A 45,208-nucleotide genomic window follows, 5' to 3' on the forward strand; every position below is an offset into this window, starting at 1 on the left:
AAGCGCTGAGCGCGCGCTCAGAACCCATGCTACTTGTGGGTAACGTAGCTGCCCAGTCCCGGAGGGCCAAGCGGTGAAGGTCACACCCCGGGGGGTGCCGTCGACCCCCGGGGCGTCAGCACCGGCGTCGGCACCGGGTGCGATCCCGGCCCCGCCCCCGTGACCACCCCGAACAGCGTCCGCGCCGCCTCCGCGCCGAAGCCGAACACGTCATGGCTCATCGCGGACAGCGTGGGGTGGGTCAGCCGGCACAGCTGCGAGTCGTCCCAGGCCAGCAGGGAAACGTCCCGCGGCACGGACAGCCCCATCTCGGCCGCCACCGACAGCCCCGCCACGGCCATGATGTCGTTGTCGTAGACGATCGCCGTCGGCCGGTCCGGCGGGGCGGCCGCCAGCATCGACCGGGTGGCCCGCGCCCCCGCCTCCCCGGAGTAGTCCGTCGCGACCTGCCACGCCCCGGCCAGCCCCAGACTCCGCGCCGCCCCGTCGAACGCGGCCGCCCGGATCACCGTGTGCCCGAGCGCGGCGGCGCCCCCCACCCGGGCGATACGGCGGTGCCCCAGCGCGGCGAGATACCGCACGGCCTCCGTCACGGCGGTGGCGTCGTCGGTCCACACGGACGTCAGGGAGCCGGTCAGCGAGGGCTGCCCCACGGCCACCACCGGCATCCCCAGCCGCTCGGCCGCCGCCACCCGGGGATCGTCGGCCCGGAAGTCCACCAGGATCGACCCGCCGACCTGCCGCCCCCGCCACCACGACTCCTGGATCGCGACCTCCTCCTCCACGGTCCGCACCAGCCGCAGCAGCAGCGAGCAGGAGTGCTCGGTCAGGACGCTCTCCACCCCGGAGACGAACTCCATGTAGAACGGCTCCAGGCCCAGCATCCGGGCCGGCCGGCAGATCGCCAGCCCCACCACGTCCACGCGCGAGCCGGCCAGCGACCGCGCGGTCAGGTTCGGCTCCCAGCCCAGCTCCCGCGCCGCCGCGAAGATACGGTCCCGGGTCGCCTCCGACAGCCCCGGCTTGCGGTTGAAGGCGAGCGAGACCGCGCCCTTGGACACGCCGGCGCGCGCGGCGACGTCCTTGATGGTGACGCGGGGCGACGGGGAGGCTGTCATCGAGCGGGCTCCTGGCAGTACAGCGCGGCACGGGCGGCGGCGGCGTCCGGAGTCTCCCAGCCCGCGACGCCGATCGTCACCCGTTCCCCGGGAAGCAGGGTGACGAGCCCCCGGTCGGCCCGCGCCCCCGGCGCCAGCCGGTCCGCCTGGAGCAGCAGGTCCCGCACCAGGGTGCGGGCGCGCACCTCGACGCCCTCGGGGACGACGGCCACCTCGAACTCCGGGCGCGGGTAGGGGATCTCCCGGTCGGGCACCGGGAAGTGCACGGCCCGCAGCCCTTCGGCGCCCGGCACGTCGGCCACCAGGAACTCCTTCGCCCCGGCGGGCTCCAGCTCCGCCGGCACCTCCACCCCGGCCACCGTCCGCGGGTCCGCCGCGAAGGCGGCGCCGGCCGTGGCGAGCACCTCCCCCTCGACGGACATCCGCCGCAGCGACACCGTCCCCGTCCACCGCCCGGCCGCCTGGTTGACCGCCGCCACCAGCAGCCCGCCGGACCGCCGCCGCACGGTGAGCAGCCGGTCGGCGTACACCCGCCGCAGCTCGTGGTAGAGCGGCTTCTCCCGCCCGTCGCCGTCGATCGCCGCCCAGGACGTCACCGGCCAGCAGTCGTTGAGCTGCCAGACGACGGTGCCCGCGCACACCGGCCAGTGCGCGCGCCAGTGCTCGATCCCGGCGGCGACCGCACGGGCCTGGTTGACCTGGGTGAGGTAGTGCCAGCGGTCGAAGTCCCCCGCCGGGACGGCGAAGTGCCGGGCGAGCCCGCGCTCCAGCTTGCCGTTGCCGTCCTCGGCCTTCTGGTGGTGCAGCATGCCGGGGGAGCCGGCCGCGAGCTCCTCCCCGGGCAGCGCCCGCCGCAGCGTGGCGTACGCGGGCGGGGCCTGCCAGCCGAACTCGGCCACGAACCGGGGCACGGTGAGCCGGTAGTCGGCCCAGTCCTCGCGGTTCCACACCTCCCACGAGTGGTGCGTGCCGTGCGCGGGATCGTTCGGGTGGTGCCGCCACGACCCCGACCAGGGACTGCCCGCCGTGTACGGCCGTGTCGGGTCCAGCTCGGCCACCACCCGCGGCAGCAGCCCGAGGTAGTACCCCTCCCCCCACGAGGCGCCGCCGAGCCGCTCCTCCCACTGCCAGTCCCGGAACCCCCACAGGTTCTCGTTGTTGCCGTTCCACAGCACCAGCGACGGGTGCGGCATCAGCCGTACGACGTTCTCCCGGGCCTCCGCCTCCACCTCGCCCCGCAGCGGCTGCTCCTCCGGGTAGGCCGCGCACGCGAACGGGAAGTCCTGCCACACCAGCAGGCCCAGCTCGTCGCAGGCGTCGTAGAAGTCCTCGCTCTCGTAGATCCCGCCGCCCCAGACCCGTACGAGGTCCACGCCGGCGCCGGCGGCCTGCCGCAGCCGCTCCCGGTAGCGCTCCCGCGTCACCCGGGAGGGGAACACGTCGTCCGGGATCCAGTTCACGCCCCGCGCGAAGAGCCGCTCACCGTTGACGACGAGCGTGAACCCGGTGCCGTGCGCGTCGGCGGAGGTGTCCAGTGCCACGGTCCGGAAGCCGACCCGCCGCCGCCACACGTCCAGCGGGGCCGCCCCGTGGCGCAGCGTCAGCTCCACCTCGTACAGCGGCTGCCCGCCGTACCCGCGCGGCCACCACAGCTCCGCGCCCGGCACCTCCACCCGTACGACACCGGCCGTGCCCGCCACCTCGGCCCGCACCCGCCGGCCGGCCACCCGGGCCTCCAGGGTGAGCGCGGCCTCCACCCGGGTCCGCTCCACGTCGACCCGCAGCTCCACGACCCCCACGCCCCCTTCCACGGTGACCAGCGGGCGCACCCGGGCGATCCGCGCCGTCGACCAGCGCTCCAGCCGCACCGGCCGCCAGATCCCGGCCGTGACCAGGGTCGGCCCCCAGTCCCAGCCGAAGGAGCAGGCCATCTTGCGGACGTACTGGTACGGCTCGGCGTAGGCGGCCGGCCGCTCGCCGAGCCGTCCGCGCACGGCCTCCGCCTCGGCGTAGGCGGACCGGAACCGGACCGCCAGCGTCCCGCTCGCCCCGGTCACGTCGAAGCGGTAGGAGCGGTGCATGTTCCGCACCCGTCCCAGGAGCCGGCCGTCCACCAGGATCTCGGCGGCCGTGTCCAGCCCGTCGAAGACCAGGTCGGTCTGCTCGTGCCCGGACCCCGCCTCCGGCAGCCTCGTCTCGTACGTCCACTCCCGTCGCCCCACCCACCCGAGCGCGGTCTCGTTGCGGCCGAGGAACGGGTCCGGGATCACCCCCGCCGCGAGCAGGTCGGTGTGCACACACCCCGGCACCACGGCCGGGAGCGCGTCCCGCCCGTGCCGCAGGATCCATCCGTCGGTGAGCGGTGTCGCCTCCAGCATGCGCACTCCCTAAACCGGTAAACCCGAGTGTTTGGGCGCCGTCCATCATCCTTGGCGGGAATGGGACTTTACCGGTTGAGAAAGCGCTGCCAGAGTGCCGAACCAGCCAACCCGTACGCGCTCCACCGACCCGTACGCGCTCCACCACCCCGCACGTGCTCGTCCGTCCCGTGAACGGAGCTGATGCACATGAACCGCCGTACAGTCCTCGCCGTCGTCGCGGGAGCCGCCCTGCTGCTCCCCGGCTGCACCGGTACAGCAGGCACCTCCCAGGGCGCGGAGGCCGCGGCGCCCACCGACCCCGCGAAGGTGAGCGGCACCATCACGGTCCTCACCGTCCGCACGGACCTCGTGCAGGACGGGACGATGGAGAAGTACGCCGCCGAGTTCAACAAGACGTACCCCAAGGTGAAGGTCGAGTTCCAGGCCCTCACCAACTACGAGGCCGAGATCAAGATCCGGATGAACACGGAGGACTACGGCGACGTCCTGCTGATCCCCGGCGTGATCAAGAAGGACGACTACCCGAAGTACTTCGCCTCCCTCGGCACCGCGGCCGAGCGCTCGAAGAAGTACCGCTTCACCGACTTCACCGCCGTCGACGGCAAGGTCTACGGCCAGACCCCGGTCGGGGTGATGCCGGGCTTCGTCTACAACAAGCGGGTGTGGCGGGAGGCCGGGGTCACCGCATGGCCCACCACCTCGGCCGAGTTCCTGGCCGCCCTGAAGGCGATCAAGACGAAGACCGACGCGACCCCCTACTACACCAACTTCGCCGCCCAGTGGCCGCTGACCTCGTGGACCTTCGTCAACGGCTCGGTCAGCTGCGACACCGGGGCCACCACGAAGCTTGCCGAGGGCGACCCCTGGGCGGCGGGCTCCGACCTGCGCACCGGCGACACGCTGCTGTACGACATCGTCCGGCAGGGCCTCGCCGAGAAGGACCCGACGACCACCAACTGGGAGCTGTCCAAGCCGCAGTTGGCGAAGGGTGAGATCGCCACCCAGTGGCTCGGCACCTGGGCGATCGTGCAGTTCCAGGACGCCGCGAAGAAGGCCGGCGTGAACCCCGACGACATCGGCTTCATGCCCTTCCCCGCACAGGTCGACGGCACGTTCTGCGCCACCGTCGGCCCCGACTACAACCAGGCCGTCAACATCCACTCGAAGCACAAGGAGGCGGCCCGCGCCTGGATCGACTGGTTCACCGACAAGTCCGGCTACGACCGGGACAACCTGGCCATCTCCCCGCTGAAGGACGCGTCCATGCCCGAGGTGCTGAAGCCGTACGAGGACGCGGGCGTGAAGCTGATCGAGCTGGACGACTCCGCGGGCGCGAAGGTCAAGCTGATCGACGACGAGTCCGAGGTCGGCATCAACAAGCCCGAGTACCGGCAGGACCTCGTCGACCTCGCGCGCGGCGCCAAGAAGGGCAGCCTGGACGACTTCCTGGCCGGCCTCGGCGAGAAGTGGACCGCGACGCAGAAGAACGTGACCGGCTGATGGCGCACACCACCGAGAGGGCGACCTCCGAGGCCGCGGCACCGGCCTCGGAGCGCGCCGCCCCCGCCCCCGCACCGGCCCCACGGCGGGCACGGGTCCGGCGGACCGTCACCCCGTGGCTGTTCCTGCTCGCCCCGCTCACCCTCCTGATCACCTTCACCTACGCGCCGATCGCCAACATGGTCGCGTACAGCTTCACCGACTGGGACGGCGTGAGCCCCGAGCTGCACTACACGGGCACCGGGAACTACACGGAGATCTTCACCCGGGAGGACCTCTTCCAGGTGTTCTTCGTCAGCGGCTACTACCTGGCCGCCTCGGCGCTCCAGATCGTCGCCGCGCTGTACTTCGCGACGGTCCTCAGCTTCGACCTCCGCTTCCGGAACTTCTTCAAGGGCGTGCTCTTCTTCCCCTCCCTGGTCAACGGCGTCGCGATCGGCTTCGTCTTCCTGTACTTCTTCCAGGACGGCGGCACCCTCGACACGGTCCTCGGACTCTTCGGGTACCACGCCGACCAGGCCTGGCTGGGCACGCCGTTCTCCGCGAACACCTCGCTCGCCGGCGTCTCGGTCTGGCGCTACCTCGGCATGAACTTCGTGCTGTTCCTCGGCGCGATCCAGTCCATCCCGGGGGAGCTGTACGAGGCGTCGGAGCTGGACGGCGCGAACCGCTGGCACCAGTTCCGCCACATCATCCTGCCCGGCATCAAGCCGGTGCTGACCCTGACCGTGATCCTCTCGGTCTCCGGCTCCCTGTCCGCCTTCGAGATCCCGTACATCATGACCGGCGGGGCGACCGGCACCGAGACCTTCGTGATCCAGACCGTGAAGCTGGCCTTCCAGTTCAACAAGACGGGCCTCGCGTCGGCGGCCGCCGTGGTGCTGCTGCTGATCATCCTGGCGGTGACCTGGGTGCAGCGGCGTCTCGTCCCCGACGAGAGGGTGGACCTCGTATGACCCGCCGAGCCGTTGCCCGCGCCCTGGTGTACCTGTCGCTGGTCCTCGCCGCGGTGGTCGTCCTGCTCCCGCTGGGCGTCGTCTTCCTGACCTCGCTGAAGACGGGGGACGAGACCGCGGACGGCGGCGGGGCCCTCACCCTCCCGCGTGACCCGCTCAACTTCCACAACTACGTGACGGCGTTCCGGGACGGCGGGATGCTCACGGCCTTCGGCAACACCGCCTTCATCCTGGTGGTGTCCGTCGGCGGGACGGTCCTCATCGGCTCGATGACGGCGTACGCGATCGACCGCTTCACCTTCCGCTTCCGGAAACTGGTGGTCGCCCTCTTCCTGGTCGCCGCGCTGGTCCCCGGGGTGACCACGCAGGTGGCCACCTTCCAGATCGTCCACGGCTTCGGCCTGTTCGACACCCGCTGGGCGCCGATCGCCCTCTACCTGGGCACCGACATCGTGTCGATCTACATCTTCCTCCAGTTCGTCCGCTCGATCCCCGTCTCCCTGGACGAGGCGGCCCGCCTCGACGGCGCGGGCGCCTTCACCGTCTACCGGAGGATCATCCTGCCGCTGCTGAAACCGGCGATCGCGACGGTCGTGATCGTGAAGGGGATCGCCGTCTACAACGACTTCTACATCCCGTTCCTCTACATGCCGTCGCAGGATCTTGGCGTGATCTCGACGTCACTGTTCCGCTTCAAGGGGCCCTACTCGGCCCACTGGGAGACCATCTCGGCAGGAGCGGTCCTGGTGATCCTGCCGACCCTGATCGTCTTCCTCGCCCTGCAGAAGTACATCTACAACGGCTTCATGCGGGGCGCGTCCAGATGAACCGGACGCGGCCACGACCTCCGGTGGCCGCCGTGGGACGGACGGGTCCCACGGCGGCCGGGCGGGCTCACGCGGACAGGGCCGCGACCAGCACCGGCGTCACCTGCTCGACCTGCCAGGGCCGCGCCCCGAGCGCCGACAGCGCGGCGGCGATCGACTCCGCGTCGACCGGGGCGGGCGGCTCCCAGCAGACGCGCCGTACGGTGTCCGGCGCGACGAGGTTCTCCTGCGGCATGTTCAGCTCCTCGGCCAGGGCCGACACCGCGGCCCGCGCGGCCGACAGCCGGGCGGCGGCCACCGGGTCCTTGTCGGCCCACGCCCGCGGCGGCGGAGGCCCGGCGACCGGCTGCCCCGGCTGCGGCAGCTGTGCCTCGCTCAACGCCCTCGCCCGGTCCACGGCCGCCTGCCACTGCTCCAGCTGCCGACGCCCCATCCGGTGCCCGAACCCGTTCAGCGCGGCGAGCGCGTGCACGGTGGCCGGGAGGGAGAGCGCGGCCTCCACGATGGCCGCGTCCGAGAGCACCTTGCCCGGCGACACGTCCCGCCGCTGCGCGATCCGGTCCCGGGTCTGCCACAGCTCCCGCACGACGCCGAGCTGCCGCCGGCGGCGCACCTTGTGCATGCCGGACGTACGGCGCCAGGGGTCCTTGCGGGGCTCGGGCGGCGGGGCCGAGGCGATCGCGTCGAACTCCTGCCGGGCCCACTCCAGCTTGCCCTGCCGGTCCAGCTCCTTCTCCAGCGCGTCGCGCAGATCGACCAGGAGCTCGACGTCCAGGGCGGCGTAACGCAGCCACGGCTCGGGCAGCGGCCGGGTCGACCAGTCGACGGCGGAGTGGCCCTTCTCCAGGACGAAGCCGAGGACGCCCTCGACCATGGCGCCGAGGCCGACCCGCGGGAACCCGGCGAGCCGTCCGGCCAGCTCGGTGTCGAACAACCGCGTCGGCACCATGCCTATCTCGCGCAGGCAGGGCAGATCCTGGGTGGCGGCGTGCAGCACCCACTCGACGCCGGACAGGGCGTCGCCCAGGGCGGTCAGGTCGGGGCAGCCGACGGGGTCGATCAGCGCGGTGCCGGCGCCCTGGCGGCGCAGCTGCACCAGGTAGGCGCGCTGGCCGTAGCGGTAGCCGGAGGCGCGCTCGGCGTCGACGGCGACAGGGCCGGAACCGGCGGCGAAGGCCGCGATCACGGCGGCGAGGGAGGCCTCGTCGGCGATGACGTCGGGGATGCCCTCGCGTGGTTCGAGCAGTGGTGTCGGCGCCCCGGAAACAGGTGAAGCAGTAGTTCCGCCGTCGTCCGGAGGGGCGCCTCCGGTGGTTCGCAGTGAGCTGGCTGCTGCGGTTTCTTGGGCGTCGGTCACCTGTCAAGGGTATCCGTGTGTGGACGGCGCCCGCCGACGGAACGTTCCGTCGGCGGGCGCCGCAGGGTCGTAAACCGGTCAGGCCCGGCGGCCGGGACGTGTGGTCCCGGCGAGGGCTGCCCAGGATGGCGCGGGCGCGCGCTCCAGGGCAGGGGCGGCCGGCGGGGGGAGTGGCATGGGTCGGGGCGGCGTGGATCGTGGGGGTCGGGACGGAGCGTGACGGGAAGCCGGGTGGGGAGCGTGAGGGGAGGCGTGACGGGGATCGGGGCGGGAGACGTGACGGGGATCGGGGCGGGAGGCGGGGCGGCGGGCCGGGGTCAGTGGATGATCCCGGTCCGCAGGGCGACCGCCACCATGCCGGCGCGGTCACCCGTGCCGAGCTTGCGGGCGATCCGGGCGAGGTGGCTCTTGACGGTCAGCGCGGACAGGCCCATCGAGACGCCGATGGCCTTGTTCGACTGGCCCTCGGCGACCAGCCGCAGCACCTCCACCTCGCGGCCGGACAGCTCGCGGTAGCCGCCCGGGTGGCTCGGGGCACCCGGGGGGCGGCGGTGGAGGCGGGCGGCGGCCGCGCCGATGGGGGCGGCACCGGGCCGGGTGGGGAGCCCGACGTTGGTGCGGGTGCCGGTGACGACGTAGCCCTTCACACCGCCCGCGAGGGCGTTGCGCACGGCGCCGATGTCGTCGGCGGCGGAGAGGGCGAGCCCGTTGGGCCAGCCCGCGGCGCGGGTCTCCGACAGCAGGGTGAGGCCGGAGCCGTCGGGCAGGTGGACGTCGGCGACGCAGATGTCTCGGGGGTTGCCGATGCGGGGACGAGCCTCCGCGATGGACGAGGCCTCGATGACATCGCGCACACCGAGCGCCCACAGATGGCGGGTGACGGTGGAGCGGACGCGGGGATCGGCCACGACCACCATGGCGGTGGGCTTGTTCGGGCGGTAGGCGACCAGGCTTGCGGGCTGCTCGAGGAGAACGGACACCAGGCCTCCTGGGGTGCGGGACGGGGCCGGCTCGGGGGATGAAGCCGGGGGGAACCGTGCTTTCAAGGTCACAGACGTCTTCGGCAGCGAACCCGGGGTCCTTTAGAGAATGATCACGATCTAGTGAGTAACAATCTGTCAATTCGGACACACGATCGATCATCCGAAGATCGAGTCGGTTTGGGTGGGTGCCGTATGAGATCGAAAGTGGCCGTATCGACAAAGAGACGGTCATGGAGGCGGCCGAACGAGGTACCCGCAGGTGTGATCGGCGCGGTCAGCGCGACTGCGGGCCGCGCCGCTGCGGCAGCGTCACCACCGACGCGTCCCCCGGTCCGGCCGGCGGCAGCCCCGCGACCTGGGCCAGCAGATCGCACCAGGACGCCAGGTGCCCGCCCGTGTCCGGAACCCCGCCCAGGCCCTCACGGGGCGTCCAGGAGGCCCGGATCTCGATCTGCGAGGTCGCCGGGCGCTCCGCCAGCCCGCCGAAGTAGTGCGAACCCGCCCGCGTGACGGTCCCGCTGGGCTCCCCGTACGTCAGCCCGCGCGCCTGGAGCGCGCCCGTCAGCCACGACCAGCACACCTCCGGCAGCAGCGGGTCGACGGCCATCTCGGCCTCCAGCTCGGCCCGCACCAGGGTCACCAGGCGGAAGGTGCCGTGCCAGGCGTCGTGCCCGGCCGGGTCGTGCAGCAGCACCAGCCGGCCGTCGGCCAGGTCCTGGTCGCCGTCCACCACCGTCGCCTCCAGCGCGTACGCGTAGGGGGCGAGCCGCTGGGGGGCCGGGGTCGGCTCCACCTCGATCTGCGGCCGCAGCCGCGCGGCCCTCAGCGCGTCGACGGCGGCCCGGAAGGCCGGCGGCGCCGACCCGCCCCCGTCCCGGTCCTCCCCGTTCGCGTCGTCCATCCCGCCCGTGCCGTCCGACAGTCGTCCCTGAGCCGCAGCCATGCGGGGAAGATTAAGGGGAACGGCGGCTTCGCGCAGGGCAAGACACCCGTGCGCGGGGCCCCGGCGGGTGCGCGCTGGGCGAACAGGCGCACGGTCCGCGGGCCCGGCAGGGGGCTGCTCCGGCGGCCGCGGCGGCGTGCGAGACTTGCCGTCGTGAGCGTGAACGAGAGCCCCGCCGGCCGGCAGCCGACAGCGACGTACGACAGCCCCTTCCTCAAGGCGTGCAGGCGTGAACCCGTGCCGCACACGCCCGTGTGGTTCATGCGGCAGGCCGGGCGCTCCCTGCCGGAGTACCGCAAGGTCCGCGAGGGTATCCCGATGCTCGAGTCCTGCATGCGGCCCGAGCTGGTCACCGAGATCACCCTCCAGCCGGTGCGCCGGCACAACGTGGACGCGGCGATCTTCTTCAGCGACATCGTCGTCCCGCTCAAGGCGATCGGCCTCGACCTCGACATCAAGCCCGGCGTCGGCCCGGTCGTCGCACAGCCGGTCCGCACCCGTGCCGACCTCGCCCGGCTGCGCGACCTCACCCCCGAGGACGTCTCCTACGTCACCGAGGCGATCGGACTGCTCACCCGCGAACTCGGCCCGACCCCCCTCATCGGCTTCGCCGGCGCGCCGTTCACCCTCGCGAGCTACCTCGTCGAGGGCGGCCCCTCCCGCACGTACGAGAACGCCAAGGCGATGATGTACGGCGACCCCGAGCTCTGGGCCGACCTGCTGGACCGGCTCTCCGAGATCACCGCGGCGTTCCTCAAGGTGCAGATCGAGGCGGGCGCGAGCGCGGTCCAGCTGTTCGACTCCTGGGCGGGCGCCCTCGCCCCGGCCGACTACCGCCGCTCCGTGATGCCCGCCTCGGCGAAGGTGTTCGACGCCGTCGCCGGGTACGGCGTCCCGCGCATCCACTTCGGCGTCGGCACCGGAGAGCTGCTGAAGCTCATGGGCGAGGCCGGCGCGGACGTCGTCGGCGTCGACTGGCGCGTCCCGCTCGACGAGGCCGCCCGCCGTGTCGGCCCCGGCAAGGCGCTCCAGGGCAACCTCGACCCGACGGTCCTGTTCGCCACCACGGAGGCCGTCGAGGCCAAGACCCGCGAGGTGCTGGACGCGGCCGCCGGCCTGGAGGGCCACGTCTTCAACCTCGGCCACGGCGTCATGCCCGCCACCGACCCGGACGCGCTGACCCGGCTCGTGGAGTACGTCCACACGCGGACGGCCCGCTGACTCACCACGTCTGCCGGGGCCGGGCCCGCCTGCCGAACAGCAGGCCGCGCGGCCGGCGTCAGGCGAGTCGCGCGCGGGCCACCCAGTGGTGATCACGGGGTGGGCACAGGCGCGCGGGCGGAGGCGGCACCCATGCGCACGTGCCGGCGCGCAGCTGTGCCAGCGTGTAGGCCTCCGCCTGCCAGCCGTGCCGGCGGAGGTAGCCGCCGAAGTCCTCCGAGCCGAGCTGGAACGCGGATCCCCTGGACTTCATGAAGGCCAGGAACTTCGCGTTGGCCGGATCCCTGTAGTAGTCCGCGTGCGGCGCGTCGATCAGGAGAACCGAACCGCGGCACGACATCTTCCTGACGGACCTGATCAGACGCGTGAACTGGTCACTCCGCAAGTAGGGAAGGAGGCCCTCGACGATCCAGACGGCGGGTCTGCCCGGTGCGTAGCCGGCGGCTTGCAGCTCCTGTGCCCAGGTGTCGCGGCGGAGGTCCTGGCCGAGGGAGAGGCGGCGGCAGCTGAGCTGGTCCCTGACCGGTGCGAGAAGCGTCTCCTTGGCCTCCAGCTGGCCTGGCAGATCGATCTCGAAGAACAGGGTGGCGGAGGGCAGACCGAGGCGCCAGGCGCGTGTGTCACTGCCTGCCGCGAGACAGACCACCTGTGTCACCCCTTCGGCCAGGGCATCGCGCAGGGCGATGTCACCGAAGAGTCCCCGCACGACGACGGATCCGACGGTGCCACCGGCGGCCAGCGCCTCGGCCGCCATGGCCTTCGACCGGGGTGTACTCAGCAGCGGGGCATGTCGATCGACCAGGTACGGGTCCAGTTGATCGTTCTCCATCGCCCTGATGACAGCGGTGATGAAACCGGTCTCCCTCACGGCCCGGGTCCCGTCTTCGGGCTGTGCGGCTGTCACTTCGCGCTCCATGCGTCGCGCCGAACCGCCGGCCGGCTCGAGTTGACCCAGTCCTGATCGAACTGCCCTGTCACGGCATAGCCGCGGGAGATCTCCGCCAGTTCCTCCTCGCTGAAGACGTCCCGGACGTCGTCGAATCCCTGGGGTGCTCTCTGGTGGGCCAGGGTGAGCACTCTCTCGGGTCCCATCGAGCGGTTGCTGACCTGGAGCTGCGTCATCTGCGGACGTCGCTCTTCCTCGTAGGCCTGCAGGGCCGCGGCCGGGTCGGCGTGCGTGGCGAGGTGCCGGGCGAGCACGCGTGCGTCGACGACGGCCTGCGTGGCCCCGTTGGACCCGGTGGGGTACATGGCGTGGGCGGCGTCCCCGACCAGCGTCACGTTGCCGAAGGTCCACCGTGGGACGGGGTCCCTGTCGGTCATCGGATACCGCTGGATGTCCGGGGTGTCGTCGAGGAGGCGGACCAGGTCCGGTCCGGGCAGTGACCAACTGCCGAATTGCTGCCGGACGCTCTCACGATGTGCTGTGGCGTCCCGCCCGGACCGTCCGCGTGCGTCGGGCTCGCGGGCCGGGAAGGCGGCCACCCAGTTGATCAGGACTCTGTCCGTCGATCGGTCCGTGTCTATCGGGTAGAGGACGAGCCGCCTGGTGTCGTCCCCCAGAACGGCCATCGAGCTCCCCGTCAGGAACCGGCTGTGCCAGGCAGTTCCTCGGTACATCGTCATACCGTTCGTCGGCGGAGGGCCCTCGGCAGGGTAGAACGCTGCTCGCACCGCCGAATGGATGCCGTCCGCGCCGATGAGGAGGTCGGTCCGGACGATCCGGACGGAGCCGTCGTGTGCCGCGAACTCGCCGCACGTCATACCGGCCTCGTGGGTCAGGCCGACGAGCCGGGCGTCCGTGACGAGGGCGCTGTCGCCCAGGCGCCGTCGTACCTCCGCGGCCAGGGTCTCGATGAGCACGGAACGGGACATCGACAGCTGGGGCCATCTGTAGCCCGCGGACAGTCCGCGATCCTCGCGCCACACGAGGTTCCCGTGCGGGTTGTACATCGCCAGTTCGCGCGTCCGGATCGCCCTCGGCTCCAACGCGTCGAGCAGTCCGAGCGCGGCGAGCTCACGCACGGCGTTGGGCAGTATGTTGAGTCCGAACCCGAGCGGACGGATACGAGGATCGGCCTCGAACACGGTGACATCGTCACATCCAGCCGCGTGAAGGCTGATCGCGGTGGTCAGCCCGGCTATCCCGGATCCGACAATCGTGATTCTCATCGTCGCCACTTCACTCCCGTACGCCATGGTCCAGCACATCAGTTCGCGGCGGCGGAACCGACCATGGATCCGTTCTGCTTGGTCAGCGTGAGGATCTCCTGGAGGAGATCCACGCTTCCGCCGCCGCTTCCCAGTTCGTAGAGCCGTACCTCCGTGCGATAGGCACGGCGCGCCATCACCAGGTGCTTCCCACGGAAAGAGGTGAGCGACCGGAGGGCCTGCCGAAGGCTCTCCGCGCTCGACTGCACGTACTCGGCCTCGGCGGGCGAGCGGGCACCGCCGAGAGCCGCCGTGACACGAGAGGTGAGGGACGGCGCGTTCGCCCACTCGGCATACCGGTCACGCCAGTCGGGGAGGGTCTGCGAGGCGACCTCGCGGCAGAAGGCCGAGTAGGCACGGCTTCCCCGGTCGGACGCCCACAGGAGAAGGTCGATGAGGAAGAGAGGGATGTGCGCGGCAGCCGGCCCCATGTACCGGTGACCGGCTATGTGTATGTCCTCGAAGAACGGCCTGAGCTTGTGGGCGAAGAACTCGGGCGTGACCTCCGCGGACACGTCGGTCATCGCCCTGTCGGCGGCCGCGATGTCCGAGGCGAGGGAAGCGAGCCCGTCGGCGTGGGCTGGACTGCCGGGTCGCTCCTCGTGCAACGACCGGCCGACTTCGACGGCACGGGCCAGATCCGGGACGCATGCGCGCACCGAGTCGATGAGGCTGCGTTCCATCTGATGCCCGGTGTAGAGCCTCTCCCGCTCACCGGCCGGATTCCAGCACGTGTAGTGGTAGACCGTCTCCCGGGGGATCATGTGCGTACGCCGGCCGAGCAGTTCGAACGAGACGGTGGCGTCGGGGATGATGTCGAAGGCGGAGACCCCGTGCCTCTTGAGACTGCCGATGTACATGCACAGGTCGCGCATGGCGGCCAGGCACTCCGGCAGCGAGAACGTGCCGATGGTCTCCGCGGAGGGAATCGCCTGGGCGAGGACCTGGGCCAAAGCGGAGACGTCCGCTGCTTCGTTCACCTTCGGCAGCGCCCGAAGGTCGTCGTCCAGCTTCAACGGGTCAAGCCGTCTGACCCTCTCACTACGCTCCTCGGAAGCCACATCCATACCTGACGTGCGATGCATCTGAACCAACCATTCCGGTGGGACCGAGGAAGGCCCCCGGCGAGGTGCCTCGTCGGCGGGCAGAAAGGGGCCATCGGCTGTGCCGAGCGGGATCAGTAGCGCGGATCCGGCTTCATCAGCCCCAAGGCGATCAGCACGCGCGAGACACCGCTGACAGCCAGGGTCGCGAGGATCTCGGGAGCCTTGAACGCCGAAGGCAGGCTCATGACCGTCTGCCGGGCCGTCCGGTGGTCGCTGTGCGGGCCGAACAGCCGGTAGACATGGGGCGTCTGGGAGCCGTACCACAGCTTCTGGGCCAGCAGCGGATCCCGGAAGACCGCCGGACGCCACGGGGAGCATCCGATCACCTTGGCGAAGTCGATCATGTAGTGGTTGTAGTGGACCAGGGTCCGCAGATCAGGGTTCCCGTGGAAGACCTCGTTCTCGTACGCCGCCTGTCGCTCGATGAGCGCGAGAAGCCGGATGCGGTCCGGCAGCCGCTTCTTTCCGCTGCACAGGAGGGCGAAGTAACGGCTCTGCATTTCGGAGCAGGCGGGGACGCCGCCGGCGGCCGGCCTCGCCCACCCGATGAAGGCGACACCGGTGCCGAGATCCGGGTGGATCATGTGCTTGTACAGCCTGCGGACATCGGTGATGTTCGCGTCCTTCAGGATGTCGAACTCCTCGACGTACCCGGTGTTCAGCATGATCGTGTCGATGCTTTCCCGGTGGCCGTCCTTGAACAGGACGTAGTCCTTGCCGAGCCGCTCGATCCCCGAGGCGTTGACCGTCAGTGAGCCGTCGACGATCCGGTGGACGAAGGCCTCGTTCTTGGTCAGGAAGTGATTGAAGAAGTTCTTGTTCTTCGAGTTCCATGCGGCCACGGCCCGGGCGGCACCTGTCCTGCCCCGCCGCTTGTTGCGTTTCGTCCCGGCCCGCATGATCGCGCCGGCGGCCGCCAGGGGCACCGAGTGCAGCAGGTGCGAGGTGTAGGCGTCATTGGTGTGTCCCCGGTCTCCGGGGTACCTCTCGACGATCGGCTGATAGCGGCGTACGGACAGTGTGCACGCCCCGGCCACCTGGGCGATCTCGTTCACGACATCGGCCGCCGTCTCGCCTATCCCCAAGCAGAGGACACGTTTGCCGCGGAAGGGTTCGGCATTCCTGTAGTGGGCCGAGTGCACGATCTCACCGGCGAAGTCGTCCTGTCCGGGCAGGTCGACGAAGTTCGGGACCCGGTGGGTACCGGTGGAGACGACGACGGCATCGAACTGATGGGCGACCATGTCGTCGGGGCTGCCGACCGGCGCGACCTCGACGGTGTAACCGCCGGTGTCGTTCTTGGCGATGCTCAGCACATCCGTCCGGTACCGCATGCAGGGGCGGAGGTCGAACCTGTCGGCGAAGTCCGACAGGTACGCGCGGTACTCGCCCGCGGACCAGTACCGGCGTTCCTGGCCCTTCGGCGGCGGGAAGCTGGAGAAGGCCATCATGTAGTTCGAGATGGTCAGCATGGTCGAGTCGTAGGCGCCCGCTTCCTCGGGGCCGATCTCGGCACGGAACACGCCGCCGAGTCCGGGGCCCCGCTCGAAGCAGGTCACCGAATGGTCCTCGTCGAGCAGCTCTTTGACGGCGACTAAACCTGATGGACCCGCACCGATGACACAGACATTCTTCTTCATTCTTACCTCTCGAGTTCAGGCAGCGGATTCTCGGGTGTCAGAGGCGCTCGAAGTGGACCGGCAGGCTCTCGTGGCCGGCGAGGAGGTTCGAACGGATGGGACGGGGTGTGTTCAGGGCCGGATTGTGGTACAGCGACTGGATGTCGGAGTATCGTGACACCACCCAGAACCCGGCATTCCGATCGGTGGGGTCCTGCCAGTGGACGGGGCGTTCGGCACGTACTTCACGCCAGAACTCGTGGATGTCGTTCTCGATGAACGTGGCCGGGTCGGTGAGATCCAGGGAACGGACACCGAGAGCGGGCTGAGTCATTTCGTGATCGTGGCAGATTCGATCCACCCCCGTCCCAATTCTTGCCGATTCCTTTCCCCCGGCCGGCATCCCCACTGCTCGCAGAGGGGTACGCGCACCACGTCGAGCCGTGCCCGCTCCGGCGGTCGGGGTGCTGTTGGTGGCGGCGCCGGGCGCACGCGCCCGGGGTATGCGCGGACGCGGGCGCGTCCGCGTCGTGCGGGTGGCGCGGCAGGCCTAGCCCGCCGGCGCGGCGGCGTGCGCCGGGCCTGCGAAGTCACGTGTCACTATGCAAAACACACGGCGACGGATGTGGAGTGAATCTGTGGTGCTTCAGCTCCCGACTGCCATTGTGAACATTAATTTCAGGGGTCGAGGCAAAAGCGACTGCCAGGCTGTTCGTGGTTCTTCGTGACACGGGCCGACAGTGCCTGCCGACCGATAACTGTTCATTGTCGGCGGATTCCGAGACATCTGCTCGATGGGGGGATCGTGCGCATGACAAATCCATTCGAGGGAGACGACCGGAAGTACCTGGCGTTGCGCAACGAACAGCCGGGCCCGAAGCCGCCGGACGGAAAGACGCCGGGCCACATCCGGGCCGCCACCCGCAGGGGCGGCCCGCCAGGACACGCGGCCGGACTCCGGTGATGCACATCCCCCGTCCAGCACCGTTGCCGACCGCGTCGCCCCGGTGCCGCACAAGCCCCAGCAGGCCGCGGCACCGGGGCATCACCAGCCTCGAGGCTCCTCTCGGACTCCGCCCTGCCGCTCCACGGCGCGGCGTGTCACGGGAGCGCCGCGCGTGCCCCGAGGGTTTCCCGAGGCGCCGGCCTCAAGCATTCCGCACCTTCGCCGCCGCCTTCCGCGCCGCCACCAGCACCGGATCCCACACCGGGCTGAACGGCGGGGCGTAGCCGAGGTCCAGGGCCGTCATCTGCTCCACCGTCATCCCCGCGGTGAGGGCGACCGCGGCGATGTCGACGCGCTTGCCCGCGCCCTCCCTGCCGACGATCTGGACGCCGAGGAGACGGCCCGTGCGGTGCTCGGCGAGCATCTTGACCGTCATGGGGGAGGCGCCGGGGTAGTACCCGGCGCGGCTCGTGGACTCCACGACGACCGTCTCGTACCGCAGGCCGGCCCTGCGCGCGTCCTTCTCGCGCAGCCCCGTGCGGGCGATCTCCAGGTCGCAGACCTTGCTGACGGCCGTGCCGACGACACCGGGGAAGGTGGCGTAGCCGCCGCCGACGTTGGTGCCGATGACCTGGCCGTGCTTGTTGGCGTGGGTACCGAGGGGGATGTGGCGCTCCTGGCCGGAGACCAGGTCGAGGACCTCGACGCAGTCGCCGCCCGCCCACACGTTCTCCTGTCCGCGCACCCGCATCGCCCGGTCGGTGAGCAGACCGCCGTGCACGCCCAGGGGAAGCCCGGCGGCCTCCGCGAGCGCGGTCTCGGGACGGACGCCGAGGCCGAGGACCACCACGTCCGCCGGGTACTCGGCGTCCTCGGTGACGACCGCCCGCACCCGGCCGTCCGCGCCGGTCGCCACCTCGGTGACCTCGGCGTCGTCGACCATGGTGACGCCCAGCCCCTCCATGGCCTCGCGGACCAGCCGGCCCATGTCGGGGTCGAGCGTCGACATCGGCGCGCTGCCCCGGTTGACGACCGTCACCCGGAAGCCGCGCTTGATGAGCGCCTCGGCCATCTCCACGCCGATGTACCCCGCGCCCACCACCACCGCGCGCGTGCCCCGCGCGCGCGTGAGCGTGTCGAGCAGCTCCTGCCCGTCGTCCAGCGTCTGCACCCCGTGCACGCCCTCCGCGTCGGCGCCCGGCATGTCCGGCCGGACCGGCCGGGCGCCGGTCGCGATGACGAGCTTGTCGTACGGGGTCCAGGACTCGGCGCCGGAATCGACGTCACGCGCGCGTACCGCCTGCCGGGCCGGGTCGATCTCGGTGACCTCCGTGCGCAGGCGCACCTGGATGCCGCGCGCCCGGTGCTCTTCCGGGGTGCGCGCGACCAGGTCGTCCCGGTCGTGGACGTCGCCGCCCACCCAGTACGGGATGCCGCAGGCGGAGTAGGACGTGAAGTGGCCGCGTTCGAAGGCCACGATCTCCAGCTCCTCGGGGCCCCTCAGCCGGCGGGCCTGGGACGCCGCGGACATGCCCGCGGCGTCCCCGCCGATCACCACCAGCCGCTCCCGCCCCTGCCCGTCCCGGCGCGCGCTCTCGCTCATGCTCATGCTCATGCGAACACGCTACGGGCGGGCGTACTTCAGTCCTGCCCGGGGCCGTCCGGCAGCGTCCGGCGCCGGCCCCGCCGCAGCCGCAGCCACACCAGGACGAGCACCAGGGCCACCGTGGCGAACGGCAGCACCGCGCCGAACGCGAGGGCGATCCAGCGCAGCACCGTCACGAACGCGTCCCAGCCGCCCGCGAGCGCGTCCAGGAAGCCGGGACCGTCGTCCTTCGCCTCCCGCGCCACCGGCTTCTCGGCGAGGGTCAGCGTGATGGTGGCCATGCCGGTGCGGTCCTCCAGCGACGCCTGCCGGGCGAGCAGCGCCTCCAGGTCGGCCTGGCGGCTGCTCAGCTCGCCCTCCAGGGTGACGACGTCGCTCAGCTCGGTGGCCCGGTTCATCAGCTCCCGGATCCGGGCGACGCTGGCGCGCTGCGAGGCGATGCGGCTGTCGACGTCGACGACCTGGTCGGTGACGTCCTGCGCCTTCGCCGTGCGCTCCAGCAGCCGGCCCGTGCCCTGGAGACCGGTGAGGACGTCGTCGTACCGTTCGACCGGCACGCGCAGGACGACCCGGGTGTGCTCGGCGCCCTCCTCGTCGCGGGTGGTGGTCTCGTCACCGATGTAGCCGCCGGCGTCCTCGGTGGCGGTGCGGGCCTCGCCGAGGGCCTCGGACACGTCCTCGACCCGCACGGTCAGGGACGCGGTGCGGATCACGTGCGCCACGGGCAGGGTCGGTGCCGCGGCGGGCTTGGAGTCGCTCGAGCCCGCGCCCTCCCCGGCCGCCTCGGCGGCGCCGGCGTCCCCGGCGGCCGCCTTGTCGGCCGCGGAGCTCGCGGCCCCCGTGTCGTCCGCGCCGCTGCACCCGGTGAGCGCGACCGCGGCGGCGAGCAGGATCCCGGCCAGGGTGTGGACCGGCCGTACGGAACGTCGAATGCGCATCTGGGCGTACCCCCCGAGGGTCGTGGAACCGCTGACGTCTCTTCGACGCCGGGGCGGGGCCGGACGTTGGGGGGAACCGGTCCCGATGAGGTCACGGTCGGGACGCGGGAAGGACACCGGGGCGCGGCCGGCCTGTCGGTGGGGTCTGAGAGAGTGGGGTCATGAGCGCAACGGGTACGGCTGCGGGGCAGCACGTCGTCGTCATCGGAGCCGGGATCGCCGGTCTGGCCGCCGCCCACCGGCTGCTGGAGCGGGGCGCGCGCGTGACCGTGCTGGAGGCCTCCGACCGGGTCGGCGGCAAGCTGCTGCCCGGCGAGATCGCCGGCGTCCGGGTCGACCTCGGCGCCGAGTCCCTGCTGGCCCGCCGCCCCGAGGCGGTCGCCCTCGCGCGCGAGGTGGGCCTCGCCGGCCACCTCCAGCCGCCGGCCACCGCCACGGCCTCGATCTGGACCCGGGGAGCCCTGCGCCCCATGCCCAAGGGGCACGTCATGGGCGTACCGGGCACCGCCGCCGCCCTGGACGGCGTGCTCTCCGACGAGGGCCTCGCCCGTATCGAGCGGGACGCCGACCTGCCGCGCACGGAGGTCGGCGAGGACGTGGCGGTCGGCGAGTACGTGGCGGCGCGGCTGGGCCGCGAGGTCGTCGACCGCCTGGTCGAGCCGCTGCTCGGCGGGGTCTACGCCGGTGACGCCTACCGCATCTCGATGCGCTCGGCCGTCCCCCAGCTGTTCCAGGCGGCGCACACGCACACCTCGCTCACCGGGGCCGTCCGCGAGATCCAGGCGAAGGCCGCCGCGAACCCGCGGACCGGCCCGGTGTTCCTGGGCATCGCGGGCGGTGTGGGCCGGCTGCCGCTCGCGGTCGCGGAGTCGGTCCGCGCGCGGGGCGGCGAGATCGTGACCGGCGCGCCGGTCACGGAGCTGCGCAGGACCACCGAGCCGGAGGGCCCGGCCGGCGGCGCGCGGGCGGCCGGACCGGGTCCGGCCTGGCGGGTGGTCGCCGGGGACCGGGTGCTGCACGCCGACGCCGTGGTCGTCGCCGTGCCCGCGTCCGCCGCGGCGGCCCTGCTGGCCACCGAGTCCCCCGGGGCCGCCGCCGAACTGCGCGCCGTCGAGTACGCCTCCATGGCCCTGATCACCCTCGCCTACCGCCGCTCCGAGGCCGCCCTGCCCGACGGCAGCGGCTTCCTCGTCCCGCCCGTCGACGGCCGCACCATCAAGGCGTCCACGTTCGCCTCCCACAAGTGGGGCTGGATCGCCGACGAGGACCCGGACGTGCTCGTGGTGCGCACCTCCGTCGGGCGGTACGGCGAGACGGAGGTCCTCCGGCGGGAGGACGCCGACCTCGTCGCCGTCTCCCGGCGGGACCTCGCGGCGGCCACCGGTCTCACCGCCACGCCCCTTCAGACCCGCGTCACCCGCTGGACCGACGGCCTGCCCCAGTACCCGGTCGGCCACCACGCGCGCGTGGCCCGCATCCGGGAACACATCGCCCGACTCCCCGGCCTCGCCGTCTGCGGCGCCCCGTACGACGGCGTCGGCGTCCCCGCCTGCATCGCGAGCGCGTGGGCGGCGGTCGACCGGATCGACGGCGAGCCGCGCGGTGTGCAGGACCTCACCGCCCACCCGGTGCCGAGCCTGCACGGCGGAGCGGGAGAATGAGTGCCATGAGTGACGACGCCCCCACCACCGAGCCCGGCAGGATCCCGAACAAGGGCAAGCTGGCCAAGGACCTCAACGAGGTCATCCGCTACACGCTGTGGTCCGTCTTCCGGCTGAAGGACGCGCTGCCCGAGGACCGCTCCGGCTACGCCGACGAGGTCCAGGAGCTGTTCGACCAGCTCGCCGCCAAGGACGTCACGGTCCGCGGCACCTACGACGTGTCCGGTCTGCGCGCCGACGCCGACCTCATGATCTGGTGGCACGCCGAGACCAGCGACCAGCTCCAGGAGGCGTACAACCTCTTCCGCCGGACCAGGCTGGGCCGCGCGCTGGAGCCGGTGTGGTCGAACATGGCGCTGCACCGCCCCGCCGAGTTCAACCGCTCGCACATCCCGGCGTTCCTCGCCGACGAGACGCCCCGCGACTACATCAGCGTCTACCCGTTCGTGCGCTCCTACGACTGGTACCTGCTGCCGGACGAGGACCGCCGCCGCATGCTCGCCGACCACGGCAAGATGGCCCGCGGCTACCCGGACGTCCGCGCCAACACGGTCGCCTCGTTCTCGCTCGGCGACTACGAGTGGGTCCTGGCGTTCGAGGCGGACGAGCTGTACCGCATCGTCGACCTCATGCGCCACCTGCGCGCCTCCGAGGCCCGCCGCCACGTCCGCGAGGAGGTCCCGTTCTACACGGGACGCCGCAAGTCGGTGGCCGACCTGGTCGCCGGCCTCGCCTGACACACGCGAAAAGGCCCGGTCGGTGCACAGACCGACCGGGCCTTTCAGCACCCGGGTCCTCCGCCGGGCCCCGTGACCGGGCTTCCCGGCCGGGCCTTCGGGACCGGTTCTCCGCCAGGACCTTCGGGACCGGTTCTTCCGGCCGGGCCTTCGGGACCGGTTCTTCCGCCCGGCCCCGCAGGGCCGGTTATCCGCCAGGACCCTCGGGACCGGTTCTCCCGCGCGGGCCCTCGGGACCGGTTCTCCCGCGCGGGCCCTCGGGACCGGTTCTTCCGGCCGGGGAGGCCCGGCCGGGAGAACCGGTCAGCTCTTCGCCCGGGCCGCCTCCCGCGCGGGGTGGTCCGCCGGCGTCGGCTCCGGGCGCGCCGCGCACGCCGCGCGCCGCGCCGGCAGCCGCCCTTCCAGCAGGTACGCCTCCACATGGCCGTTGACGCAGCGGTTCGGACCGCCGGCGATGCCGTGCGTGCCGGCGTCCCGCTCCGTCACCAGCACCGAGCCCGACAGACGACGCTGCATCTCCAGGGCCCCCTCGTAGGGCGCGGCGGCGTCCCGCTCGGCGGCCAGGATCAGCGTCGGCGGCAGCTCGCCCGGCCCGGTCCGCACGTCCAGCGGCTGCTGCCGGGGCGCCTGCCAGTACGCGCACGGCAGGTTCGCCCACACGTTGTCCCAGGTCTCGAACGGCGCCACGCGCGCGATCCGCGTGTTGTCCTGGTCCCACACCCGGAAGTCCGTCGGCCAGGGCGCGTCGTTGCACTCCACGGCCGTGTAGACGGCGCCGGCGTTCTCCACCGCGGCCGCGGCCGCGGCCTCCCGCACCGGCGCGGCCAGTGCGACGAGCGGCTTGGGGTCGCCGTTCAGGTAGGCCGACAGGGCGTGGGCACGGGACGGCCAGTGGTCGTCGTAGTACCCGGCCTGGAGGAAGGCGGCCTGCAACTGCCCCGGCCCGACCGTCCCGCCGGCCGGCTCCGCGGCCAGTCTCGCCCGCGCCCGCTCGTAGCTGCGCAGCACCCGCTGCGGGGTGTCGCCCAGCTCGTACACGTCGTCGTGGCGCGCGACCCACTCCCGGAAGTCCGTCCAGCGGCTCTCGAACGCCACCGACTGGGCGAGGTTGTTGCGGTACCAGACCTGCGCGGGGTCGGGGTTCACGGCCGCGTCGAACACCATCCGCCGCACGTGCCCCGGGAACAGCGTGGCGTACAGCGCCCCGAAGTAGGTGCCGTACGAAGCGCCCATGAAGGTCAGCTGCTCCTCGCCGAGCGCGGCCCGCAGGACGTCCAGGTCACGCGCGTTGTTGAGGGAGGTGTAGTGGCGCAGGGCGCCGCCCGCCCGCTCGGCGCAGCCGCGCGCGTAGGCCTTCGCCTGCGCGATGCGCTCCTGCTTGTAGGACTCCGACGGGTGCGTCGGCGACGGGGAGGGGGCCTTGACGAAGTGCCGGGGCTCCTGGCAGGTCAGCGGCGCCGAGCGGCCGACCCCGCGCGGCTCGTAGCCGACCAGGTCGTACGCGGCCCCGACGCGCTTCCACGCCGGCAGCGTTCCGGCCATCGGGAAGTGCAGACCGGAGGCTCCCGGTCCGCCCGGGTTGAAGACCAGCGCGCCCTGCCGGGGCACCCGGCGCTTGTCGTTGCGCGGGTCGCGCTGGGTGGCCCGCACCCGGCTGACGGTCAGCTGGATCCGCTTGCCGTTCGGCTGCGCGTAGTCGAGCGGGACGGTGACCGTGCCGCACTGCACGCCGCTCGGTGCCTCGGGCGTGCCGGAGCACTTCCCGAAGGCGATGCCCTCCTGTGCGGCGCGCGCGGCGGCGAGCGCGACGCCGGAGCCGGCGACGTCACTCGGGGCACCGCCCGCGGGAGCGGCGGAGAGGGTGGTCAGGAGCAGGGCTCCGGCGGCCGGGTAGAGGGCGGCAGCTCTCATCGCGTGTCCCTTCGGTGCGCGGCGGCGACAAAAGGGATGTTTGGTGCGTCGGTTGGGGAAGGCAAGCACCGGCCGGGGGTGTCGGCGTCAATGCCCCGTGTGCGCCCCCCGGCACCCGGATGCGCCCCGTCCACCCGGACCCTCCGGACCCTCCGGACCCTCCGGACCCTCCGGGCGCACGGGGCGCACGGGGCGCGCTGGGAGTGCTGGGAGTGCTGGGAGTGCTGGGGGTGCTGGGCGTGCTGTGGCGTACGGGGCGCATCCGGCTACGGGCCTCGGTTCTCCGGGCGGCCGACGGAAGTCCGGCCAGGGCTTCGGCCCTACGGGCGGCCGACGGGGCGGCCGATGGGGGCGACCGACGGGGGCGACCGATGGGGCGGGCGACGGGAGTCCGGCTACCGGCCCTGGTCCTGCGTCCGTCCGTACGGCTCGCGATGGCCGAAGGCCGCCCGCAGGTCCGGCTCGCCGACCGCCCGGATCCCGCGGACGGCGACGCAGGTCAGGTAGGTGCGGTCGTCACCCGCGGCGTCGCCGTCGCCGGCGCCGGCGCCGTCCGCGTGTCGCGCCAGCGCGCCCAGCAGGCGCCGGCCGGCCGGGGAGGCCCAGCGGGAGTACGGGTGCACCTCGACCCGGGCTATGGCCAGACAGCTCAGGGTGAGTGCCAGGGGCAGCGCGAACCAGAGTGCGACCAGGGTGCGCGGCATGTCCGGGGGGACGGGCGTCAGCAGCGCGGCGACACCCAGCGCGAGCACGGCCCCGGCGGCGGCCCGCACCTGCCGCACTCCGGCCGCGACCGTCGTGCGCAGACCGTCGGGCACGGCGAGGCCGGCGCCGACCAGCCGGTCGGAGAGGCCGCGCACCGCGTCCGCCGCGGCCGCGGCGGACCGCACCGGCGCGATGGGGGACTGGCCCTCCGGCCCGATGGCCCCGATGACCGACCGCTCCATCTCGTCGCGCCCGCGCGGGTCCACGACGGTCGCCCAGCCGGTGCGGGCGAGCAGCAGCCGCCGCTGCCGCGCCATGGAGACCAGGGTGAGGTCGGCGACCCGGCTCGGGCCCCCGGAGAGGAACGCCGCCTCGTAGAGCGTCAGGTCATGGTCCTGACCCGTGTCCACGTCGACGGCCGCCGCCCGTACGGCGGCCAGGCACAGCCGGATGCACGCCGCGCCGGCGACGGCCCAGGCCACGAGGAGGAGAAGGACCCAGAACATGCCGCGTTTCTATGCCAGACGCACAGGGAGCGCCATGCCTTGTTCACGATCCGGACCGAGCGTTGTCGGTCTGTGACGTTCCGTTTCCGTTCGTCCCGTCGGGACGCCCCCCGGAGCGGTGGAGCGGACCGGGCGACCGGGCGAAGCGCACGTGATGCGGACGCGGTGCGGCGCGGTGCCGACGTGGCGCGCACGTGATGCGGGCGCGGTGCCGGCGCGGTGCGGGCGCCGCCGCCCGGACGCCTCACCGCCGGATCAGCGACCGTCCCATCCGGGCCCACCGCGACCGCGGCCGCGGGGCCGGTCCCGACCGGTCCAGCCACCACCCGCGCAGTTCCCGCCGGGCCCGCTCCGCCATCGGCGGCCCGTCCCGCAGCACCTGCTCCGCGAAGTCCAGCGCGTCCCGCCGGTACCCGCCGCGCATCGGGTGGCCCTGGGCGTACGCCATGAACGCGGCGCGGTATCCGCCGCCGAGGATCTGCGGCAGCTCCGGCGCCACCTTGGCCACCACGTCGGCCCGCTTGGCGGCCAGGGCCCGCGCCTGGACGTCGATCCGCGCCCGGTCGAAGCCCTCGGGGGCCGGGGCCCCGGCGACCAGGGCGGAGAGCAGGGCGGTCTGCGCGAGACCGAGCCGCCGACGGGTCGTGTCCGGCAGGGCGGTGACGGCGCGCACTCCCGCGGTCGCGGTCCCGACGGCAACGGGTGCTGTCCCGCCGACAACGGTTGCGGTCCCGCTGCCGACGGACATGGCCCCGCCGACAACGGTTGCGGTCCCGCTGCCGACGGACATGGCCCCGCCGACAACGGTTGCGGTCCCGCCGCCGACGGACATGGCCCCGCCGCCGACGGTCGCGGTCCCGTCGGCCGGGGGAGCGGTCCGTATCCGGGTGCCCTCGTCCACGGCCGCCCGGATCGACGCCAGTTCCCGTTCCAGTTCCGCCGGTTCGGGGAAGTTCTCGTCGCGCTCCAGCAGCACGCCGGGCGGCGCCACCCGCGAGGTGAGGTCGGTCAGGATGTCGAGGACCGGGCGGGGCACCGGGTGGGCGTGGCTGTCGTGCCAGACGCCGTCCCGCTCGAAGCCGCCCGCGACGTGGACGTAGGCGATGGCCTCCAGCGGCAGGTCGGCGAGCGCCTCGGCCGGGTCCTCGCCGCGGTTGACGTGGTTGGTGTGCAGGTTGGCGACGTCGATGAGCAGGCGTACGCCGGTGCGGTCGGCCAGGTCGTACAGGAACTGGCCCTCCGTCATCTCCTCGCCGGGCCAGGCGAGCAGCGCGGCGATGTTCTCGACGGCGAGCGGCACCGGCAGCGCCTGCTGCGCGATGCGCACGTTCTCGCACAGCACGTCGAGGCTGTCCCGGGTGCGCGGCACCGGCAGCAGGTGCCCGGCCTCCAGCGGCGCTGAGGCGGTCAGCGGGCCGCCCGCCCGTACGAACGCGATGTGCTCGGTGACCAGCGGGGAGCCCAGCGCCTCCGCCCGCTCGGCGAGCGCCGTCAGCCGGCCCTCGTCGGGCCGGTCCGCGCCGCCGAGGCCGAGCGAGACGCCGTGCGGGACGACCGTGACCCCGCGCTCGCGCAGCCGCAGCAGGGAGGCGGGGAGGTGGCCGGGGCAGATGTTCTCGGCGACGGCCTCGACCCAGTCGATGCCCGGCATCCGCTCCACCGCGTCCGCGATCTCCGGCCGCCAGCCGATCCCCGTTCCGAGCCGTGTCCCCGTTCCGAGCCGTGTCATGGTCCCCTCCTCCGTCCGGTCCCCCTCCGTGGTGACGGGGATATCGCCCCCCAGCCTCGGCCCGAACCGCGCGTCGCCCTCCTTCAGAGCAACATTTGAGGTTCCCCGGTGTGGACGACCGGCCCTACGGCCGGCGGAGGGCGGGATGGTCGGCGACCACCGTGCAGCTGCCGGGCGCGATCTCGGTGAACCCCGCGTCCCGTACCACCGGCAGCCCGCTCGCCGTCAGCTCCCGCCACCGCTCCGGACGCGCGGTGCGCACCGCGAGCGCGAACCCCGCCGCGCGCCAGGCCGCCCGCTCCTGCGGCGACAGCCCCCACCAGGCGAGCTGCGCGCCGTGTCCGGCCTGCGCCATCGCCTTGCCCGCCGACATCTGCACCTCGGGGCTCATCCAGAGCACCGGCAGTCCCGGATCCGCCTCCGCCGGGGCCTGCGGGTCGTCGAGCTCGGTCCCCGACACCTGGAGCTTCGCCAGCTCCTTCGGCCAGCCGTCCAGCGGCACCGGCGGGAACACCCGCACCTCGGCCGCCTTCCCGGTCACCGTGATGCCGGGCAGTTGCCCGGCCCGCCGCCACTCGGCTCCCCGGGCCCGCCGCACGACCTTCCGGATCCGGGCGTCCTGCCAGTCCCGCACGGCCCCCGCCCACTCCCCGTCGCCGGTGGAGCGCTCGTCGCTCAGCAGCACGAGCACCGCCCGGGCGGCGGTCTCCAGCGCGTCGGTGCGGGCGGGTGGCTCGGCCCGCTCCAGACGGACGACGAGGGGCAGCACGAACTGGGGGGCCTCGTCGCGCGGGTTCGGCTCGGCCTGGAAGGGACTCTCACTCACGGGCGCAGGGTACTCGACCGTTCCTGAAGACCCTCGCGGACCGCCCCGAGCCGCCCGCTCAGCCCGAGCAGGCCGTGCGCTGCGCCTCCTGCCACTCGCAGACGGGGCACAGCGTGATCCCCTTGTACGACTCCGGGTACTCCGTCGGCTCGCGGCACAGCACGCACTCGGCGTACGGCGGCCCGTCGGCCCGGGGCGGACGCGTCGCGTCGATCAGGCAGTATCCGGTGTCGCCGTCGTCGTCGCTCATGACTCCAGCGTACGAGAGCGCGGGCCGTTCACCACGGGCCCGTTCACCGCCGGCCCGTCCTCCAGGCCCGCCCGTCCTCCACGCGAGCTCGTCCTCCACGCGGGCCCGTCCTCCACGCGAGCCCGTCCTCCACGCCGGCCCGTCCTCCACGCGAGCCCGTTCACCGCCGGCCCTGCGCGGTGCCGATCAGCTCGGACACCCGTACGAAGCGGTAGCCGCGCCGGCGTAGCTCGGGCACGATCGCGCGCACCGCCCGCTCGGTGGTCGGGGCGGCGCTGCGCGTGCAGTGCAGGACGACCACCGAACCCGGCCGCACCCCCTCCAGGACCTGCCGGGCCACGGCGTCCGCGTCCGTGGCGAAGGCGTCCCCGCCCACCACGTCCCACTGCACGGCGGTCACGCCGGTGCCGCTCACCGCCCGCAGTGCGCGCCGGTCGTAGCAGCCGCCGGGGAAGCGGAAGTAGGGCCGCGCGTCGGGGATCCCGGCCCTGCGGAAGGCCGCGTACGCCCGTTCCACGTCGGCCCGCATCCGGTCTTCCGGCACGGTCGGCAGGCCGTAGCAGTCGTCGGTGAAGGCGTAGTGGCTGTAGGAGTGGTTGGCGACCTCGAACAGGGGGTCGTGGCCGAGGGCGCGTGCCTGGTCCGGGTACTCCTCGGCCCACCGGCCCGTCATGAAGACGGTGGCCGGCACCTTCAGCGTCCGGAGCGCCGCGATCAGCTCCGGGTTGTCGAACCGCTCGCCGGCGGCCGCCCGCGGGCCCTGGTCGGCGGTCATGTCGGCGTCGAAGGTGAGGGCGACGGACCTGCCGTGGGTGCGCGGGGCGTGGGAGAAGACGGAGGCCAGGCCGCCCGGACCCGGGGCGAGGGTGGGCGGCCCGGCCGGTGTCGAGGAGGGCGGGGCGGGGGCCGGGCGGGCGGGCCGGGGCGCCTGACCGGTGCCGCAGGCGGCGAGTGCGGCACCCAGGACGCAGAGGGCGGCGAGACGGCGTACGGGAGCGATCACCCTGTGACGCTATGAGGGAAGAACCCCTAATTGTGTGTAAATATGTGCGCGCCTGTCGTGGTGTCACCCGCCCGGTCCAGTGCGCTACCGGCGCCAGGGCCCCGTCACCGCGAACGTCGTCCCCGGCGTGTAGCAGTTGACGTACATCGTCCGGCCGTCGGGGGAGAAGGTGACGCCGGCGAACTCGCCCCACTCCGGCTCCTCGGCGGTCCCGATGTTCTGCCGGCCCCTGGCCATCGCGTACACCTCGCCGTGCCGGGTCACACCGAAGACGTGCTGGGCGCCGTTGCCGTCCTCGCAGACCATCAGGCCGCCGCCGGGCGCGAGGCAGATGTTGTCGGGGGACTCGCCGGGCAGCTGAACGTCCGTGGCCGGCCCGAAGACGATCACCAGGGTCAGCCGGCGCCGCTCCGGGTCGTAGCGCCAGATCTGGCCGTAGTGGTCGGCCGCCGAGCCGTCCGCGCCGCGCGCGAACGACGACACGAAGTACACGCTCCGCCCGCTCCAGTAGCAGCCCTCCAGCTTCTGCGCGTGCGTGATGCCCCGCGGGCCGAAGTCCTGGAAGCGGATGGCGGTCCCGGCGGCCAGCGGGTCCGGTACGTCGACCCACTCGATGCCGTCGAAGGCGGCGCCCGTCTCCTGGATCGACGACAGGTCCGCCACGCCCGGCACGCGCATCGCCTGGAGCCGGCCGCCGGCGCGCAGCGAGCCCGTGCCGCCCAGCGGCTTCTCGGGCAGGAAGCGGTAGAACAGGCCGAAGGGCTTCTCGAACGCGTCCTCCGTCTCGTAGACCACCCCGCGCCGCGGGTCGACCGCGATCGCCTCGTGCTGGAAGCGGCCCATCGCGGTGAGCGGCACGGCGCCGGTGCGGTACGGGTCGGACGGGTCGACCTCGAAGATGAAGCCGTGGTCCTTGGCGTAGCCGTTGGTGCCGGCCCGGTCCTCCGTCTCCTCGCAGGTCAGCCAGGTGTGCCAGGGCGTGGGCCCGCCGGCGCAGTTGACGGCCGTCCCGGCGATCGCGACCCGCTCCGCCAGCACCTCGCCCCGGTGGTCCAGCGTCAGGGCCGTGCAGCCGCCCTTGCCGGCCGGGTCGTAGGTGAGGCCCTCGACGGTGGGGACGGCGAGCGGCGCGGTGGGGCGGTTCTCGTGGTTGCGGACCAGGTGGACCCGGCCGCGCGGACCGGGCAGGGCCGTCATACCGTCGTGGTGGGAGGGGACCGGGCCCTCGCCGGAGCGCAGCGGGTCGCCCTCCCGGGAGAGGACCCGGTAGCGGAAGCCCTCCGGCAGGTCGAGCAGGCCGTCCGGGTCGGGGACGAGGGGGCCGTAGCCGGTGTGGCCGAGGTTCTCCGCGGCGGCGGTGTCCGCGAAGAGTTCCGGCAGGGCTCCGGAGAAGACGATGCCCGCTCCCAGGGCACCGGTGCGGGCGAGGATCTGACGGCGGGTGGTGGCGCTGCGGGCTCCCGGCACGGGGGTTTCCGGCATGGGGTGGTGACCTTCCTGCTGGCGGACAGGAACACTGACCCGCCGTGTCTATCACCCGTCGCGCGCCCCGGGAACCACGCACGGAACGCGCGTCACCGTGCGTCGGCCTGCGGCGGGGGCGGCGGCTGCTGGGCCTTCTCCAGGAAGCGCAGCAGTTCCACGGGGAAGGGCAGGACCAGCGTGGAGTTCTTCTCCGCGGCCACCGCCACCACCGTCTGGAGCAGCCGCAGCTGGAGCGCGGCCGGCTGCTCGGACATCTGCTCGGCCGCCTCGGCCAGCTTCCTCGACGCCTGGAGCTCGGCGTCCGCGTTGATGATCCGGGCCCGCCGCTCACGGTCGGCCTCGGCCTGCCGGGCCATCGAACGCTTCATCGTGTCCGGCAGGGACACGTCCTTGATCTCCACTCGGTCGATCTGCACGCCCCAGCCCACGGCCGGACTGTCGATCATCAGCTCAAGGCCCTGGTTCAGCTTCTCCCGGTCGGACAGCAGGTCGTCCAGCTCGCTCTTGCCGATGATGGACCGCAGCGAGGTCTGCGCCATCTGCGAGACGGCGAAACGGTAGTCCTCGACGTTGATGACCGCCGCCGACGGGTCCACGACCTTGAAGTAGACCACCGCGTCCACCCGCACGGTCACGTTGTCGCGGGTGATGCCCTCCTGGGCGGGCACCGGCATCGTGACGATCTGCATGTTCACCTTGCGCAGCCGGTCGACGGCGGGGATCACCATCGTGAAACCCGGCGTGCGGACGGTGCCGGCGACCCGGCCGAGCCGGAAGACCACCCCGCGCTCGTACTGCTTCACCACGCGCGCGCCCGCCACGAAGTACGCGAATCCCCCGGCGGCCACCGCCGCGAACGCCGGCAACAGTTCCTGGAGCACGACGATCCCCTCCCTGAGAGGTCCGGAATGCCTGCTCCTGCAACGATATGTCCGCGGACGGGTCCCGGGCCATGCCCGGAACCCGCCCTGGGCGGATGCAGTGGACGCGGCGGACGCTAGGCGGCCATCGTCAGCTTCACCGGCTCGATGCCGACGGCGCTGTGCCGTTCGGCCCACGCCTCCAGTGCCGTGCGGCAGGCGTGGTCGAGGTGGTGCAGGCCGGACAGGTCCAGTTCGACCGGGCGGTCCTGCGGCAGGGACTCCAGGCTGTCGAGGATCTTCGGCAGCCGCAGGAAGGTCGCGTTGCCCGACAGGGATGCCAGGACGGGCCCGGTGCCCTGGTCGACGACGTCCAGCCTGATGTGCGAGGCCTCCCACGCGGTCTTCGCCACGGCGAGCGCGAGACCGATCAGGACGCCCTCGAACATGCTGACCACGACGATCGACACCGCCGTGACGGCCAGGATCAGCGCCTCGCCCCGGTGCTCGCGCCACAGGCCCGCGATCGCCCGCACCAGGACGAGCTTGGCCCCGGCGTGCACCAGGATGCCGGCGAGGGCCGGCAGGGGGATGTACGCGAGCACGTCCGGCAGGAACGCGGCGAACAGCAGCAGCCAGACGCCGTGCAGGACGCGGGACGCCTTGGTGCGGGCGCCCGCCTGGACGTTGGCCGAGCTGCGCACGATCACCGCGGTCATCGGCAGCGCGCCGAGCACCCCGCAGACGGCGTTGCCGGTGCCCTGGGCGACCAGTTCCCGGTCGTACTCGGTGCGCGGCCCGTCGTGCAGCCGGTCCACCGCCGCCGCGCTGAACAGCGACTCGGCGGAGGCGATCAGGGTGAAGGCGACGACGGTGGCGAGCAGGCCGAGGTCCGCCAGTTCGCCGAAGGAGGCCAGGGGCGGCGGCTGGATCGAGCCGAGCAGTCCCTGCACCTCGACGGTGGCCACGGGCAGCGAGAACACCAGCGCGGCCAGGGTCGCCAGGCCCACCGCGGCGAGCGGGCCGGGCACCGTGCGCACCGCCGCCGGCAGCCGCTTCCACAGCACCAGCACCGCGATGGTGCCGGCGCCGAGCGCGAGCGAGGCCGCGGCGGCGGTGGTGCCGAACGCGTCCACGAGTGCCTCGGGCAGCCCGGCGATCTTCTCCGGACCGGAGTCCGGCGCCTTGGCGCCGACCATCGAGTACAGCTGGCCGGCGATCAGCACCAGCCCGATCCCGGCCAGCATGCCCTCGACGACGGAGACCGAGATGGCCCGGAACCAGCGGCCCAGCCTGAGGACGCCCATGCCGACCTGGAGCACGCCGGTGGCGAGCACGATCACACCGAGGGCGGGCAGTCCGAACTCCCGCACCGCCTCGAAGACCAGCACGGTCAGACCGGCCGCCGGGCCGGACACCTGGAGGCTGCTGCCGCGCATCAGGCCGGTGACGATGCCGCCGACGATGCCGGTGACGAGCCCGAGCTCGGCCGGCACGCCGGAGGCCACGGCCACGCCCACGCACAGCGGGAGCGCGACCAGGAAGACGACGAGGGAGGCGGTGAAGTCCTCCTTCAGGTGCGGGAACCGGGATATTCGCGAGGTGTTCCGTGAGGTCATCGCGGCGCTCACAGGGCCTCGAACGCGTCGGTGTCCGCACGGTGTTCGCGTACGGCACCGGTGTGCACCTCGTAGTACCAGCCGCGCACCCGCAGCCGGCCGTCCGCCAGCCGCTTCTCCACGCACGGGTAGGAGCGCAGCCGCAGCAGCTGGGCGAGCACGTGGTGCTGCACCGCCCGCATCACCGTCGGGTCGTCGGGGTCGGCGGCCGGCGGCCGGCCCGCGGAGTGCGCGAGCCAGTCCCGGACGGCGGGTACGGCGTCGAGATCGTCGCCGCGCACCAGCGCGCCCACGGCACCGCAGTGGGAGTGGCCGCAGACGACGACGTCCTGGACGCCGAGGACCTCCACGGCGTACTCGATGGTGGCCGCCTCGCCGGTGGGGCGCTCGGAGCCGTACGGGGGCACGATGTTGCCCGCGGTGCGCAGCTCGAAGAGCTCGCCGGGGCGGGCGCCCGTGATCAGGGCGGGCACGACCCGCGAGTCGGAGCAGGTGATGAAGAGGACCTGGGGGGACTGGCCTTCCGCGAGGCGGGCGAACTCCTCAGGGCGTTGTCCGAACGTACGGGCGTTGTCGATGAGGGGCTGCATATGTGGTGATTCCTCCTGGCGCGCCGTGGGGGGCGCGTCGGACGGGCAGGACAGGTGAAGGCACTGCTGTCTGCTTCTCTCTCAGCAGCGGAAGACCTGGAGCGCCGCCGGAGAGTGGCCGGTCGAGGATCTCGACGGGCGGTGGTGCGACGCGGCCGGCCCGCAGGGTCGGTGGGCGGCCGCGGGATCCCGCGCGGGCAGGGTGCGCTCGCGCTGCTGGGGCGCCGAGTCGGCCGTGGAGGCCGAGCGGTGGCGGTCGCGGGTGCGCAAGGGGTCGTAGGGAGCCCCGGACCGGTCGCATGCGGAGGACGTGACGGTCTCGTCACGCGGTGTCGCGCCCGGGGGGTTGATTCCGGGCTGGGTGTTGGCCTTGGCCTGACGGACGGTGTGCGCGTGTGCGAAGGAGGGCGCGGGCGCGAAGAGCGGAAGGGCCAGGAGCACGACGGCGAGGAGCGACACGGCGGTCCGGACCGCCTCACCTCGGAACATGCGCCCCCCTCCGAGCAGTTCACGCGTCTAGTCCGGACCAAGTGCTGGTCAACGGTTGGTCAAGAAACACGTTAACCCTGCAAAGTCGTTTGCAGGGTTAACTCGGCGTTTCGAGATGAAGTGCGCCTCAAAAGCGAGGGATGGATGGCGCGAACTGATCCTTGACCCGGTCGGGGAGATCGGCTATCAGGACTCGATCAGCCGCTGGGCGTCGCGGGCCAGCGCGGTCAGCCGGGAGATCGCCCGGAAGTACTTCTTGCGGTAGCCGCCGTTCAGCATCTCCTCGCTGAACAGCCGGTCGAAGGGCAGCCCCGAGGCCAGGACGGGCACCTCGCGGTCGTAGAGCCGGTCGGCGAGGACGACGAGCCGCAGGGCCGTCGACTGGTCGGGAATCGGCCGCACGTCGGTGAGGCACACGGCCTTCAGGCCGTCGGTGAGGGCGCCGTAGCGGCTGGGGTGCACCCGCGCGAGGTGTTCCAGCAGCTGCGGGAAGTCGTCGAGGGAGGCGCTCGCGGTGGCGTACGCCGTCTTCGTCACCTGTTCGTCGGAGTACGGCGCCGGCGCCTCGGGCAGGCCGCGGTGGCGGTAGTCCTCGCCGTCGATGCGCAGGGCGCGGAAGTGCGCGGACAGGCCCTGGATCTCACGCAGGAAGTCGGCCGCGGCGAAGCGGCCCTCGCCCAGCTTGCCCGGCAGGGTGTTGGAGGTGGCGGCGAGCGCGACACCCGCCTCGACGAGCTTGCCGAGCAGGGTCGAGACGAGGACGGTGTCGCCGGGGTCGTCCAGCTCGAACTCGTCGATGCACAGCAGGCGGTGGCCGGAGAGGGTCTTCACCGTCTGCTGGAACCCGAGGGCGCCGACCAGGTTGGTCAGCTCGACGAACGTGCCGAACGCCTTGAGCGCGGGCTCCGCCGGGGTCGCGTGCCACAGGGAGGCCAGCAGGTGGGTCTTGCCGACGCCGTAGCCGCCGTCCAGGTAGACCCCGCGCGGGCCGGGCGGGGTCTTGGGCGCCTTCGCCCGGCGGAAGCCGAGGAAGCCCCGTCGGGCGCCGCCGACGGCGTGCGCTCCGCCGAGTCCGGCCGCGAAGCCCTCCAGCACCCCGACCGCCTGGGTCTGGCTGGGCTGGTTCGGGTCCGGGATGTACGTGCTGAAGCGCACCGAGTCGAACCGCGGCGGCGGCACCATCTCGGCGACCAGCCGGTCCGCGGGGACGTGCGGCTCACGCGCGCACAGGGACAGCGGGGCCGCGTCGGCTATCGGGCCGAGGCCGGGGGCGGGGGTGGAGGACGACACGGTTCCCCATGCTAAGCGCCGTGCCAGACTGCCTCGTATGCGACGCCTGTTCCCTGTGACCGACCAGACAGCGGCCGAGAGCCCGGACGAGGCCGGTGGGGCCGTCGGGTCCCCCGCCACCGCCGAGGAGCGCGAGGCCCTGGAGGCGCGAGACACCCGGGAGGCGCGAGAGGCCCACGAGGCCCGCGACTCCCGGGAGTGGAGCCTGGACGAGATCGCCGACGCCTACGCCTACCCGGATCCCGGGCCCGGGGAGCCGACGCCCTGGCTGCGGGCCAACATGGTCTCCACGCTCGACGGGGCCGCGCAGCACGAGGGGCGCTCACAGCCCATCTCCAACGCCACCGACATGCGGATCTTCGGCACCCTGCGGGCACTCGCCGATGTGGTGCTCGTCGGTGCGGAAACGGTTCGCCAGGAGGGGTACCGCCCCGCCCGGGTCCGGGCCGAGTTCGCCGGGCGGCGGGAGGCGGCCGGTCAGGCACCCGTCCCCGCCATCGCGATCGTCACCGCGAGCCTGGACCTCGACTTCTCGCTGCCGCTGTTCACCGCGCCGGTGGTGCCCACCCTGATCCTCACGGGTGCCGGGGCCGCCCCCGACCGGATCGCGGCCGCGGAGAAGGCCGGGGCCCGCGTGCTGCTCGCCGGGGACGGGGCGGGGGTCGAGCCCGCGCGGGCCGTCCAGGTCCTCGCCGGACTCGGGCACACCCGGCTGTTGACCGAGGGGGGTCCGCGGCTGCTGGGCCAGCTGGTCGCCGCCGAGGTGCTCGACGAACTGTGCCTGACGGTCTCGCCGCTGCTCACCGCCGGGGACGCGCAGCGCATCACGGGCGGTCCGTCGGTCGCGGTCCCGCGCCGGTTCACCCTGGTGTCCCTCCTGGAGGAGGACGGCTTCCTCTACGGGCGGTACGGCAGGGCCTGAAACGACGGGGCCTGGAGCGAGGGGGCCTGGAGCGACGAGGCTTGAGGCGACGGGGCTGGGAGCGGCATGGCTCGAAGCGACACGGCTCGCAGCGGTACGGCCCCAGGCGGCAGGGTCTGGAGCGGCATGGTCCGGAACCGGGGGGACAGGAGAAAGGACGGGTGGGACGCCGGTGTGCGAAGTGACGGAAAAAAGCAGGTGTGACGCGGCGGATCCGGGGAAGGCGGGCACGGCTGCCCTGGTTCCGAATTCGGCGGAATATGCCGTTCCGGTTGGCTTCGGGCGGGCAGACTAGGACGGCAGGACCCGTGCGAGCGCGGGGCAGGATGGTTTCCGCAGGGCCGATCACGGCCACGGAGGACTGAGGGCCACGCGGGTCCTCGAAGGAGAATGAGGCGCTGGTGTTCACAAGCGTTTTGATGATCGAGAAGGCCCTGACGTCCGCCGACGTGGAGTTCGTCACCACCTTGCACGGGGACGAGCAGGTCTCCTTCCACGTGCTCCTCCAGCCACGCGGCGACCAGGCCGACCGGCTGCTGCGGGCCATCGACGACATCGCGCTCGGCGAGCTCGACGAGGCCGTGCGCGAGGGGGAGACACCCGAGGGGGAGGAGGCCAAGAGCGTCGGACAGAGAGCCCTGGAGGTGTCCCTCACGGCGTTGCGCGCCGCGGGCAGCACGGCGCAGGGGCGCCTGGTCGACGACCATCCGCTGGACGCGCTCAAGACGGTCGTCGACGAGGTGGGGGCGGACGAGGTGATCGTGCTGACCGATCCGCACTACGTGGAGGAGTTCTTCCACCGGGACTGGGCCTCCCGGGCGCGGCACAAGGTGGGCGTGCCGGTGCTCAAGCTGTTCTCCCACAGCAAGGCGTAGGCCTGTCGTTCGGGGGCGGTCCCGGCACGCAATAGGCTGGGCACGCTCATCGTCCTATGCACCGCACTCTGGGAGAACACGCATGGCACCCGGCCTTCCTACCGCCATGGACCGACCGCACTTCATCGGCATCGGCGGTGCCGGGATGTCGGGCATCGCGAAGATCCTGGCCCGGCGCGGGGCCAAGGTGGCGGGGAGCGACGCCAAGGAGTCGGGGACGGCCGAGGCGCTGCGGGCGCTGGGCGTGACCGTGCACATCGGGCACGCCGCCGGCCACCTGGCCGACGACGCCAGCTGTGTCGTGGTGTCGTCGGCGATCCGGGCGGACAACCCGGAGCTGGCCCGCGCCGCGGAGCTGGGCGTCCCGGTGGTGCACCGCTCCGACGCTCTGGCCCGGCTGATGGACGGGCTGCGGCCGATCGCCGTCGCCGGTACGCACGGCAAGACCACCACGACGTCCATGCTGGCCGTGTCGCTGGGCGAGCTGGGACTGGACCCCTCCTACGCCATCGGCGGCGACCTGGACGCGCCCGGTTCCAACGCCGAGCACGGCGCGGGCGAGATCTTCGTCGCCGAGGCGGACGAATCGGACCGCAGCTTCCACACGTACGCGCCCGAGGTCGCGATCGTCCTCAACGTGGAGCTGGACCACCACGCCAACTACGCGTCCATGGACGAGATCTACGAGTCCTTCGAGACGTTCGTCGGGAAGGTCGTGCCCGGCGGCACGCTCGTGGTCAACGCCGACCACGAGGGCGCGCGGGAGCTGACCCGGCGGGTCGGGGGCGGAGGCGTGCGGGTGGTCACGTACGGCGAGGCGGAGGACGCCGACGTGCGGGTGCTGGCCGTCGAGGCGCAGGGGCTGAAGAGCCGGGTGACCGTGCTGCTGGACGGGCGGGAGCTCACCTTCGCGGTCTCCGTGCCGGGCCGCCACTACGCGCACAACGCGGTCGCCGCGCTGGCGGCGGGTGTGGCCCTCGGGGTGCCGGCCGGGGACCTGGCGCCGGCGCTGGCCGCGTACACGGGGGTGAAGCGGCGCCTCCAGCTGAAGGGCGAGCGGGCGGGCGTCCAGGTCGTCGACTCCTACGCGCACCACCCGACCGAGATGACCGCGGACCTGGAGGCGATGCGCGCGGCGGCCGGTGACGCCCGCATCCTGGTCGTCTTCCAGCCCCACCTCTTCTCCCGGACGCAGGAACTGGGCCGGGAGATGGGCCGGTCGCTGGCCCTCGCGGACGCCTCCCTCGTCCTCGACATCTACCCGGCCCGCGAGGACCCGATCCCGGGCATCACCAGCGAGCTGATCGTCGACGCGGCCCGCGCGGCCGGCGCCGACGTGACTCCGGTGCACGACAAGGACCAGGTGCCCGCCCTGATCGCGGGAATGGCCGGGCCCGGTGATCTCGTTCTCACCATGGGCGCGGGCGACGTCACCGACCTCGGCCCGCGCATCCTGGACCGTCTCGCACAGTGATCTGAGTAAGGGGTTGGCCTTCATGTCGTACGACGTCGAAAAGCCCGACGAGCAGTGGCGGGCGGAGCTCACCCCGGCGGAGTACGCCGTGCTGCGCCAGGCGGGGACCGAGCCCGCCTTCACCGGTGAGTACACCGACACCAAGACGCGGGGCGTCTACTCCTGCCGGGCCTGCGGCGCCGAACTGTTCACCTCCGACACCAAGTTCGAGTCCCACTGCGGCTGGCCGTCCTTCTTCGATCCGAAGGACAGCGACGCGGTGGAACTGCTGGAGGACCGCTCGCACGGCATGCGGCGGACCGAGGTGCGGTGCGCGCGGTGCGGCTCGCACCTCGGGCACGTCTTCGAGGGCGAGGGCTACCCGACCCCGACGGATCAGCGCTACTGCATCAACAGCGTCTCCCTGCGGCTGACGCCCGCCGAGAACTGACGCGCACCGAGAACCGACCCCCGGGCGGAGCCGCCCCGCCCCGGCTCCGCCCGTCGTCCTTCTCCCGGTCGGGCCCGTTCCCGTTCCTCGGCTCACAGGGCCTTCCGCTGGACCAGCGCCGACAGCACCAGCATGCCGGGCAGCAGGGGCAGCCAGACGGTCAGGGCGCGGTAGCCGATGACCGTGGCCGTGGCCAGGGCGAGAGGGGTGCCGTAGCCGGCCAGGGTGAGGACCAGGGCCGCGTCGACGGGGCCGATGCCGCCCGGGGCCGGGACGGCGCCCGCCGCGGTGCTCGCGGCGAGGAACGCGAAGACCAGTTGCGGCCACGACAGCGGCACGCCGAGCGCCGTGCCGACCGAGGCGACCACGCAGGCCTGGAGCAGCGGTGCCGCCATCGCCCCGCACCACAGGGGCAGGCACCGGGCCGGGCGGGTGTGCAGGTGGCGGGCGTCGGTGAGCGCCGTGCGGACAAATGCCAGGGCCGGGCCGCGCCAGGCGCGGACCAGGACCAGGAGCGCCGTGGCCGCCGCGGGGGCGAGCAGCAGGCCCACGACCGCCAGGACCAGCGTCCGTCCCCGCGCCAGGAGCGCGGAAGGCGGCACCGCGGCCGGGGCGGCCAGGACGAAGACGAGCAGTAACGGCGTCTTCGCCACCGTTCTGACCAGGGAGTACAGGGCGATCGAGGCGGTGGCCCGGGGGAGCGGGACGCCTTGGCGCAGCAGGAAGCGGACGGTGACCGCGTGGGCGCCGATGCTCGCCGGCAGGAGGTGGTTCGCGGCGCCCGCGGCGACCTGGGAGGCCAGCAGCAGGCCCTTGGGCAGCCGGTCGGGGACCGCGCCCTGGCGGACACAGGCGGCGGCGACCCAGCCGAGGCAGGTGAACACGAGCCCGGCCAGCAGCCACCAGGGGTCGGCGGCGGCGAGGCGGGCGGTGCCGTCGCGTACGGCACGCCAGTCGATCGCCGCCCAGATCCCCAGCAGCAGGACCGGGAACAGCATCAGGGCGCGGCGGCGGACGGGCGAACCGGCCACGCGGTCGGCGGGGGCCGCGGGGGTTGCGGAGGCTGCTGGGGTTGCGGGGGCGGCGGGGGCGGCGGGGGCGGTCGAGGGGGCCTCGGGGTGGCGGTCGTCCGCGCGGGGGAGCGGGGATGCGGGACCGTCGAGCGGCAGCAGGGACACGGCGCACGTCGTCCTTCCGCGTCACCTCCGCGGACGCCGGGGTGACGGAATCGGGCCCTGGGCAGGGAAGGGGCGGGGGAGGAGATTCCCCTCCGGCGTGACGGTGCGGTGTCCGACAGCCGACGGTGCGAGGGCGGAGGGGCGACTGCGGTGCGGTGGGGTGTGGTGCGGTGGGGTGTGGTGCGGTGCGGTGATGCGGCGCGGTGCGGTGATGCGGTGCGGTGTGGTGATGCGGTGTGGTGTGGTGATGCGGTGTGGTGTGGTGATGCGGTGTGGTGTGGTGATGCGGTGTGGTGTGGTGATGCGGTGCGGTGCGGCGCGGTGATGCGGTGCGGTGCGTAGGGCTGTGGGAGTTCTGCCCGGGGTGCCCGCCGCTCATCCCGCTTCGGGGGCCGTCCGGTGGCGCCGCCCGAGATCCCGTTCGGTGGCGCTGCCTGCTGCCTGCTGCCTGCTGCCCGTCGCCCGTCGACCGACGCCCGCCTTCCCGGGCCGTCGTCCGCACCCCGGGCACCCCGGACCCCGCGCAGTCTGCACATGCACGGCCCGACGCCCGTCCGCCGCCACACCGTCCGGGCCGGGCGTCGACGGCCGGCCGGTGTGGCGACGGGCCGGACCGTCGACGCGTACGGCCGTCGGCGTCAGCCGTCGCCGGTCGGTCGCAGCGGCAGCGTCAGGGCGAAGACCGTGCGGCCCGGGGCGTCGTCCAGGTCGAGGGTGCCGCCGTGGGCCTCGACGAGGGCGCGGGCCACCGCCAGGCCGAGGCCGCTGCCGCCGCGGTCGCGGCTGCGGGCCTTGTCGACGCGGTAGAAGCGGTCGAAGACCCGCTCCCGGTCGCCGGCCGGGATGCCGGGGCCCTTGTCGCTGACGCCGACCCGCGCCGCGTCCCGGGTGGCGGACACCGTGACGGAGACCGGGGTGCCGGCCGGGGTGTGTACGGCCGCGTTGGTGAGGAGGTTGTCCAGGATCTGCCGGACGCGCTGCGGGTCCAGGCACAGCCGTACCGCCGACGGGCCCGGCGCCACCGTCAGCGGATGGTTCGGGTGGCTCGCCCGGAAGGCGTCGGCCGCCTGCTCGACCAGCTCCACCAGGTCGGTGTCCTCCCGCCGCAGCGGTGTGTCGACCTCCGCCGCGTCCAGCCGGGCCAGCATCAGCAGGTCGTCGAGGAGGACGCCCATGCGCGCGGCCTCCGCGCGCAGCCGCGCCAGGTGCCGGTCGCGCTCCTCGGGCGCGTTGGCGGCCGCGTACTGGAAGAGGTCCGCGTAGCCGCGCACCGACATCAGCGGGGTGCGCAGTTCGTGCGAGGCGTCCGCGACGAAGCGGCGCAGCCGCTGCTCGGCCCGGGCGCGGACCGCGAGGGAGTCGTCGATGTGCTCCAGCATGGTGTTGAACGCGGTGCGCAGCTCCTCCACCTCCGGCCCGCCGCCGGCCCGGTCGGCGCGCAGCGGCAGCCGGGCCGCCGTCTCGGTGAGGTCGTGCGAGGCGATGCCGTGCGCGGTGTGCGCCATGTCGCTCAGCGGCTTCAGACCGCGCCGCAGCAGGGCACGGCCGACCACCACGAGGGTCAGCAGCGCGAGCGCGAAGGTGACGACCTGGATCGTGATCAGGTGCTGGACGGTGTCCTCGATGTCGTCCATGGGCGCGCCGCTCACCAGGATCACGCCGGGCTCGACCTCGCAGGCGCGCAGCCGGTACAGGCCCTCGCCGTCCAGGAGCTCGGTGCGCAGCACCTCCGACCCGCCGGCGGCCCGCGCGCGGGCCACCGCGGTGAAGTCCTCGACGTCCCCGGGCACGTCGGCGGCGTCCTCGGGCGCGCGGAGCACGGGCGTACCGTCCGACACGTCGTAGACGGCGTAGTACCAGCCGTAGTACTTCTTGCCCTCCAGCGTGCCGTACGTGGCGATGCTCTTGGACTGGGCGACCTGGGCGATCCGGAGCTGCTCGTTGAGCTGCTGCGACAGGTAGTCGCGCATGTACGTCGTCAGGGCCGTGCCGACGACCGCGAAGACCACCAGCGACAGCACGCCGAGGGCCAGGGCGAGGCGGGTGCCGAGCCGGAGCCTGCGGTACGCCTGCCGCAGCCGCCGGATCACTCCGCCGCCTGCCGGACGACGTACCCGAACCCGCGCACGGTGTGGATCATCGGCGCGCCCGTCGCGTCCAGCTTGCGGCGCAGCCGGCTGACGACCAGCTCGACGACGTTGGAGCGGCCGCCGAAGCCGTACTCCCACACGTGGTCGAGGATCTGCGCCTTGGTGAGCACGGTCGGCGACTTGCGCATCAGGTAGCGCAGCACCTCGTACTCGGTCGGGGTGAGCGTCAGCGGGCTCTCGCCGCGCCGCACCTCACGGGTGTCCTCGTCCATGGTCAGATCGCCGACCCGCAGGACCGACCGCTGGAAGGCGGGGCCCGCGCTGCGCCGCAGCACGGTGCGCAGCCGGGCCATCAGCTCCTCCACCGCGAACGGCTTCACCAGATAGTCGTCGCCGCCCCGGGTCAGACCCGCGACCCGGTCGGCGACGCCGTCCCGGGCGGTGAGGAAGACCACCGGCACCATCGTCCCGGAGCGGCGCAGCCGGTCCAGGACGCCGAAGCCGTCGGCGTCGGGCAGCATCAGGTCGAGCACCACGATGTCCGGCCGGAACTCGGCGGCGCGGCGCAGCGCCTCCTCGCCCGAGTTCGCGGTGACCGCTTCCCAGCCCTCGTAGCGGGCGACCGTCGCCACGAGATCGGCGATCGGCGGGTCGTCGTCCACCACCAGCAGTCGTACTTTTTCCACCCGCACATACTGCGCCACCCGCCCCCGCGCGCCAGACCCCGGTGCGGCGCGGAGGGCGATCGATACCCACTTGAAAGTTGTACGACAGGGAATCGACAGCTTCGGGCAGCGAAGCTCTGTGTCCTAGGACCGAATCGTCCTAGCAGCAGATCAAGGAGTTCCCGTCCGTGACGACCGTGCAGTCGCCTCCCGTACCCCCCACGGCGATACGTCCCAAAGTCGTGGCCCGCACCGGCCTGTACGCCGTGCTGGCCGCGAACGCGGCCGTCGTGACCCTCTTCGCCGTACAAGCGGGCTTCGCCTCCAACGCCCTGGTCGTGCTGGGCCGCTTCACCGGCCTCTACGCCGCCCTGCTGATGGCCTTCCAGCTGCTGCTGGTGGCCCGGCTGCCCTGGCTGGACCGTCGTATCGGCATGGACCGGCTGACCAACTGGCACCGCTGGACCGGCTTCGGCCTGCTGTGGACGCTGGTCGGGCACGTGGTGTTCATCACCCTCGGCTACGCCCGGTCGTCCTCCCTGGACCCGGTGAGCCAGCTCGTCGACCTCGCCGAGACCGTCGAGGGCGTGTTCCGCGCGGTCGTCGCGCTGGGGATGATCCTGGTGATCGGCGCCGTCTCCGCCCGCTGGGCCCGGCGCCGGCTGGCCTACGAGACCTGGCACTTCATCCACCTGTACGCCTACGTCGCCGTGGTGCTGGCCTTCACCCACCAGGTCGCCGTCGGCACCACCTTCACCTCCTCGCCCGCCGCCACCGGCTACTGGTACGCCCTGTGGGCCGTCGCCCTGGGGTCCGTCGCCGTGGGCCGGCTGGGGCTGCCGCTGTGGCGCAACCGGCGCCACCGGCTGCGCGTCGAGCGGGTCGTCCCCGAGTCCGACACCGTGGTCTCCGTGTACATCACCGGCCGTGACCTGGACCTGCTGCCGGCCCGCGCGGGCCAGTTCTTCCTGTGGCGGTTCCTCACCCGGGACCGCTGGTGGCAGGCGAACCCGTTCTCCCTGTCGGCCGCGCCCGACGGCCGCACCCTGCGCCTGACCGCCAAGGCCGCCGGCGACGGCTCGGCCGGCCTGCGCCACCTCAAGCCCGGCACCCGGGTCTTCGCCGAGGGCCCCTACGGCGCCTTCACCGCGATGCACCGGACCCGCCCGGAGGCCGTGCTGGTCGCCGGCGGCGTCGGCGTCACCCCCATCCGGGCCCTGCTGGAGGAACTGCACGGGCACGCCGTCGTCGTCTACCGCGTGGGCAGCGAACGGGACGCGGTCCTCTACGACGAACTGCGCGACCTCGCCCACGCCAAGGGCGCCGAGCTGCACCTGGTGACCGGCCCGCCCGTCCCCGACCGGCTGGCCCCGGCCGAGCTGGCCCGGCTGGTGCCGGACATCGCCGACCGCGACGTCTTCCTGTGCGGCCCGCCGCCGATGATGGACGCGGTCCTGGGCAGCCTGCGCGCACTGGACGTGCCCCGGCAACAGATCCATTTCGAACGCTTCAGCCTGGCGGGATGACGGAAGACGCGGAAGACGAGGAAAGAACGACGTGAAGCGAGCACTACCTGTCCTGGTCCTGTCCGTGGCCGGCCTCGTCCCGGTGTGGCGCTACGAGCCGTCCACCGGCACGCCGGCGGCCGAGGCCCCGGCATCGGCGTCGGCACCCGCGGCGTCCTCCACGGCCCCCGCGTCCGGCTCCTCGGGGCTGGTCGTGAAGGGCACGACCGTCGCCACCGAGAAGGGTGACGTGCAGGTCGAGGTGACCTTCGACGGTGACACGATCAGCGCGGTGCGAATGCTGAAGCAGCCGGACCACCCGCAGACGGCGGCCGCGGTGCCGACGCTGATCGAGGAGACGCTCCAGGCGCAGAGCGCCGACATCGACACGGTGTCCGGCGCGACCGTCACCAGCGACGGCTACCGGGAGTCCCTCCAGGCCGCGATCGACGCGAAGGCGGCGTCGGCCTCGGCGTCCCCGTCCGCCTCCGCCCCGGAGGCCGACGCCTCCCAGGTCGTGGAGGGGTCCACCGTCGCCACCGAGAAGGGTGACGTGCAGGTCGAGGTGACCTTCGACGGTGACACGATCAGCGCGGTGCGGATGCTGAAGCAGCCGGACCACCCGCAGACGGCGGCCGCGGTGCCGACGCTGATCGAGGAGACGCTCCAGGCGCAGAGCGCCGACATCGACACGGT

Annotated in this window: 39 protein-coding genes; 12 read left to right on the forward strand and 27 right to left on the reverse strand. The window is 72.9% G+C overall.

Translation table 11 applies throughout. The annotated features are described in order from the left end of the window. Positions 1–80 precede the first annotated feature (80 nt). Positions 81–1,118: a LacI family DNA-binding transcriptional regulator gene (locus ACIP67_RS19010; protein ID WP_401693006.1), complete on the reverse strand. Its 1,038-nt coding sequence runs from the start codon at positions 1,116–1,118 to the stop codon at positions 81–83. After that, positions 1,115–3,496, reverse strand: coding sequence for a glycoside hydrolase family 2 protein (locus ACIP67_RS19015; protein WP_401693008.1), 2,382 nt, complete (start codon positions 3,494–3,496; stop codon positions 1,115–1,117). The genes ACIP67_RS19010 and ACIP67_RS19015 overlap by 4 nt, the downstream gene beginning before the upstream one ends. A 189-nt stretch (positions 3,497–3,685) precedes the next feature. Between ACIP67_RS19015 and ACIP67_RS19020 the strand changes: the two genes are divergently transcribed. Genes ACIP67_RS19020 through ACIP67_RS19030 form a run of 3 tightly spaced genes read left to right on the forward strand, consistent with a single transcriptional unit; the run spans position 3,686 to position 6,782 of the window. Next, positions 3,686–4,999: an extracellular solute-binding protein gene (locus ACIP67_RS19020; protein ID WP_401693009.1), complete on the forward strand. Its 1,314-nt coding sequence runs from the start codon at positions 3,686–3,688 to the stop codon at positions 4,997–4,999. Beyond that, complete coding sequence (locus ACIP67_RS19025; RefSeq protein ID WP_401693011.1) at positions 4,999–5,955, forward strand: carbohydrate ABC transporter permease; 957 nt, start codon at positions 4,999–5,001, stop codon at positions 5,953–5,955. The genes ACIP67_RS19020 and ACIP67_RS19025 overlap by 1 nt, the downstream gene beginning before the upstream one ends. Then, entirely contained in the window at positions 5,952–6,782 is an 831-nt protein-coding gene (locus ACIP67_RS19030; RefSeq protein WP_401693012.1) for a carbohydrate ABC transporter permease, read from the forward strand. The genes ACIP67_RS19025 and ACIP67_RS19030 overlap by 4 nt, the downstream gene beginning before the upstream one ends. Before the next feature lie 67 nt (positions 6,783–6,849). Here the strand turns inward: ACIP67_RS19030 and ACIP67_RS19035 are convergent, their stop codons facing one another. From ACIP67_RS19035 to ACIP67_RS19045, 3 genes are all read right to left on the reverse strand, one after another. Further along, complete coding sequence (locus ACIP67_RS19035; RefSeq protein ID WP_401693013.1) at positions 6,850–8,139, reverse strand: HRDC domain-containing protein; 1,290 nt, start codon at positions 8,137–8,139, stop codon at positions 6,850–6,852. Between the two features lie 317 nt (positions 8,140–8,456). Continuing rightward, positions 8,457–9,119 (reverse strand): response regulator transcription factor, encoded by a 663-nt coding sequence (locus ACIP67_RS19040; RefSeq protein WP_003993737.1) that lies wholly within the window; start codon positions 9,117–9,119, stop codon positions 8,457–8,459. Positions 9,120–9,396: 277 nt separating this feature from the next. Further along, complete coding sequence (locus tag ACIP67_RS19045; protein WP_401693014.1) at positions 9,397–10,065, reverse strand: DUF3000 domain-containing protein; 669 nt, start codon at positions 10,063–10,065, stop codon at positions 9,397–9,399. Positions 10,066–10,218: 153 nt separating this feature from the next. On the opposite strand from ACIP67_RS19045, the gene hemE reads away from it, so the two are divergent. Beyond that, a complete protein-coding gene (gene hemE, locus ACIP67_RS19050; protein ID WP_401693015.1) occupies positions 10,219–11,286 on the forward strand; it encodes a uroporphyrinogen decarboxylase in 1,068 nt (355 codons plus the stop codon). Positions 11,287–11,344: 58 nt separating this feature from the next. On the opposite strand, the gene ACIP67_RS19055 is transcribed toward hemE, so the two are convergent. The 7 genes from ACIP67_RS19055 to ACIP67_RS19085 all read right to left on the reverse strand — a co-directional run bounded on the left by ACIP67_RS19055 (position 11,345) and on the right by ACIP67_RS19085 (position 19,712). Beyond that, the gene (locus ACIP67_RS19055; RefSeq protein ID WP_401693016.1) at positions 11,345–12,154 is read right to left on the reverse strand and encodes a class I SAM-dependent methyltransferase; all 810 of its coding nucleotides are present in this window, start codon (positions 12,152–12,154) and stop codon (positions 11,345–11,347) included. Positions 12,155–12,186: 32 nt separating this feature from the next. Further along, the gene (locus ACIP67_RS19060) at positions 12,187–13,497 is read right to left on the reverse strand and encodes an FAD-dependent monooxygenase (protein ID WP_401693017.1); all 1,311 of its coding nucleotides are present in this window, start codon (positions 13,495–13,497) and stop codon (positions 12,187–12,189) included. Continuing rightward, complete coding sequence (locus tag ACIP67_RS19065) at positions 13,497–14,477, reverse strand: monodechloroaminopyrrolnitrin synthase PrnB family protein (protein ID WP_401693018.1); 981 nt, start codon at positions 14,475–14,477, stop codon at positions 13,497–13,499. The genes ACIP67_RS19060 and ACIP67_RS19065 overlap by 1 nt, the downstream gene beginning before the upstream one ends. Positions 14,478–14,674: 197 nt before the next feature. Beyond that, the gene (locus ACIP67_RS19070) at positions 14,675–16,243 is read right to left on the reverse strand and encodes a flavin-containing monooxygenase (protein WP_401693019.1); all 1,569 of its coding nucleotides are present in this window, start codon (positions 16,241–16,243) and stop codon (positions 14,675–14,677) included. Between the two features lie 37 nt (positions 16,244–16,280). After that, positions 16,281–16,556, reverse strand: coding sequence for a hypothetical protein (locus ACIP67_RS19075; protein ID WP_401693020.1), 276 nt, complete (start codon positions 16,554–16,556; stop codon positions 16,281–16,283). A gap of 814 nt (positions 16,557–17,370) precedes the next feature. After that, on the reverse strand, positions 17,371–18,771 hold the full coding sequence (locus ACIP67_RS19080) for an FAD-dependent oxidoreductase (protein WP_401693278.1): 1,401 nt from the start codon (positions 18,769–18,771) through the stop codon (positions 17,371–17,373). Positions 18,772–18,809: 38 nt separating this feature from the next. Continuing rightward, entirely contained in the window at positions 18,810–19,712 is a 903-nt protein-coding gene (locus ACIP67_RS19085) for a DUF4349 domain-containing protein (RefSeq protein ID WP_401693022.1), read from the reverse strand. A 161-nt stretch (positions 19,713–19,873) separates the two neighbouring features. Between ACIP67_RS19085 and hemG the strand changes: the two genes are divergently transcribed. Further along, positions 19,874–21,373: a protoporphyrinogen oxidase gene (hemG, locus tag ACIP67_RS19090; RefSeq protein WP_401693023.1), complete on the forward strand. Its 1,500-nt coding sequence runs from the start codon at positions 19,874–19,876 to the stop codon at positions 21,371–21,373. 5 nt (positions 21,374–21,378) lie between these two features. Continuing rightward, on the forward strand, positions 21,379–22,110 hold the full coding sequence (hemQ, locus tag ACIP67_RS19095) for a hydrogen peroxide-dependent heme synthase (protein ID WP_401693024.1): 732 nt from the start codon (positions 21,379–21,381) through the stop codon (positions 22,108–22,110). 303 nt (positions 22,111–22,413) lie between these two features. On the opposite strand, the gene ACIP67_RS19100 is transcribed toward hemQ, so the two are convergent. The 12 genes from ACIP67_RS19100 to zapE all read right to left on the reverse strand — a co-directional run bounded on the left by ACIP67_RS19100 (position 22,414) and on the right by zapE (position 35,373). Further along, a complete protein-coding gene (locus tag ACIP67_RS19100) occupies positions 22,414–24,021 on the reverse strand; it encodes an alpha/beta hydrolase (protein WP_401693025.1) in 1,608 nt (535 codons plus the stop codon). Between the two features lie 395 nt (positions 24,022–24,416). Continuing rightward, positions 24,417–25,232 carry a TIGR04222 domain-containing membrane protein gene (locus ACIP67_RS19105; protein WP_401693027.1) on the reverse strand — a complete coding sequence of 272 codons (816 nt, stop codon included), beginning with the start codon at positions 25,230–25,232 and terminating at the stop codon, positions 24,417–24,419. 244 nt (positions 25,233–25,476) lie between these two features. Next, positions 25,477–26,961 (reverse strand): DUF692 family multinuclear iron-containing protein, encoded by a 1,485-nt coding sequence (locus ACIP67_RS19110; protein WP_401693028.1) that lies wholly within the window; start codon positions 26,959–26,961, stop codon positions 25,477–25,479. Between the two features lie 124 nt (positions 26,962–27,085). Beyond that, positions 27,086–27,787 (reverse strand): peptidyl-tRNA hydrolase, encoded by a 702-nt coding sequence (locus tag ACIP67_RS19115; RefSeq protein WP_401693029.1) that lies wholly within the window; start codon positions 27,785–27,787, stop codon positions 27,086–27,088. Positions 27,788–27,845: 58 nt separating this feature from the next. After that, positions 27,846–28,037, reverse strand: a complete 192-nt coding sequence (locus ACIP67_RS19120) for a hypothetical protein (RefSeq protein ID WP_385073812.1) — start codon at positions 28,035–28,037, stop codon at positions 27,846–27,848. Positions 28,038–28,197: 160 nt separating this feature from the next. Beyond that, positions 28,198–29,040 (reverse strand): polysaccharide deacetylase family protein, encoded by an 843-nt coding sequence (locus ACIP67_RS19125; RefSeq protein ID WP_401693031.1) that lies wholly within the window; start codon positions 29,038–29,040, stop codon positions 28,198–28,200. Positions 29,041–29,124: 84 nt separating this feature from the next. Continuing rightward, a complete protein-coding gene (locus ACIP67_RS19130; protein ID WP_401693033.1) occupies positions 29,125–30,522 on the reverse strand; it encodes a PhoX family protein in 1,398 nt (465 codons plus the stop codon). Between the two features lie 92 nt (positions 30,523–30,614). Beyond that, complete coding sequence (locus ACIP67_RS19135; RefSeq protein WP_401693035.1) at positions 30,615–31,406, reverse strand: slipin family protein; 792 nt, start codon at positions 31,404–31,406, stop codon at positions 30,615–30,617. 116 nt (positions 31,407–31,522) lie between these two features. After that, complete coding sequence (locus ACIP67_RS19140) at positions 31,523–33,004, reverse strand: SulP family inorganic anion transporter (RefSeq protein ID WP_401693036.1); 1,482 nt, start codon at positions 33,002–33,004, stop codon at positions 31,523–31,525. Between the two features lie 8 nt (positions 33,005–33,012). Continuing rightward, positions 33,013–33,594, reverse strand: a complete 582-nt coding sequence (locus tag ACIP67_RS19145) for a carbonic anhydrase (RefSeq protein ID WP_389515353.1) — start codon at positions 33,592–33,594, stop codon at positions 33,013–33,015. 81 nt (positions 33,595–33,675) lie between these two features. Continuing rightward, positions 33,676–34,083, reverse strand: coding sequence for a hypothetical protein (locus ACIP67_RS19150; protein WP_401693037.1), 408 nt, complete (start codon positions 34,081–34,083; stop codon positions 33,676–33,678). Between the two features lie 186 nt (positions 34,084–34,269). Continuing rightward, positions 34,270–35,373 (reverse strand): cell division protein ZapE, encoded by a 1,104-nt coding sequence (gene zapE, locus ACIP67_RS19155; protein ID WP_401693038.1) that lies wholly within the window; start codon positions 35,371–35,373, stop codon positions 34,270–34,272. A gap of 37 nt (positions 35,374–35,410) precedes the next feature. On the opposite strand from zapE, the gene ACIP67_RS19160 reads away from it, so the two are divergent. The 4 genes from ACIP67_RS19160 (at position 35,411) to msrB (ending at position 39,074) form a co-directional block, all read left to right on the forward strand. Then, positions 35,411–36,295 (forward strand): pyrimidine reductase family protein, encoded by an 885-nt coding sequence (locus tag ACIP67_RS19160; RefSeq protein ID WP_401693040.1) that lies wholly within the window; start codon positions 35,411–35,413, stop codon positions 36,293–36,295. A 401-nt stretch (positions 36,296–36,696) separates the two neighbouring features. Beyond that, complete coding sequence (locus ACIP67_RS19165; RefSeq protein ID WP_401693042.1) at positions 36,697–37,170, forward strand: indole-3-glycerol phosphate synthase; 474 nt, start codon at positions 36,697–36,699, stop codon at positions 37,168–37,170. Positions 37,171–37,252: 82 nt separating this feature from the next. After that, a complete protein-coding gene (gene murC, locus ACIP67_RS19170) occupies positions 37,253–38,644 on the forward strand; it encodes a UDP-N-acetylmuramate--L-alanine ligase (RefSeq protein ID WP_401693044.1) in 1,392 nt (463 codons plus the stop codon). A gap of 22 nt (positions 38,645–38,666) precedes the next feature. After that, positions 38,667–39,074 (forward strand): peptide-methionine (R)-S-oxide reductase MsrB, encoded by a 408-nt coding sequence (msrB, locus tag ACIP67_RS19175; protein ID WP_401693046.1) that lies wholly within the window; start codon positions 38,667–38,669, stop codon positions 39,072–39,074. A 92-nt stretch (positions 39,075–39,166) separates the two neighbouring features. Here msrB and ACIP67_RS19180 read toward each other — a convergent pair whose 3' ends face one another. From ACIP67_RS19180 to ACIP67_RS19190, 3 genes are all read right to left on the reverse strand, one after another. Continuing rightward, positions 39,167–40,252: a YbhN family protein gene (locus ACIP67_RS19180; protein ID WP_401693048.1), complete on the reverse strand. Its 1,086-nt coding sequence runs from the start codon at positions 40,250–40,252 to the stop codon at positions 39,167–39,169. A gap of 638 nt (positions 40,253–40,890) precedes the next feature. Continuing rightward, positions 40,891–42,342, reverse strand: coding sequence for a sensor histidine kinase (locus ACIP67_RS19185; RefSeq protein ID WP_401693049.1), 1,452 nt, complete (start codon positions 42,340–42,342; stop codon positions 40,891–40,893). Continuing rightward, positions 42,339–43,028: a response regulator transcription factor gene (locus tag ACIP67_RS19190; protein ID WP_401693050.1), complete on the reverse strand. Its 690-nt coding sequence runs from the start codon at positions 43,026–43,028 to the stop codon at positions 42,339–42,341. The genes ACIP67_RS19185 and ACIP67_RS19190 overlap by 4 nt, the downstream gene beginning before the upstream one ends. A 167-nt stretch (positions 43,029–43,195) precedes the next feature. Between ACIP67_RS19190 and ACIP67_RS19195 the strand changes: the two genes are divergently transcribed. Both ACIP67_RS19195 and ACIP67_RS19200 read left to right on the forward strand, forming a co-directional pair. After that, positions 43,196–44,533 (forward strand): ferric reductase-like transmembrane domain-containing protein, encoded by a 1,338-nt coding sequence (locus ACIP67_RS19195; protein WP_401693051.1) that lies wholly within the window; start codon positions 43,196–43,198, stop codon positions 44,531–44,533. A 31-nt stretch (positions 44,534–44,564) separates the two neighbouring features. Further along, positions 44,565–45,208 (forward strand): FMN-binding protein (locus tag ACIP67_RS19200; protein WP_401693053.1); only part of this gene is annotated, 644 nt, incomplete at its 3' end.

This window comes from Streptomyces sp. NPDC088812 (genome assembly GCF_044750285.1).
In the GTDB taxonomy this organism is placed as follows: Bacteria; Actinomycetota; Actinomycetes; order Streptomycetales; family Streptomycetaceae; genus Streptomyces.

Excerpts from the sequence above, each read along its gene's own strand:
- ACIP67_RS19045 (WP_401693014.1), bottom strand. The coding sequence starts at position 10,065 with ATGGCTGCGGCTCAGGGACGACTGTCGGACGGCACGGGCGGGATGGAC.
- ACIP67_RS19150 (WP_401693037.1), bottom strand. The coding sequence starts at position 34,083 with ATGTTCCGAGGTGAGGCGGTCCGGACCGCCGTGTCGCTCCTCGCCGTC.
- ACIP67_RS19070 (WP_401693019.1), bottom strand. The coding sequence starts at position 16,243 with ATGAAGAAGAATGTCTGTGTCATCGGTGCGGGTCCATCAGGTTTAGTC.
- murC (WP_401693044.1), top strand. The coding sequence starts at position 37,253 with ATGGCACCCGGCCTTCCTACCGCCATGGACCGACCGCACTTCATCGGC.
- ACIP67_RS19020 (WP_401693009.1), top strand. The coding sequence starts at position 3,686 with ATGAACCGCCGTACAGTCCTCGCCGTCGTCGCGGGAGCCGCCCTGCTG.
- ACIP67_RS19120 (WP_385073812.1), bottom strand. The coding sequence starts at position 28,037 with ATGAGCGACGACGACGGCGACACCGGATACTGCCTGATCGACGCGACG.
- ACIP67_RS19030 (WP_401693012.1), top strand. The coding sequence starts at position 5,952 with ATGACCCGCCGAGCCGTTGCCCGCGCCCTGGTGTACCTGTCGCTGGTC.
- ACIP67_RS19145 (WP_389515353.1), bottom strand. The coding sequence starts at position 33,594 with ATGCAGCCCCTCATCGACAACGCCCGTACGTTCGGACAACGCCCTGAG.
- hemG (WP_401693023.1), top strand. The coding sequence starts at position 19,874 with ATGAGCGCAACGGGTACGGCTGCGGGGCAGCACGTCGTCGTCATCGGA.
- hemQ (WP_401693024.1), top strand. The coding sequence starts at position 21,379 with ATGAGTGACGACGCCCCCACCACCGAGCCCGGCAGGATCCCGAACAAG.
- ACIP67_RS19110 (WP_401693028.1), bottom strand. The coding sequence starts at position 26,961 with ATGACACGGCTCGGAACGGGGACACGGCTCGGAACGGGGATCGGCTGG.
- ACIP67_RS19130 (WP_401693033.1), bottom strand. The coding sequence starts at position 30,522 with ATGCCGGAAACCCCCGTGCCGGGAGCCCGCAGCGCCACCACCCGCCGT.
- ACIP67_RS19080 (WP_401693278.1), bottom strand. The coding sequence starts at position 18,771 with ATGAGCGAGAGCGCGCGCCGGGACGGGCAGGGGCGGGAGCGGCTGGTG.
- ACIP67_RS19060 (WP_401693017.1), bottom strand. The coding sequence starts at position 13,497 with ATGTGCTGGACCATGGCGTACGGGAGTGAAGTGGCGACGATGAGAATC.
- ACIP67_RS19105 (WP_401693027.1), bottom strand. The coding sequence starts at position 25,232 with ATGTTCTGGGTCCTTCTCCTCCTCGTGGCCTGGGCCGTCGCCGGCGCG.
- ACIP67_RS19010 (WP_401693006.1), bottom strand. The coding sequence starts at position 1,118 with ATGACAGCCTCCCCGTCGCCCCGCGTCACCATCAAGGACGTCGCCGCG.
- msrB (WP_401693046.1), top strand. The coding sequence starts at position 38,667 with ATGTCGTACGACGTCGAAAAGCCCGACGAGCAGTGGCGGGCGGAGCTC.
- ACIP67_RS19160 (WP_401693040.1), top strand. The coding sequence starts at position 35,411 with ATGCGACGCCTGTTCCCTGTGACCGACCAGACAGCGGCCGAGAGCCCG.
- ACIP67_RS19085 (WP_401693022.1), bottom strand. The coding sequence starts at position 19,712 with ATGCGCATTCGACGTTCCGTACGGCCGGTCCACACCCTGGCCGGGATC.
- ACIP67_RS19140 (WP_401693036.1), bottom strand. The coding sequence starts at position 33,004 with ATGACCTCACGGAACACCTCGCGAATATCCCGGTTCCCGCACCTGAAG.
- ACIP67_RS19015 (WP_401693008.1), bottom strand. The coding sequence starts at position 3,496 with ATGCTGGAGGCGACACCGCTCACCGACGGATGGATCCTGCGGCACGGG.
- ACIP67_RS19100 (WP_401693025.1), bottom strand. The coding sequence starts at position 24,021 with ATGAGAGCTGCCGCCCTCTACCCGGCCGCCGGAGCCCTGCTCCTGACC.
- ACIP67_RS19025 (WP_401693011.1), top strand. The coding sequence starts at position 4,999 with ATGGCGCACACCACCGAGAGGGCGACCTCCGAGGCCGCGGCACCGGCC.
- ACIP67_RS19075 (WP_401693020.1), bottom strand. The coding sequence starts at position 16,556 with ATGACTCAGCCCGCTCTCGGTGTCCGTTCCCTGGATCTCACCGACCCG.